This is a genomic window from Pseudomonas sp. UBA3149, assembly GCF_002364655.1.
Lineage (GTDB): Bacteria > Pseudomonadota > Gammaproteobacteria > Pseudomonadales > Pseudomonadaceae > Chryseomonas > Chryseomonas luteola.
In genome coordinates this window covers 57,017-112,545 of sequence record NZ_DEYV01000032.1, presented here as the reverse complement: position 1 = coordinate 112,545, position 55,529 = coordinate 57,017, and the positions used below count along the sequence as shown (strand labels likewise).

Annotated in this window: 59 protein-coding genes, 1 tRNA gene, 1 pseudogene and 1 riboswitch (1 of these 62 cut by a window edge); of the genes and pseudogenes, 32 read left to right on the top strand and 29 right to left on the bottom strand. The window is 55.7% G+C overall.

Going from position 1 to position 55,529, the window contains the following annotated elements; translation table 11 throughout:
• Window positions 1-339, bottom strand: partial view of a hypothetical protein gene (locus B3729_RS20170; protein ID WP_286788812.1) — the 5' portion only. The gene continues 168 nt to the left of window position 1, outside the view; only the first 339 of its 507 coding nucleotides appear in the window; the start codon lies at window positions 337-339; its stop codon lies off the left edge, out of view.
• 314 nt (window positions 340-653) lie between these two features.
• On the opposite strand from B3729_RS20170, the gene B3729_RS20165 reads away from it, so the two are divergent.
• From B3729_RS20165 to B3729_RS20155, 3 genes are read left to right on the top strand one after another with little or no spacing between them, the layout of a single operon-like run.
• Entirely contained in the window at window positions 654-1,856 is a 1,203-nt protein-coding gene (locus tag B3729_RS20165) for a c-type cytochrome (RefSeq protein WP_286788811.1), read from the top strand.
• Window positions 1,853-2,335: a (2Fe-2S)-binding protein gene (locus B3729_RS20160; RefSeq protein WP_286788810.1), complete on the top strand. Its 483-nt coding sequence runs from the start codon at window positions 1,853-1,855 to the stop codon at window positions 2,333-2,335. Before B3729_RS20165 ends, B3729_RS20160 begins: the two co-directional genes overlap by 4 nt.
• The gene (locus tag B3729_RS20155; RefSeq protein WP_286788809.1) at window positions 2,332-4,575 is read left to right on the top strand and encodes a xanthine dehydrogenase family protein molybdopterin-binding subunit; all 2,244 of its coding nucleotides are present in this window, start codon (window positions 2,332-2,334) and stop codon (window positions 4,573-4,575) included. Before B3729_RS20160 ends, B3729_RS20155 begins: the two co-directional genes overlap by 4 nt.
• A gap of 6 nt (window positions 4,576-4,581) precedes the next feature.
• Here B3729_RS20155 and B3729_RS20150 read toward each other — a convergent pair whose 3' ends face one another.
• The gene (locus B3729_RS20150; protein ID WP_010794741.1) at window positions 4,582-5,448 is read right to left on the bottom strand and encodes a metallophosphoesterase family protein; all 867 of its coding nucleotides are present in this window, start codon (window positions 5,446-5,448) and stop codon (window positions 4,582-4,584) included.
• Between the two features lie 459 nt (window positions 5,449-5,907).
• Here B3729_RS20150 and B3729_RS20145 point away from each other — a divergent pair, with 459 nt between their 5' ends.
• On the top strand, window positions 5,908-6,879 hold the full coding sequence (locus B3729_RS20145; protein ID WP_286788808.1) for a restriction endonuclease: 972 nt from the start codon (window positions 5,908-5,910) through the stop codon (window positions 6,877-6,879).
• 55 nt (window positions 6,880-6,934) lie between these two features.
• Here B3729_RS20145 and B3729_RS20140 read toward each other — a convergent pair whose 3' ends face one another.
• On the bottom strand, window positions 6,935-7,300 hold the full coding sequence (locus B3729_RS20140) for a YggL family protein (RefSeq protein ID WP_010794739.1): 366 nt from the start codon (window positions 7,298-7,300) through the stop codon (window positions 6,935-6,937).
• A gap of 215 nt (window positions 7,301-7,515) precedes the next feature.
• A riboswitch (cobalamin riboswitch) is annotated at window positions 7,516-7,712 on the top strand.
• 117 nt (window positions 7,713-7,829) lie between these two features.
• Here B3729_RS20140 and cobO point away from each other — a divergent pair.
• From cobO to B3729_RS20090, 10 genes are read left to right on the top strand one after another with little or no spacing between them, the layout of a single operon-like run.
• Window positions 7,830-8,471, top strand: coding sequence for a cob(I)yrinic acid a,c-diamide adenosyltransferase (gene cobO, locus B3729_RS20135; protein ID WP_010794738.1), 642 nt, complete (start codon window positions 7,830-7,832; stop codon window positions 8,469-8,471).
• Window positions 8,468-9,769, top strand: coding sequence for a cobyrinate a,c-diamide synthase (locus B3729_RS20130; RefSeq protein WP_286788807.1), 1,302 nt, complete (start codon window positions 8,468-8,470; stop codon window positions 9,767-9,769). Before cobO ends, B3729_RS20130 begins: the two co-directional genes overlap by 4 nt.
• A complete protein-coding gene (gene bluB, locus B3729_RS20125; protein ID WP_286788806.1) occupies window positions 9,766-10,431 on the top strand; it encodes a 5,6-dimethylbenzimidazole synthase in 666 nt (221 codons plus the stop codon). The genes B3729_RS20130 and bluB overlap by 4 nt, the downstream gene beginning before the upstream one ends.
• Complete coding sequence (gene cbiB / locus B3729_RS20120) at window positions 10,428-11,336, top strand: adenosylcobinamide-phosphate synthase CbiB (protein WP_286788805.1); 909 nt, start codon at window positions 10,428-10,430, stop codon at window positions 11,334-11,336. Before bluB ends, cbiB begins: the two co-directional genes overlap by 4 nt.
• Window positions 11,329-12,318, top strand: coding sequence for a threonine-phosphate decarboxylase CobD (gene cobD, locus B3729_RS20115; protein WP_286788804.1), 990 nt, complete (start codon window positions 11,329-11,331; stop codon window positions 12,316-12,318). Before cbiB ends, cobD begins: the two co-directional genes overlap by 8 nt.
• Window positions 12,315-13,772 carry a cobyric acid synthase gene (locus B3729_RS20110; RefSeq protein WP_286788803.1) on the top strand — a complete coding sequence of 486 codons (1,458 nt, stop codon included), beginning with the start codon at window positions 12,315-12,317 and terminating at the stop codon, window positions 13,770-13,772. The genes cobD and B3729_RS20110 overlap by 4 nt, the downstream gene beginning before the upstream one ends.
• Entirely contained in the window at window positions 13,769-14,290 is a 522-nt protein-coding gene (cobU, locus tag B3729_RS20105) for a bifunctional adenosylcobinamide kinase/adenosylcobinamide-phosphate guanylyltransferase (RefSeq protein ID WP_286788802.1), read from the top strand. Before B3729_RS20110 ends, cobU begins: the two co-directional genes overlap by 4 nt.
• Complete coding sequence (gene cobT / locus B3729_RS20100) at window positions 14,287-15,342, top strand: nicotinate-nucleotide--dimethylbenzimidazole phosphoribosyltransferase (RefSeq protein WP_286788801.1); 1,056 nt, start codon at window positions 14,287-14,289, stop codon at window positions 15,340-15,342. Before cobU ends, cobT begins: the two co-directional genes overlap by 4 nt.
• Complete coding sequence (gene cobC / locus B3729_RS20095; protein ID WP_286788800.1) at window positions 15,339-15,917, top strand: alpha-ribazole phosphatase family protein; 579 nt, start codon at window positions 15,339-15,341, stop codon at window positions 15,915-15,917. The genes cobT and cobC overlap by 4 nt, the downstream gene beginning before the upstream one ends.
• Window positions 15,902-16,636 carry an adenosylcobinamide-GDP ribazoletransferase gene (locus B3729_RS20090; protein ID WP_286788799.1) on the top strand — a complete coding sequence of 245 codons (735 nt, stop codon included), beginning with the start codon at window positions 15,902-15,904 and terminating at the stop codon, window positions 16,634-16,636. Before cobC ends, B3729_RS20090 begins: the two co-directional genes overlap by 16 nt.
• Window positions 16,637-16,680: 44 nt before the next feature.
• On the opposite strand, the gene B3729_RS20085 is transcribed toward B3729_RS20090, so the two are convergent.
• Both B3729_RS20085 and B3729_RS20080 read right to left on the bottom strand, forming a co-directional pair.
• A complete protein-coding gene (locus tag B3729_RS20085; RefSeq protein WP_286788798.1) occupies window positions 16,681-17,976 on the bottom strand; it encodes an outer membrane protein transport protein in 1,296 nt (431 codons plus the stop codon).
• A gap of 141 nt (window positions 17,977-18,117) precedes the next feature.
• Window positions 18,118-18,597 carry a hypothetical protein gene (locus tag B3729_RS20080; RefSeq protein WP_010794727.1) on the bottom strand — a complete coding sequence of 160 codons (480 nt, stop codon included), beginning with the start codon at window positions 18,595-18,597 and terminating at the stop codon, window positions 18,118-18,120.
• A 409-nt stretch (window positions 18,598-19,006) separates the two neighbouring features.
• On the opposite strand from B3729_RS20080, the gene rnd reads away from it, so the two are divergent.
• The 3 genes from rnd to B3729_RS20065 are packed head-to-tail and all read left to right on the top strand — an operon-like array spanning window position 19,007 to window position 21,420.
• Window positions 19,007-20,134: a ribonuclease D gene (rnd, locus tag B3729_RS20075; protein WP_150347154.1), complete on the top strand. Its 1,128-nt coding sequence runs from the start codon at window positions 19,007-19,009 to the stop codon at window positions 20,132-20,134.
• A gap of 17 nt (window positions 20,135-20,151) precedes the next feature.
• Window positions 20,152-20,445, top strand: coding sequence for a YcgL domain-containing protein (locus B3729_RS20070; protein ID WP_019366981.1), 294 nt, complete (start codon window positions 20,152-20,154; stop codon window positions 20,443-20,445).
• Between the two features lie 42 nt (window positions 20,446-20,487).
• Window positions 20,488-21,420, top strand: a complete 933-nt coding sequence (locus tag B3729_RS20065; protein WP_125889634.1) for a D-2-hydroxyacid dehydrogenase — start codon at window positions 20,488-20,490, stop codon at window positions 21,418-21,420.
• 45 nt (window positions 21,421-21,465) lie between these two features.
• Here B3729_RS20065 and B3729_RS20060 read toward each other — a convergent pair whose 3' ends face one another.
• A complete protein-coding gene (locus B3729_RS20060) occupies window positions 21,466-22,062 on the bottom strand; it encodes a nitroreductase family protein (protein ID WP_286788797.1) in 597 nt (198 codons plus the stop codon).
• 294 nt (window positions 22,063-22,356) lie between these two features.
• Here B3729_RS20060 and B3729_RS20055 point away from each other — a divergent pair, with 294 nt between their 5' ends.
• A complete protein-coding gene (locus tag B3729_RS20055; protein ID WP_010794722.1) occupies window positions 22,357-22,806 on the top strand; it encodes a YcgN family cysteine cluster protein in 450 nt (149 codons plus the stop codon).
• 1 nt (window position 22,807) lies between these two features.
• On the opposite strand, the gene B3729_RS20050 is transcribed toward B3729_RS20055, so the two are convergent.
• On the bottom strand, window positions 22,808-23,566 hold the full coding sequence (locus tag B3729_RS20050; RefSeq protein WP_286788796.1) for an SRPBCC family protein: 759 nt from the start codon (window positions 23,564-23,566) through the stop codon (window positions 22,808-22,810).
• A gap of 135 nt (window positions 23,567-23,701) precedes the next feature.
• Complete coding sequence (locus B3729_RS20045; RefSeq protein ID WP_286788795.1) at window positions 23,702-25,723, bottom strand: S9 family peptidase; 2,022 nt, start codon at window positions 25,721-25,723, stop codon at window positions 23,702-23,704.
• 130 nt (window positions 25,724-25,853) lie between these two features.
• Between B3729_RS20045 and B3729_RS20040 the strand changes: the two genes are divergently transcribed.
• The 6 genes from B3729_RS20040 to B3729_RS20015 all read left to right on the top strand — a co-directional run bounded on the left by B3729_RS20040 (window position 25,854) and on the right by B3729_RS20015 (window position 29,689).
• Window positions 25,854-26,321, top strand: coding sequence for an MFS transporter (locus tag B3729_RS20040; protein WP_244322562.1), 468 nt, complete (start codon window positions 25,854-25,856; stop codon window positions 26,319-26,321).
• Window positions 26,322-26,567: 246 nt separating this feature from the next.
• On the top strand, window positions 26,568-27,341 hold the full coding sequence (locus tag B3729_RS20035; RefSeq protein ID WP_286788794.1) for a class II glutamine amidotransferase: 774 nt from the start codon (window positions 26,568-26,570) through the stop codon (window positions 27,339-27,341).
• A gap of 43 nt (window positions 27,342-27,384) precedes the next feature.
• Window positions 27,385-27,900 (top strand): DUF2937 family protein, encoded by a 516-nt coding sequence (locus B3729_RS20030; protein ID WP_019366989.1) that lies wholly within the window; start codon window positions 27,385-27,387, stop codon window positions 27,898-27,900.
• Window positions 27,901-28,493: 593 nt separating this feature from the next.
• Window positions 28,494-28,570, top strand: a tRNA-Val gene (locus tag B3729_RS20025).
• A gap of 164 nt (window positions 28,571-28,734) precedes the next feature.
• Window positions 28,735-29,082, top strand: coding sequence for a hypothetical protein (locus B3729_RS20020; RefSeq protein WP_286788793.1), 348 nt, complete (start codon window positions 28,735-28,737; stop codon window positions 29,080-29,082).
• A 385-nt stretch (window positions 29,083-29,467) separates the two neighbouring features.
• Complete coding sequence (locus B3729_RS20015; RefSeq protein WP_073450168.1) at window positions 29,468-29,689, top strand: hypothetical protein; 222 nt, start codon at window positions 29,468-29,470, stop codon at window positions 29,687-29,689.
• Window positions 29,690-29,754: 65 nt separating this feature from the next.
• On the opposite strand, the gene B3729_RS20010 is transcribed toward B3729_RS20015, so the two are convergent.
• The 4 genes from B3729_RS20010 to B3729_RS19995 all read right to left on the bottom strand — a co-directional run bounded on the left by B3729_RS20010 (window position 29,755) and on the right by B3729_RS19995 (window position 31,947).
• Complete coding sequence (locus B3729_RS20010; RefSeq protein ID WP_286788792.1) at window positions 29,755-30,447, bottom strand: endonuclease I family protein; 693 nt, start codon at window positions 30,445-30,447, stop codon at window positions 29,755-29,757.
• A gap of 165 nt (window positions 30,448-30,612) precedes the next feature.
• The gene (locus B3729_RS20005; RefSeq protein WP_010794713.1) at window positions 30,613-30,927 is read right to left on the bottom strand and encodes a hypothetical protein; all 315 of its coding nucleotides are present in this window, start codon (window positions 30,925-30,927) and stop codon (window positions 30,613-30,615) included.
• 133 nt (window positions 30,928-31,060) lie between these two features.
• Window positions 31,061-31,294, bottom strand: a complete 234-nt coding sequence (locus B3729_RS20000) for a hypothetical protein (protein ID WP_010794712.1) — start codon at window positions 31,292-31,294, stop codon at window positions 31,061-31,063.
• Between the two features lie 416 nt (window positions 31,295-31,710).
• Window positions 31,711-31,947, bottom strand: a complete 237-nt coding sequence (locus B3729_RS19995; RefSeq protein WP_286788791.1) for a hypothetical protein — start codon at window positions 31,945-31,947, stop codon at window positions 31,711-31,713.
• Window positions 31,948-32,476: 529 nt separating this feature from the next.
• On the opposite strand from B3729_RS19995, the gene B3729_RS19990 reads away from it, so the two are divergent.
• Together B3729_RS19990 and B3729_RS19985 are read left to right on the top strand one after the other, a co-directional pair.
• Window positions 32,477-32,818: an I78 family peptidase inhibitor gene (locus B3729_RS19990; protein ID WP_286788790.1), complete on the top strand. Its 342-nt coding sequence runs from the start codon at window positions 32,477-32,479 to the stop codon at window positions 32,816-32,818.
• Window positions 32,819-32,967: 149 nt separating this feature from the next.
• On the top strand, window positions 32,968-33,198 hold the full coding sequence (locus tag B3729_RS19985; RefSeq protein ID WP_010794707.1) for a hypothetical protein: 231 nt from the start codon (window positions 32,968-32,970) through the stop codon (window positions 33,196-33,198).
• A gap of 68 nt (window positions 33,199-33,266) precedes the next feature.
• On the opposite strand, the gene B3729_RS19980 is transcribed toward B3729_RS19985, so the two are convergent.
• Entirely contained in the window at window positions 33,267-33,479 is a 213-nt protein-coding gene (locus B3729_RS19980; RefSeq protein ID WP_010794706.1) for a cold-shock protein, read from the bottom strand.
• 444 nt (window positions 33,480-33,923) lie between these two features.
• Entirely contained in the window at window positions 33,924-36,359 is a 2,436-nt protein-coding gene (locus B3729_RS19975; RefSeq protein WP_286788789.1) for a membrane-bound PQQ-dependent dehydrogenase, glucose/quinate/shikimate family, read from the bottom strand.
• A gap of 412 nt (window positions 36,360-36,771) precedes the next feature.
• Here B3729_RS19975 and B3729_RS19970 point away from each other — a divergent pair, with 412 nt between their 5' ends.
• A complete protein-coding gene (locus B3729_RS19970) occupies window positions 36,772-37,668 on the top strand; it encodes a bestrophin family protein (RefSeq protein ID WP_010794704.1) in 897 nt (298 codons plus the stop codon).
• Here the strand turns inward: B3729_RS19970 and B3729_RS19965 are convergent.
• Window positions 37,628-38,152 carry a hypothetical protein gene (locus B3729_RS19965; RefSeq protein WP_010794703.1) on the bottom strand — a complete coding sequence of 175 codons (525 nt, stop codon included), beginning with the start codon at window positions 38,150-38,152 and terminating at the stop codon, window positions 37,628-37,630. The two genes, B3729_RS19970 and B3729_RS19965, sit on opposite strands and share 41 nt — an antisense overlap.
• A gap of 225 nt (window positions 38,153-38,377) precedes the next feature.
• On the opposite strand from B3729_RS19965, the gene B3729_RS19960 reads away from it, so the two are divergent.
• Window positions 38,378-38,632: a DUF2789 domain-containing protein gene (locus B3729_RS19960; protein WP_286788788.1), complete on the top strand. Its 255-nt coding sequence runs from the start codon at window positions 38,378-38,380 to the stop codon at window positions 38,630-38,632.
• Between the two features lie 66 nt (window positions 38,633-38,698).
• Here the strand turns inward: B3729_RS19960 and B3729_RS19955 are convergent, their stop codons facing one another.
• Window positions 38,699-38,935 carry a DUF2171 domain-containing protein gene (locus tag B3729_RS19955; protein WP_074824233.1) on the bottom strand — a complete coding sequence of 79 codons (237 nt, stop codon included), beginning with the start codon at window positions 38,933-38,935 and terminating at the stop codon, window positions 38,699-38,701.
• A gap of 216 nt (window positions 38,936-39,151) precedes the next feature.
• On the opposite strand from B3729_RS19955, the gene B3729_RS19950 reads away from it, so the two are divergent.
• Entirely contained in the window at window positions 39,152-39,865 is a 714-nt protein-coding gene (locus B3729_RS19950) for a glutathione S-transferase N-terminal domain-containing protein (protein ID WP_286788787.1), read from the top strand.
• A gap of 26 nt (window positions 39,866-39,891) precedes the next feature.
• Here B3729_RS19950 and B3729_RS19945 read toward each other — a convergent pair whose 3' ends face one another.
• The 9 genes and pseudogenes from B3729_RS19945 to B3729_RS19905 form a co-directional block, all read right to left on the bottom strand.
• A complete protein-coding gene (locus tag B3729_RS19945) occupies window positions 39,892-40,683 on the bottom strand; it encodes an SIR2 family protein (RefSeq protein WP_122042331.1) in 792 nt (263 codons plus the stop codon).
• A 2-nt stretch (window positions 40,684-40,685) separates the two neighbouring features.
• A pseudogene (locus B3729_RS19940) lies at window positions 40,686-41,235 on the bottom strand (non-canonical purine NTP pyrophosphatase).
• A 114-nt stretch (window positions 41,236-41,349) separates the two neighbouring features.
• A complete protein-coding gene (locus B3729_RS19935; RefSeq protein WP_409438627.1) occupies window positions 41,350-42,087 on the bottom strand; it encodes a DUF72 domain-containing protein in 738 nt (245 codons plus the stop codon).
• Between the two features lie 90 nt (window positions 42,088-42,177).
• Entirely contained in the window at window positions 42,178-42,609 is a 432-nt protein-coding gene (locus B3729_RS19930; RefSeq protein WP_286788785.1) for a nuclear transport factor 2 family protein, read from the bottom strand.
• A 227-nt stretch (window positions 42,610-42,836) separates the two neighbouring features.
• Entirely contained in the window at window positions 42,837-43,451 is a 615-nt protein-coding gene (locus B3729_RS19925) for a hypothetical protein (protein ID WP_074824253.1), read from the bottom strand.
• 196 nt (window positions 43,452-43,647) lie between these two features.
• Complete coding sequence (locus tag B3729_RS19920) at window positions 43,648-44,067, bottom strand: GNAT family N-acetyltransferase (RefSeq protein WP_286788784.1); 420 nt, start codon at window positions 44,065-44,067, stop codon at window positions 43,648-43,650.
• A 23-nt stretch (window positions 44,068-44,090) separates the two neighbouring features.
• Window positions 44,091-44,291, bottom strand: a complete 201-nt coding sequence (locus B3729_RS19915) for a hypothetical protein (RefSeq protein ID WP_286788783.1) — start codon at window positions 44,289-44,291, stop codon at window positions 44,091-44,093.
• Between the two features lie 98 nt (window positions 44,292-44,389).
• Window positions 44,390-45,985, bottom strand: a complete 1,596-nt coding sequence (locus B3729_RS19910) for an ABC transporter substrate-binding protein (RefSeq protein ID WP_010794692.1) — start codon at window positions 45,983-45,985, stop codon at window positions 44,390-44,392.
• Between the two features lie 102 nt (window positions 45,986-46,087).
• Window positions 46,088-46,594 carry a GNAT family N-acetyltransferase gene (locus B3729_RS19905; RefSeq protein WP_122042335.1) on the bottom strand — a complete coding sequence of 169 codons (507 nt, stop codon included), beginning with the start codon at window positions 46,592-46,594 and terminating at the stop codon, window positions 46,088-46,090.
• 266 nt (window positions 46,595-46,860) lie between these two features.
• Between B3729_RS19905 and dcp the strand changes: the two genes are divergently transcribed.
• The 3 genes from dcp (at window position 46,861) to B3729_RS19890 (ending at window position 50,467) form a co-directional block, all read left to right on the top strand.
• Window positions 46,861-49,050: a peptidyl-dipeptidase Dcp gene (dcp, locus tag B3729_RS19900; protein ID WP_286788782.1), complete on the top strand. Its 2,190-nt coding sequence runs from the start codon at window positions 46,861-46,863 to the stop codon at window positions 49,048-49,050.
• 172 nt (window positions 49,051-49,222) lie between these two features.
• Entirely contained in the window at window positions 49,223-50,059 is an 837-nt protein-coding gene (locus B3729_RS19895; RefSeq protein WP_286788781.1) for an inositol monophosphatase family protein, read from the top strand.
• A gap of 141 nt (window positions 50,060-50,200) precedes the next feature.
• A complete protein-coding gene (locus B3729_RS19890; protein WP_122044769.1) occupies window positions 50,201-50,467 on the top strand; it encodes a hypothetical protein in 267 nt (88 codons plus the stop codon).
• A 54-nt stretch (window positions 50,468-50,521) separates the two neighbouring features.
• Here B3729_RS19890 and B3729_RS19885 read toward each other — a convergent pair whose 3' ends face one another.
• From B3729_RS19885 to B3729_RS19870, 4 genes are all read right to left on the bottom strand, one after another.
• Window positions 50,522-51,226 carry a YebC/PmpR family DNA-binding transcriptional regulator gene (locus tag B3729_RS19885; RefSeq protein WP_074824271.1) on the bottom strand — a complete coding sequence of 235 codons (705 nt, stop codon included), beginning with the start codon at window positions 51,224-51,226 and terminating at the stop codon, window positions 50,522-50,524.
• A gap of 92 nt (window positions 51,227-51,318) precedes the next feature.
• Window positions 51,319-52,701: an efflux transporter outer membrane subunit gene (locus tag B3729_RS19880; protein WP_286788780.1), complete on the bottom strand. Its 1,383-nt coding sequence runs from the start codon at window positions 52,699-52,701 to the stop codon at window positions 51,319-51,321.
• Window positions 52,698-53,915 carry an HlyD family secretion protein gene (locus tag B3729_RS19875; protein WP_286788779.1) on the bottom strand — a complete coding sequence of 406 codons (1,218 nt, stop codon included), beginning with the start codon at window positions 53,913-53,915 and terminating at the stop codon, window positions 52,698-52,700. Before B3729_RS19875 ends, B3729_RS19880 begins: the two co-directional genes overlap by 4 nt.
• Before the next feature lie 6 nt (window positions 53,916-53,921).
• Entirely contained in the window at window positions 53,922-55,529 is a 1,608-nt protein-coding gene (locus tag B3729_RS19870; RefSeq protein ID WP_074824281.1) for an MFS transporter, read from the bottom strand.

The window sequence follows — 55,529 nt, the reverse complement described above, 5'->3', positions numbered from 1 at the left end:
CTGGCCGCGAGCCGGGTAGGCGATGACGTCATAACTTTGTGTACTGACTGTTGTAGGAACAGGTGGTGTTACAACAATATAGCGCTGTTGATCGGCACTCCATGCATAGTAAGTACCTGCAGCCAAAAAGTAGAGTGCACTGCCTATCCAGACCTCTCGCGCAAAGTCTGGTAGCCCGTGCCCATGTCGGGGGCCTGGGTTGAAGGCCGGACCGGCATTGTGTGGAGCACGCCAGTCTGATCCGGGACCAGGCCCGTGAAGCGGCTCTGCTGTAGCAAGATTGGCTATGCTTATAGCTGCGAGGCCAACAACTGTTTTGCTGAGAGAAAAAAGATGCATATGTGCTCCCATGTTGTATGCGCAATCATGGAAAGGCACCCTACCCAGTTGAACTGCAAGAAGTGTTTGGCTTGTGTAAGCAGTACGTAAATTTTGGGCAGGTGAGAAGTCTGAGGTTTTGATAATGACCGCCAGGCTTGCTGAATCCGTTTTGGTCCATTTGGCTTGCACACACCGCTTGTGGCCTTTATCTTGGCGAGTCGAATCGCAGCTGTCGTCCCATTGCATCGGGACAGGTGAAAAATAGAAGAATAGGACGATAGCCGATGGGGTTAGGCCCACCTTTAGGGCGGGCTTTGTGTAAAGCCCTGCCTTTGTTGTTGCTCGCCACGCTCAATGGCCCTGTCTGGGCGGGAGAGGGCGCAAGCATTGATGCGAAACGGGGCGAATACCTGACGCAGTTGGGAAACTGTCAGAGCTGCCATACCCGTAAGGACGGCTTGCCCTTCGCCGGTGGCGTAGCCTTTATCACGCCCTTCGGTACGCTTTACTCTACTAACATCACGCCTGAAAACACGACTGGTATCGGTGCCTGGAGCGACGACCAGTTTCTCAATGCCATGCATAAAGGCATACGGCCTGATGGCGCACATCTGTACCCGGCGTTTCCCTATACGGCTTACACCCAATTATCCCGTAACGACGTTCTGTCCATCCTTGCGTACCTAAGATCCCGGCCAAGCGTTGTCTATACGCCGCCTGCCAATGAGCTGCGTTTTCCTTTCGATCAGCGTTGGATCATCAAGGGCTGGAAGCTACTCAATTTCCGTGAAGGCCGTTTCAACGAGGTTTCTTCGAACGAACAGATCAACCGTGGCGCTTATCTGAGTGAGGCGCTAGGGCATTGTGGGGAGTGCCATACGCCCCGTACCTGGAGTCAGGGGTTGGATCGCTCTCTACACTATGCCGGTGCGCGCCAGCAGGGATGGACGGCCTGGAATATCACGTCTGACCCTCGTGGTATCGGTGACTGGAGTGACGAAAAGCTGATGAATTACTTGCGAAATGGTCATCAGCGTGGGGAGGCGGTAGCGGGCGGGCCCATGGCACAGGTTGTCAGCGGTAGCCTGCGGTTTTTGACGGACGAAGACCTGCGGGCCATGGTGGCGTATTTGCGTAGCGTGCCTGCAAAGCCGGGCACCGTACCGACGCATGCCGAAATAAGCGTGAAGCCGGAAGCGCAGGGCAATACAGACGCCGAAGCGTTATTCGTGTCGCTATGCGAGAGCTGTCATCATCCCGATGGACAAGGGCTGGGAGGGCCTTATCCGCGCTCTTTTCCAAACTACTCGGCTGTGCGCGACCCGGATGGAACAAACCTCATTCGTGTCATGCTTGAAGGGATTGAGCGAAAGGGGATGCAGGATGAGGCTTTTATGCCCGGCTATCGCGCATTCTTGAATGATGATCAGATTGCGAGTCTGGCCACTTATATCGGCCACCGGTTCGGTGGCCATACCCATGTGTTTTCGGCTCAGGATGTAGCCCGTCAACGAGAAGCAGGAGCCGGGCAATGACAATCCATCAATTGAATGTCAACGGCGCGGCTTACGAGGTCGATGTCGATCCGCAGGTGCCATTGTTGTATGTGCTGCGCAACGAGCTGGGCATCATGAGCCCTAAATTCGGATGCGGTCTTAGTGAGTGCGGGGCTTGCACGGTTCTGGCAGACGGTCGCCCTGTACGCTCCTGCTGCGTGCCGGTCGGCTCACTGGCAAGCCAGGCTATTGTGACCGTTGAAGGCCTGGGTACGCCAGACCGACCACACCCTCTGCAGCAGGCGTTCATCGATGAGCAGGCCGCGCAATGTGGGTATTGCATTCCAGGCATGTTGATGAGTGCACAGGCATTGCTCTCTCAAAACACCTCGCCAACCGACGAGCAGGTCAAACGGGCGCTTGCCGGTAATCTGTGTGGATGTGGAACACATACGCGCATCGTCAAAGCAATCCAGCGTGCCGCAGGCCTCATGCGCCAGGGCGAGGAGCGCTTATGACTTTTCTAGTGTCGCGCCGTTGTTTTCTCCAAGGGCTATCCGCTCTGGTGGTAGGGTTCAGCTTTGACGGTGTTCGGGCTGCCGAGCTATTGACGCCTGACCTTTCGGCCGAGCAGGTGAAGAAAACCCTGGACGCCAGACAGCTCGACGCCTGGTTGGCTATTCGCCAGGATGGCCGCGTCATTATCTATAGCGGCAAGGTGGAGCTGGGAACCGGGGTTGAGACCGCATTGCGCCAGATCGTGGCAGATGAATTGTGCGTCTCGTTCGAATCTACTCGTTTGATTCAGGGTGATACACAGTTGACGCCCAACCAGGGCATCACAGCAGGGAGCAAGACGATTCAGGTGGGTGGTGCCCAATTGCGTCAGGCTGCCGCTTCAGCCCGGCATTATCTTTTTAATGAGGGTGCACGTCGCCTGGGGCTCGATACGTCGGTGCTCGATACGGTGGATGGGTGTGTGGTCTACCGAGGCGATCCAACAGGTCGTTATGTTCGTTATTCCGACCTGCTGACGCAGGGTGCCTTTGAACGTTCTGTAGATAAGACTGCTAGTGTTCGAGCGGTCGAAAGCTATCGAGTCGTCGGTCAGTCCATACCGCGAGTGGATATTCCTGCCAAGGTTTTCGGCCAGTTTCGTTACATTCATGACCTAACTGTCCCTGGTATGGTGCATGGGCGGGTAATTCGTCCTCCGATAACGGGCGCCAGCCGTCTGGATGGATTAAAAATCGAGCACCTCGATGCCAGTGAACTACCGGCAGGCGCGCAACTGGTCTATGAAGGCAACTTCGTGGGTGTGGTTGCAGAGCAGGAATGGGTGGCTATGCAGGCTGCCCGTGCGCTCAAAGTGACGTGGAGCTATACCTCTACGTTGCCGAACCCTGGCGATTTGTACGGCCATTTGCGCCATGTGGCCGGCGAGCCTGAGGTACTGGTCGAGCAGGGCGATGTCATCGAGCATATGGGACAAGCCGCCCAGGTTATCTCGGCTGAGTACCGCTGGCCTTTTCAAAATCACGACTCGATTGGTCCTTCGTGCGCTATTGCCGATGTACGAGCTGACGCGGCAACCATTTGGTCGGGTACTCAAGGCATTTATCCGTTACGGTCGGCTTTGGCCAATCTGCTAGGCATGGACGAACACGCCGTGCATGTCATTTATAGCCAAGCTTCAGGATGCTATGGACATAATGGGGCAGACGATGTCGCGGGTGATGCTGCGCTGCTGTCCAGGCACTGTGGTCGTCCGGTACGTGTGCAGTGGTCCAGGGCTGACGAGCATGGTTGGAACCCCAAGGGTCCGGCTATGCTGATGCAGCTGCAAGGAGGGATGAACGAATCCGGTGACCTTGTGGCGTGGCACTTCCAGAACTGGACGCCTACTCATGTCACCCGGCCCAGCGCCAAGGCGGGAGCTGCTTCCCTGTTGGCTGGGCAACTCTCTCGGGGACTGGCCATCCAGGGGCCCAACGCGGGGGGAGACCGTAACGCCCCCACCAATTACACCCTGGTGAACTGTCGGGTTGAAACGCACTGGATCGACCCCTTGAGTTCGCCGCTACGGCCCTCTGCACTGCGTGGTTTGGGAGCGGTAGCAAACACCTTTGCCAATGAATCCTTCATGGATGAGCTGGCTTGGGCCGTGTCGGTTGATCCCTTGGCGTTTCGACTGCGTTATCTGCAGGATCCTCGCGGCCGTGCCGTGCTTGAAGCGGCCACCCGGCAGGCTCGCTGGACGCCTCGACAGCAGGGTCCTGATCGATGGAAAGGCCAATCCGTCCAGGGCCGCGGGATCAGTTACGTTCAATACGAGAATGAAAATGCCTATGTGGCCGTAGTCGCCGATGTGGATGTCAGCTCAGCCGGAGTAAGGGTCAGACGCGTGACGGTTGCCCATGATTGCGGGCTCATCATCAACCCGGACGGTGTTAGGAATCAGATTGAGGGGAATGTGATTCAGGCGATCGCCCGTACACTCAAGCAGGAAGTGACGTTCAACCCTACCGGTGTGACCAGTCTTGAGTGGGGAGCCTACCCCGTGCTGGCCTTTCATGAAGTACCAGAGATTGACATCGTCTTGCTCGATCAGCCGGACCAGCCTTCTGTTGGGGCAGGTGAAGCAACGTCTGCTGCAGTGCCTGCCGCTATTGCTAATGCGGTATTCGATGCGACAGGGTTACGGCTGCGGCAGGTACCTCTGACAAGAGCGCGCCTGACCAATGCCATGCACGCATAAGCCTTCTTATTGCTGACCGCCGGGCACCAGGACCTCATGGCGATCCGTCTCCAGTGCCTGCTCTTCTGCCTTCCAGGTCAGGTTGAAGCGCTCGGCAACTGTAAAGCGCTTGTCGATGAAGTCCCAGCGCTCTACCTCGACGCATTTGGTTTCACCGTTGCCTACGATCAGTCGATTGAAGGAGTTGGGTGCACTGCCACGTACGCGAGAGGAGAGCGTCGTGCCTGCCTGCACAATCCATATCTCTCGGGAAAGCTCAGGGTACTGGCCGCTTAGGGGAAGAACATAAGGGAGGTGGATATGGCCACCCATTACCAAGTCTAGGCCGGCGTCAGCCCAGGCGGTAAGCGCATCTCCTGCGCCGCCCTGCAGATTGCTCAAGTCACTCAGAACCATGGCGCCAAAGGGTTGATGTGCTACAACGATGCGCAGCTTTTCCTTTGAGGTCTTGTTCAAGCGGTCGACGACGCGTTGAATCTGCTCGGATGTAACCGCTCCGTCCTTGCGCCGCTTGGGGTGCGTAGTGTTCAACCCAATGACCAGAAGATGTTCATCTTCATAGGTAGGCTCAAGGTCGCTTCCAAAATGACGCTGGTAGTTGGCATAGGGCGTCATGAAGCGGGCAAAGAGGTTATAAAGCGGAATGTCGTGGTTGCCTGGTATTACCAGGGTAGCTGGAATGCCATATTTCTCAAGACGCTGCACGTAAGCCAGCCCGGCTTCGAACTGCTTGTCACGGGCTCGCTGTGTGATATCTCCTGAAAGAATCAGCAAGTCGGCGCCATGTTCACGTACGTGATCTTCCAGCGCATCAAGTACGGGTTGTTGTTCGGTACCGAAGTGAGTATCGGAGATTTGCAGAATCGTTGTCATGGGAAATGCATGCTGTCAGTGTGAAGTTACGACGCTAATGGGCGGCGAGAATTCGATTGTCTGGCCTGATTTAACGGTTAAGAGGCTGTAAGTGGTTAGGCGATTCCACTTGCATGGGCGTCTTGAGTTAGCCGTTATTCGTTCAAACGTTCAAACGGCATTATCGATGAAAAACGACACCGATGTCCCTTCGCATAGGTTAAGGAAAATATGTGATGTTTTTATCCAAAAACTTGCAGACAGTTTCTCATCATTGAGCAGTAATCTGCTGCCGCTGCTTGTCGCTATCAACGATTAGCAGTACTTCATGGCTCACGATTTGTAACATATCACGGGCGTTTTAGACGTCATCGCTTCCCGGATTTTGGTCTGGTTACAAACCTGATTACTGATTTCTCACCAGAATGTGCGGGTACCTTCAAACAGGAGGTATCTGCAGGTTAATGGAAGCGCATCGCTATGAATCAAGCGTGGAAGATTGAGGTAGAAGGGCGCGCGCTTAACGAGGCGTTGCGCCGTGGGATAATTGCGCTGGGTTGGCCCAAGCTGGGCGATCTGCGGGCTTATCCTGATGAAAAGGCAATCAAGATCAAGCTTTCCGAGTATACGACCCAGCATAGTGAGTCAATGTTGGATACGTGGGCGTCAGCGCTCAAGACGCTAACCCACGACATCAGGGTAGGCGATGCCGTAGTCGTGTATGACCACAGGACGCGTCAGTACTGGCTGGGACATGTTACAGGTGGGTACAGCTATGATCCGCGTGAATGCGAGGAGTGGCCCAACCTGAGACAAGTCAGGTGGTATGCACAGATTCCCCGTGCGCAGCTCAGCGTCAAGGCGCGCAATGCATTAAGTGCGGTGCAGGGCTGTCAGTTGCGCCAGGAAATCTGGCAGCAGCTCGACTCACTCAGCCGTGGTGATTTTCAGCCGGGCGAGCAGGAGGCCGACACTATCCTCAGTGCTCGACAGGATATGGAAGCACAGGCTCGCGAACTGATTGCTGATCGGCTCGATCGTCTTTCCGAGGCGCAGATCATCCAACTGGTGTCCGGTCTGGTACGCGCCATGGGATTTATCACCAAACAGCCTCCTGCGTCCAGCGGCAGCCTGGCTATTGAGGCCTCCCTGGATGGCTTGGGTCTGCATCCCCCTCATGTAAAGGTCCAGGTTCAGCATCGTCAAGGTATCGTAGGCGGTGAGACTTTGCGAGAGCTTCTGAACTGTCTGAAGGCTGACGACAAGGGTATTTTTGTCAGTACATGCGGCTTCAGCCAGGAGGCCATCTATGAGGCCGAGCGCGCCGGTCAATTGGTGGCTCTGATGGACATGGATCAGTTAGTCGACATGCTTCTGATGCATTACGAGTCTCTGGATCTGGAGCTGAAATCTCTGATTCCCTTGACGCGGATCTACTGGCCAGCCTCCTGAACGCAGCAGAAATAAAAAAGCCCCGGCACTGGCCGGGGCTTTTCACGATGACCTGTTACTCTTCAAAGTGCCAGGCATCGTAGAGTTCGCTGGCAGAAGCGCTTGCCACTTCCTTGCGTGCCTTGAGCCAATCGGTCAGGGCCTGACGGTCTTCCTCGGTGGGCGAGCCGTAGCGCTTGTTTGCCATGATAGTGCCTTCGATCCAGGTTTCGCCGAAGCCACCCATGTAGTCCAGGTTACGGGACTCGACGAAATCGACGAAATCGCTTAGCAGCGCTTCTAGCGCTTCGTCTTCAAGCGATTCCTTGAAATCAGCCTTGAGCTCGAATGCCAGTTCCTGGAACTCGCCCAGATAGAGCTTCTTGCGGATACGGCGCTTCATGCGGCTAAGACGGGGATCGTTGGCAGTAGATTCGGACATAGGGAGACCTGTAGCTCGATAACTTCATGGCCAGCCAAAGGGTTTGACTGGATGGAAAGCGGCGCATTATCACCAGCTTCAGCCAGCATGGCTATCAAATATGATAGCGCGGTGACGATAAAGCGAAATGAATCTGTCGCGCCGGTGGATTTTCTGCGCAAAGATTTATCCCCATTTGCCATGACTTTCGTTGACGCTCCCAGGGCTTGCCCGTAACCTGCGCGTCTGCTTGAGGTGCCTCGTGACATGGGTCGACGAGGTGAAACAGGGAAGCCGGTAGCAAGCCGGCGCTGCCCCCGCAACGGTAGGTGAGTTGAACGTCGCACAGGCCACTGGACAGCTGTCTGGGAAGGCGCGGCGGAGGAGTTTTCCGCTCACGAGCCCGGAGACCGGCCTCAGGCGTTACACGGCAATGCGGAGGGCATTGATCGTCGCACAGGGCTAATGGCGTTGTGCGTCGTTGCCTCGTCTGTATCCTTGCGGAGCAGATCTTTCCGTTCGCCTCAGCCCTTGCCTGAAGGAGAGCGTCATGAGCGATACCCCGGAAACCCCCACCTCGTTACCCGTCGATGATGCGCGAAATGAGCGCCACCGTGAGCGAATGGTCCGTAAGAAAGCTGTCATGGACGAGCGGATCGCCAATGCACAGAATGAGCGAGGCTTGCTGCTGGTACACACCGGTATCGGCAAGGGCAAGAGCAGCTCTGCCTTTGGCATGGTGGCCCGAGCCTTGGGGCATGGACTGAAAGTGGGCGTCGTACAGTTCATCAAGGGACGCGTCAGTACCGGTGAGCAGATGTTCTTCCAGCGGTTCCCCGAGGAGGTCCGTTACCATGTGATGGGCCAGGGATTCACGTGGGAGACCCAGGATCGTCAACGGGACATCGAAAACGCTGCCAGTGCCTGGGCTGTGGCCAAAGCATTATTGAGTGATCCTGAAATAGCACTCGTAGTGCTTGATGAACTGAATATCGCATTCAAGCATGGCTACCTGAAAGTTGAAGACGTGCTGGCGGATATCGAGGCGCGTCCGGTCTCCCAACACGTTGTCGTAACGGGGCGCGGTGCACCGCAGGCGCTGATCGACGCGGCTGATACCGTCAGTGAAATGGGCTTGGTCAAGCATGCCTTCCAGAGCGGCATTCGCGCCCAGAAAGGAATCGAATTTTGAACCTGCATGATCATCGTCGGTGTCCGGCGCTCCTGGTTGCTGCGCCGGCCTCCGGCCAGGGCAAGACCAGTGTAACGGCAGCCCTGGCACGTCTGCATACAAGACAGGGCCGCAAGGTCCGTGTATTCAAGTGCGGCCCGGACTTTCTCGATCCCATGATCCTGGCCCGTGCGAGCGGTGCGCCGGTGTACCAGCTTGACTTGTGGATGGTAGGGGAAGAAGAAAGTCGCCGGCTGCTATGGGAAGCGGCAGGCGAAGCTGATCTGATCCTTATCGAAGGCGTCATGGGGCTGTTTGACGGCACGCCGTCTAGTGCGGACCTGGCACGTCGCTTCAATGTGCCGGTACTGGGTATTATTGAGGCGACCGGCATGGCGCAGACCTTTGGGGCATTAGCCTACGGTCTTGCACATTATCAGGCGGATCTGCCCTTTGCTGGCGTACTGGCCAATCGTGGCTCCAGCGCCCGGCAGACCGAGCTGCTCAAGGCCAGTTTGCCAAGCGGTATGCGCTGGTTTGGTGCCTTGCCGCGCAACTCGGGTATCGAGTTGCCGAGCCGGCATCTTGGGCTGATCCAGGCTGACGAGTTGTCGGATCTGGATACACGTCTGGACGCTGCGGCCGATGCCATTGCTGCCAGTGCCGATACCTCACTACCGGAGCCTGTGCTGTTTCAGGCCCCTATGAAGAAGAGCGTCGAACCGCTGCTGGCTGATGTGCGCATCGGGGTGGCACGCGACGCGGCACTGTCGTTTCTATATCAGGCGAACCTTGATCTTCTACGCGCCATGGGCGCTGAGATTCGGCATTTTTCAGTGTTGCAGGACCAGCAGTTACCGGAAGTAGACAGTCTCTACTTGCCGGGCGGTTATCCTGAATTACATATTCAACAGCTGTCTGGAAATACCGCCATGCAGTATGCTATTCGGGCGCATCATGCCGCAGGCAAGCCCATTCTGGCCGAATGCGGGGGGATGCTCTATCTGCTGGAGCGCCTGGCTGACAAGACAGGCGAGCAGGGCGAGATGGTTGGACTTCTCGAAGGGGAAGCTACCTTGCAGCCACGTCTTACTGCACTGGCGCTGCAAAGCGTTGCCTTCGATAGCGGCACCTTGCGTGGCCATACGTATCATCACTCATCCTTGGAATCGCCACTGGCTCCAACGTTGCGTGGTATCTGCCCCAATGGCAAGGCCACGGCGGAGTCGGTGTTCCAACAGGGCCGCCTGACTGCCAGCTACATTCACTTCTACATGCCATCCGCCCCCGAAACGGCGGCTGCCCTGCTAGCACCATGAATCCTCACGCCTTTTCTTCCGCCGAGCAGGCCGGCGTCTATCGTGCTATCGCCGAACGACGTGACATGCGTCATTTCAGTGGCGGCCATGTACCGGAGGATCAGCTGCGGCGGCTGTTGAGCGCTGCTCATCAAGCGCCAAGCGTAGGCCTCATGCAGCCATGGCGCTTCATGCGCATTACTGATCAGGAGCTGCGTGCCGAGCTTTACCGGCTGGTCGAGTCCGAGCGTGTCTGCACGGCAGAGGCGCTGGGTGAGCGTAGCGATGAGTTCATGCGGCTCAAGGTGGAAGGCATAAAAGAGTGTGCCGAGCTGCTGGTGGCTGCCCTCATGGAGGGGCGAGAAGCCCATATCTTCGGACGCCGTACGCTGCCTGAAATGGACGTGGCATCGCTGTCTTGTGCGATCCAGAATCTATGGTTGTCCGCCCGGGCGGAGGGGCTCGGGATGGGATGGGTTTCGCTGTTCGACCCGGCTGCGGTGGCTGAACTGCTGGGGATGCCTGAAGGCAGCAAGCCGCTGGCCATCCTGTGTCTTGGGCCTGTCGAGGCCTTCTACAATCAGCCCATGCTGGTCGAGGAGGGTTGGCGAACGGCTCGCCCGTTGGATGAGCTCGTGTTTGAAAACCGCTGGGGTTCTGTCAAGGAGACTGAAAAGACATGATTCTGGCCCTGACCACCTTTTTAGGTGTGCTGCTGGATACGATACTGGGCGAGCCTCGACGTTGGCATCCTCTGGTGGGATTTGGTCGGTGGGCAAACGCGCTGGAGCGCCGTTTCAATCCAGGCGGTGGCGGCTGGCGCAGTCACGGGCTGACGGCCTGGTGCATGGCTGTACTACCGTGGGTCGTCTTGGTAGCGCTACTCGATCAGATTCCCTACGTAGGCTGGCTGGTTGAGGCGCTGGCGCTGTACTTCGCGCTTGGCCTTAAAAGCTTGGGCGAGCATGCCAAGCCCATCGCGCTGGCGCTACGGCGTAATAACCTGGAGGAGGCGCGGCGGCGTGTTGGCTATGTGGTCAGCCGGGAAACCCGTGAGCTGGATGAAGAGGCTGTCGCGCGGGCAGGTACAGAATCCGTACTGGAAAACGGAAGCGACGCTGTTTTTGCGGCTCTCTTCTGGTTTGTCCTGTTAGGCGCCCCGGGTGTTGTTCTATACCGCTTGGCCAATACGCTGGATGCCATGTGGGGCTATCGCAATAACCGCTTCGAACGCTTTGGCTGGGCGGCTGCACGCATAGATGATGGGCTCAACTACGTGCCGGCGCGTCTGGTGGCATTGACGTATGCACTGTTGGGTAACTTTGGCTCCGCTCTGCATTGCTGGCGAACACAGGCGCCTCGTTGGGACAGTCCCAATGCCGGTCCAGTCATGGCGGCGGGCGCCGGTGCGCTGGGCGTGACACTGGGTGGTCCAGCGCGCTATCACGGCGAGCTACATGATCGGCCTGTTCTAGGATTGGGGCCTGCACCCACAGCGCACAGTATCGATATGGCACTGCTGCTCGTCCGTCGGGGCGTCATGCTCTGGGTGGCCGTTATCGTGCTGGGAGGCGTGATCAGTGCTTGAGCATGGCGGACGTCTGCGCAAGGCTGCGCAGCGCTATGGTATCGCGTTGGAGAATTGGCTGGACCTGTCGACCGGGCTTGCGCCTATGCCCTGGCCAATACCCCACATACCGTTATCAGCCTGGGCGCGTCTGCCCGAGACAAACGACGGCCTGGAGCAGGCTGCTGCTTGTTACTACAGTGCTCCACGGGTGCTGCCTGCTGCCGGCTCGCAGGCGGCCATCCAGGCTCTCCCCACACTTCGTCCTGAAGGGCGAATAGGCGTATTGGCACCCTGCTACGCTGAACACGAGCAGGCCTGGGAGCGAGCAGGGCATTGTGTTGTACCCCTGTCATTGGGCGATGTAGACGCAACGCTGAGCACGCTTGACGTCTTGGTACTGGTCAATCCGAACAATCCTACCGGACAGCTTATCGAGCCTGAGCGGCTGCTCCGCTGGCATGCCAATCTGATTCACTGGGGTGGTTGGCTAGTCGTGGATGAGGCGTTCATGGATCTCTCTCCCGCTTACAGTCTGGCTTCATGGACGGATCGGCCAGGATTGATCGTACTGCGGTCTTTCGGGAAATTCTTCGGTCTTGCAGGCGTCCGGCTGGGCTTTGTGCTGGCTGAAGCGAACTTGCTGGAACGACTGGACGATGTTTTGGGCCCTTGGACAGTCAGTGGTCCAGCTCGGGCCGTGGCACGTGAAATTCTGCTCGATGAGGATGGTCATGACCGGCAGCGCAAGAGGCTTGCGACGGCAGGGCAGCGCCTGGCTGATGTATTGACCGCTCACGAGCTGGTCCCTGATGGAGGGTGCGGTCTGTTTCAATGGTTGGCTCGACCCGATGCTGAGGCGCTTCATGAATTCCTGGCCAGACGAGCCATTCTCACGCGTTTTTTCCCTTCAATAGCGGGCATCCGCTTTGGTCTTCCCGGTGATGAAGCCGGTTGGACGCGACTCACCCTGGCTTTGCAGGCATACAAGGATTCCTTATGACAACCGTGATGGTGCAGGGCACCACCTCCGATGCCGGCAAGAGCACCTTGGTCGCCGGTTTATGCCGCTGGCTCAAACGCCAGGGAGTGGCTGTCGTACCGTTCAAACCACAAAACATGGCTCTCAACAGTGCCGTCACGGCAGACCATGGTGAGATAGGGCGCGCCCAGGCTGTACAGGCCCAAGCCTGTGGAATCGCGCCGCATACAGATATGAATCCCGTGTTGCTCAAACCCAATACGGACATCGGCGCACAGGTCATTATTCATGGTCGTGCAGTGGCTACGATGGATGCCAAGACCTATCACGGCTACAAGCGTATCGCTCGCGAGGCGGTGCTGGAATCCCATGCGCGTCTGGCCGGCCGATACGAGGTGATCATGGTGGAAGGAGCAGGCTCGCCCGCAGAAATCAACCTGCGTGAAGGCGATATTGCCAACATGGGGTTTGCCGAGCGCGTGGACTGCCCGGTTATCCTGATCGCCGATATCGACCGGGGCGGTGTCTTCGCCCATCTCGTGGGCACGCTAGAGCTTCTTAGCGAGTCGGAGCAGCAGCGTGTAGCCGGTTTCGTCATCAACCGTTTCCGCGGCGATATTGCATTGCTCAAGCCGGGCCTGGACTGGCTGGAAGCGCGGACGGGCAAGCCGGTGCTGGGTGTTCTGCCTTACTTGCACGACCTGCATCTCGAAGCCGAAGATGCGGTCGATACGCGACAGATTGCCAAGCGGGACGAGGTTATCCGAGTGGTGGTGCCGGTGTTTCCACGCATCAGCAACCACACTGACTTCGATCCGTTAAGGCTGCATCCCCAAGTCGAAATCAGTTTTATAAGACAAGGTCAGGCGCTACCGCCTTGCGACCTGATCATTCTTCCTGGGTCAAAAAGCGTGCGAGGCGATTTGGCCTTCATGCGCAAACAGGGGTGGGATACTGATATCCAACGGCATCTCCGTTATGGAGGACGCGTGCTGGGTATTTGTGGCGGCTATCAGATGCTGGGCCGTACCGTAAGTGACCCGCTCGGGCTGGAAAGTGATCCAGGTGACAGCGCAGGTTTGGGCGTGCTCGACATGAACACCGAGCTGGCCGCTGAAAAACAACTCCGTAATGTCGCGGGGTGCCTGGCGGCTACCCGGTCTGCCGTAACAGGGTACGAGATTCATGCGGGAGTCACCGAAGGGGCCGCCTTGGAGCGACCTGCCATTATCCTGGATGATGGTCGCTGCGATGGCGCACTGAGCGAAGACGGGCTGATCATGGGAACCTACCTGCATGGGTTGTTCGAGTCGCCTGATGCGTGCACCGCCTTGTTGCGCTGGGCGGGGCTGACTACTCCTGAACGTGTCGACTACCATGCCTTGCGCGAGCGCGATCTCGAACGGCTGGCGGACTTGGTCGACCAGCATCTGGACACCGCGAAATTGCGTGCTTTATGTGGAATAAACCAATGAAGGAATTGATTCTGGGGGGCGCGCGTTCGGGCAAGAGTCGCCTTGCAGAAAAATTGGCCACTGACTCAGGTCTGGATGTCATCTACATTGCGACGGCCCAGGCCTGGGACGGCGAAATGCGTACCCGAATTGTCCAGCATGCCGACCGCCGCCCCGTTGAGTGGAGACTGGTGGAAGAGCCTCTTTATCTAGCTGCGGTGCTGCGAGCTCATGCTTCGGCTGGGCGCTGTCTTCTGGTGGATTGCCTGACCCTCTGGCTGACCAATCTTCTAATGGCAGAGGATGCCACTATGCTTGCCCGGGAGCGAGCGGCCTTGCTGGAAGCCCTATCCGAACTACCAGGCCATATCATTCTGGTCAGCAACGAGACTGGCATGGGAGTAGTGCCGCTGGGTGAGCTAACCCGGCGCTATGTTGATGAGGCGGGCTGGCTGCACCAGGCGCTGGCCGAGCAGTGTGATCGTGTTGTGTTGACCGTGGCAGGTTTGCCAATGACGCTCAAAGGAGCTTCTTTATGACGCAGTACTGGTGGCAGGCACCCTGTCAGCCATTGGATGAGCGGGCCCGCCAGTTGGCGACGGCCCGCCAGGCGCAGCTTACCAAGCCGCGTGGCGCTCTCGGGCTGCTGGAGCAGGTTGCGATTGATCTGGCGGCGATGCAGGGACGTGAGCGGCCTGTTATCGAGCATGTGGCAATCAGTGTCTTCGCGGGGGATCACGGTGTCGTGGAGGAAGGTGTGTCTGCCTATCCTCAGGCGGTGACAGGCGAAATGCTGCGTAATTTCGTCGGCGGTGGCGCTGCTATTAGTGTCCTGGCGCGTTCGCTCAAGGCTCCGCTGGAGGTCATTAATCTAGGAACTGCCGAGCCCATGGAGGCGTTGCCAGGCGTTATTGATCATCCTCTTGGTCCAGGTACGGCCAACTTTACTCGCGAGCCGGCCATGACTGTTGCTCAATGCGAGGCAGCTCTGCAGGCAGGACGAGACAGCGTCCAGAAAGCCAAGGCAAGCGGCGCTCAGCTGTTTGTCGGTGGTGAGATGGGGATTGGCAACACCACGGCGGCCAGCGCTATGGCTTGCGCGCTATTGGAGGCCTCACCTATTGCCATGACGGGGCCGGGAACCGGACTCGATGCAGATGGCATCGCTTTGAAGGTCGCGGTTATCCAGCGTGGTCTGCTACGCCATGCGGAGTCATTGAGTAACCCACTAAAGGTGTTACGCCGTCTGGGTGGCTTCGAGATTGCCGCGTTGACCGGTGCTTACCTTGCCTGCATGCAGGAGGGAGTTCCGGCGTTGGTCGATGGGTTCATCAGCTCTGTTGCCGCCTTGTGCGCCGTACGAATGAGCCCCACCGGGCGTGAGTGGCTGCTGTTTGCTCACAGCGGAGCCGAGCCGGGCCATGCACTTGTGCTTGAAGCACTCAACGCTCAGCCGCTGATTGAGCTGGGGCTGCGTCTGGGGGAGGGAAGCGGTGCAGCATTGGCGGTGCCCTTGCTTCAGTTGGCGTGTCGCCTGCATGGCGAAATGGCGACTTTTGCCGAGGCCAGCGTATCGGATCGCCCGGCATGAGCCTGTTTCTGTTGAGACATGGGGAAACACAAGGGCCGGGTGGTTTTCGGGGGCGTCTGGATCATCCACTGTCGGAGCAGGGGTGGTCCAGTATGCGGGCCGCGGCCTTAGCATTACCGCCATGGGAGTTGATTATCAGCTCGCCCCTTGAGCGTTGCCGAGCCTTTGCCGAGTGGCTGGCGGGTATGCAGACAGTGGAGTGCAAACTTGAGCCTGACCTGCGCGAGTTGGACTTTGGCGATTGGGAGGGGCGTACCGCTGCCGAACTGATGGAGGGTCAGGCTGATGCCCTAGGCCAGTTCTGGGCTGATCCCTACAGTTTTACGCCGCCCAATGGAGAGCCGGTGGCCACGTTCGAACAGCGTGTCCTAGGCGCCATGGAGCGTATAGTCAGGCGTACAGCGGATACGCGCGCACTAGTGGTAACCCATGGCGGCGTTATCCGGTTGTTGCTGGCACGGCAGCAGGGGCTACCTCGCAAGGATCTGCTTCAAGTAGAAGTTCCTTATGCCAGTCTTCATGCTTTTGAGGCGTCTGCCTTGAGCGACACGTACCCACCATGCTGCCCTTCCTGATTGCCCTGCAGTTCTTGACTCGTCTGCCGGTACGCCTGCCCGGCATGCCTCCACCCGAGAAAACCGGTGAGTCTTTATTGTGGTATCCCATGGTAGGCGTGCTGGTGGGTACCATTTTATGGCTGCTTGGCAACCTGCTCGGGCAAGCGGCTCCGGTATTGCAGGCCGCTATTGTTCTGGCTGTATGGGTCGCGCTGACCGGTGCGCTGCATCTGGATGGCCTGGCGGACACGGCAGATGCCTGGGTCGGTGGCTTTGGTGACCGTGAACGCACCCTGACAATCATGAAGGACCCTCGCTCCGGCCCGATTGCAGTCGTTGCAGTAATCATTGTGCTCTTGCTCAAGTTCGCGGCGCTTTACGTACTGCTTGAGCACAACCAGTTGGATGCCGTCCTGCTAGTTCCCTGGCTTGCGCGAGTTGCTCTGCCTGGGCTGCTACTCGTGACTCCTTACGCAAGGCCGGGAGGCTTGGGTCAGGTGCTGGTCGATCACATGCCGAAGCGGTTGCTGCGCCTTGTACTGGCCGCCCATGTCATCGTCATGTTGCTCGTGATACGCGAAAGCCTGATCGCTTTGCTGATGGCAGTGCTGCTCTTTCTGTGGCTTCGTCGAGCATTCATGACACGCCTGGGCGGGACTACTGGCGATACGGCGGGTGCGCTGGTCGAGTTGCTTGAGTGCGGTGTTCTGGTTGCGCTAGCCCTGACGAGTACCTGAATAAAAACGCCGCCTCAAGGGCGGCGTTTTTTCATACATGTCTATCAGAAGCGATAGCTGACCTGAGCGGCCAAGCCATGGGCGCTGTTTTCAACCTTGGCACTGTAGGCCGGTTGCAAAGCAGTCGCTTCACGATTAATCGAGGCCTTGTCTTCCCACAGGTAGGCATAGGCAACATCAACGGTCAGATCAGGCGAAGGAGACCAGCCTGCACCAATCGATACGGTCTTGCGATTACCCACCGGAATACGCACGTTGCGGTATTCGTTGTCGGTCGGCGACGGATCGATTGCGAAACCAGTGCGCAGTACCCATTGGGGGTTCAGCTGATAGGAAGCGCCGATGGCATAGGACCAAGTGTCGTGCCATTTGAGTTCTTCATCCACTGTGCCAAGGACATTGCCCAGAGTAGGTACTGTAGGCGTTCCACTGTTTTGTACTTCCAGCTTGTCCAGACGGCTCCAGCGGGTCCAGGTTGCGCCACCGTATAGTGTCCAGCGATCGTCAAGCTTGTAAGTAAAGGATGTATCCAGCGATTCAGGGGTAGTGATATCCAGCTCGGCATCGTACTTGCCATTCAGCGGGCTGATCAGGCGATTGACAACGGGAGACAGACTGGACACGCCACTGGCCTTGGTATGGCCCTCCAACTTGTATTTCACTTTGGAGTGGTAGGTGACCCCGACCGCTAACTGATCCGTTACATCGGCCAGCACGCCAATGTTGTAGCCCAGCGCAACATCATCGCCCTTGATTTTGACTTCCGCATCACCGCCACCCAAGGGCGCAAGGGACAAGTTGCTTTCCAGCTTGCCAGCGATTCGGTTGATCGTAGGACCAAAGCCAACGGATACGCGCTCATTGATCTTGTAGCTCAGCGTTGGTTGGACTGTAATGACCTCAACCTTGCTGTACGATCCGTGATAACGACCCTGGAAACTATTTTCATAGTCACTGATCAACGCGTAGGGTACATAGATACCCAGACCAAAGTGCCAATCATCATTAAGTGGTGTTACAACGTAGCCGAACGGAACGGCGGATGTCGGCACCATATCCCCTTCGTTGGTGCCACGCGCATTCGAACGCACATTACTAAAATCGCTACTGGCATCAATTACGGCCGCTCCGCCGCTGATTTCAGTACGCTTGAGCTTGGACATGCCAGCCGGGTTACCAAAAACGGTCGAAGCATCCAATGCAGAGGACGAACGACCGGCAAAGGAAGTCCCCATGCCACTGGCGCTTTGCTCATTGATGGCAATGCCGTTGGCAAGGCTAAGGCTAGAAAAACTGGCGACAGCCAGCGCAATTGCTGTTTTCAACCCTGTTGTTTTCATTGTTAGCGCAACTCCAGAAGATGACGCGGGCGGAAACTATCAGAACGGTGACCTTTTACCAACAGCCACGACGAGCGTATCGCTCAAAAAAGGTTTTAACAGTCTATTGGCCGTTATTCAAAAAAGACTACCGGGTCACACTCAGGCTACCTGGTTCCACGTCTCGCTGCAGCGCTGCCAGGCCATGTGAAAGTCGTGAAGACGGCCTCTAGGATTGAAAACCTTACGCCATAACCGGGCCTGCCCCTGATGGTCGTCAGGCTCCGGTAAGGGCAGGCGTGATTCTTCGATCATGAGCCAGGCGATTGCTGTGGCATAACGAAGGTTGACGGTCAGCTCCAGATGAGGCGCCCCGAAAAAGGCATGTTGACTGGCGAGGCCTCGGACAAGGCTGGCTAGCTCAGGGTCGCGGGCCAGATAGTAATCCCAGAGGGCGGCATGCCGTTCGGCGGAAATTCGGTAAATACCGTGGTATTGCTGTGTTTCAAGCGTGGCGCCTAGCGCAGACTGCGTGGCGGCGGTGGCCAGCAGCATGGCCTCTGCTGCCAGGGAATAGCGGTCTAGATAGACCAGGGTGGGACGAATAACATACTGACTCAATTCGCATGCAGCGATTCCCATGGCTACCTCATCACTAAGACAATGACCCGCTCGAGTCGAATGCCTGGTCGGTTGATGTTGTTTTCGTGTAGCCCCGACTTCTCTTGACGTTAGGCCTTGAACTTCAAGTTTAGCTTTAAGTTTCGCACGTAAACCTAAGCCCTTAGACGATTTTGAAGTTTTCATCCCTGCCCATATTCCGCTTGGTCACGTTAGACTCATGCCGCCAGGTTCGAATGGCGGTCGCCTCGGCAGGCTGGTACCTGTCTGGTCATGCCGTGCAGCCTGCCCTATGTTCTAAGACAACGAAGCGCCTCAAATGTGGCAAATCGGGACGCTTGATAAGCATTGAGCGGCTTAATCTGGGCCTTTGATCTGCCTGAACGCTTCAAGATGGATATACTTCCGGTAACAGTACTGGAGGATTTACGTGGCTCTTGCTATCCAATGGCTCAAAGACGATGCCAGCCTTGCTCGACAATGCGCGTTCTGGCGCACCTTGCCCTTCATCGTGCTCGACACCGAGTTCATGCGGGTCGATACCTTCTATCCCATTGCGGGCCTCCTTCAGGTCGGCGACGGGCAGGGCGCTTTTCTGATCGACCCATTGACGATCAGTGACTGGGCGCCGTTGTCTGGGCTGTTGGAAGACAAGCAGGTCGTAAAAGTCCTTCATGCCTGCAGTGAGGACCTTGAGGTTCTGCTCAAGCTGACCGGAAGCCTCCCCGAGCCGCTATTCGATACGCAGCTGGCGGCTGCCTATCTGGGGCTGGGCCATTCGATGGGATATTCGCGTCTGGTACATGAACTGCTGGGTATCGCCCTGCCCAAGGATGAGACACGCTCGGACTGGCTTCAGCGACCACTGACGGAGCTACAGGAGCGCTATGCCGCGGCTGACGTGGAGCATCTGGCGGAATTGTATCTGGCGTTGTCTGAGCGCCTGGATCAGACGAAGCGGGGATGGCTCCTAGAAGATGGGCGTGAGCTGGTAGCCAACCTCAAGCAGGAGTCGGACCCCTATCAGGCGTATAAAGATGTCAAGTTGGGCTGGCGTCTGTCACGTCAGCAGCTGGCTGTGCTAAGGGCCATCTGTGCGTGGCGCGAGCAGGAGGCAAGGTTATGTAACCAGCCTCGCAATCGTATTGTGCGCGAGCGCTCCCTGTGGCCTCTGGCGCGACTTCAGCCCAAGGACAAGGTCGCGCTGGCCCGTATCGATGACATGCATCCTCGTACTGTACGTCAATACGGCGATCACCTGATCGAGCTGATCAGTGAGGCCGCCAAGACGCCTCCGGATCAATGGCCTGAGCCGTTATCCGAGCCGCTGCCTCCGGAAATCTCGCCGATTCTGAAGGACCTTCGTCTCATTGGCCAGAGTGAAGCTGAGCGCCTGACCATGGCGCCTGAACTCATGCTGCGAAAGAAAGTACTGGAAGCCTTGATCAAGAGTGGCTGGCCGGATGGTCAATATGTTTTACCCGACACGCTGCGCGGATGGCGCCGCGAGTTGATGGGGCAGGCCTTGCTGGATCGCCTGGCTGCCTTGCGAACCTGATGTTATCCGGAGTACTCATGAAACGAATCTGTTCCATTTACAAAAGCCCGCGCAAAAGCGAAATGTACCTCTACGTCGACAAGCGTGACGGGCTTGCCCGCGTACCAGAAGGGTTGATTGCAGCCTTTGGTACCCCTCAGCTTACGTTTGAATTCGTTCTTACGCCGGAACGACAGCTGGAGCGCGAAGACACTGCAAAGGTTTTGGAAAATTTGGAGAAGCAGGGTTATCACCTGCAGATGCCACCACCTCAGGAGGAGTACATTGAGCATCTGCCTGAGCATTTGCTGCGTATGAACGACCCCGTGTAACGCGACAGTCATTACCACTGCTTGTCAAGGAAAGACCAGATCATGCGTTTCTTGTTGTTGGAAGACAGTTATCAGGACTATTTCACCGCGTTGCATGGGTTGGACGCCTCTCTGGAAATAGTCGGAGGTAATGATCCGGAAAAGGTGGCAGGCGTAGCTGCCGAATGCCAGATCTGGCTAGGGCAGCCAGATCTCGTCGCAAAGCTTCTGGATCAGGGGCTCAAGCCCTCATGGGTTCAGTCCACCTGGGCGGGCATCCGGCCGCTACTGGCCTCCGGGTTAACGCAGGACTATGTGCTCACGCGCGCAGTGGGCGTGTTCGGGCAGCTGATGAGCGAGTATGTGCTCGGCTATCTGCTTGCCCATGAGCGATGTCTCTTGGAGCGCGCTCGAAAACAGGCGGATCGACTCTGGGAAGCCTGTACTCCCGGCTCGCTGGCAGGGCGACGTGTTCTTATTGTCGGGGCCGGTGACATTGGCCAGGATGTAGCACGCTTTCTAGCGCCTTTTGGAGTTGAGCTCTACGGTATTGCCAGAAGCCCGCGCGCACTGCCCGGCTTTCTTGACGTGCATGGTCTTGAGGACTTGAGTCGTGAGGCCTCGAAAGCTGACTACCTCATCAACCTTTTACCTGACACTTCGCATACGCGTGATCTCTATACGCTTGACCTGTTCAAACAACTGAAGCCTTCGGCACTGTTCGTAAATGCAGGACGTGGCACTGCCGTTGTGGATGCCGATCTGGTAACAGCATTGGAGCAGAAATACCTGGCCGGCGCCGTGCTCGATGTTTTTCGAGAGGAGCCGCTGCCTAAGACTCATGCGTTCTGGTCGGCGCCTGGACTGATCATTACCAGCCATACCGCGGCAGTGTCTTCGCCCCCTTATATTGCCCGACTCTTTCTTGAAAATCTGAGCCGCTACCGCAACGGAGAGGCATTGAAAGGGCAGGTGGATTTCAAGCAAGGGTATTGATTGCGTGCAGAGCCGGCCTATTCGTAAGCCGGCTCTGTGGCGGCATTAGCCGAGAGTGTAAGGGCCTTCGGCAGCCAACTCTTCGACTGGCCGACGTGGGCTGGGCAGCTCACGGGCCTGTAATTTCTCAGACAAAGACGACTTGTCGCCCAGCTTGCCGATGGCAACTGCCATTTCGATCTTGAAATCGGTGGGTACTTTCAGCTCCTGACGAATCAGGTCGTACTCGATACCTGCCATCCCGTGGGTATGAAAGCCCAGCTTGCCAGCCTGTAGCGACATAAAGCCCCAGGCTGCGCCGGTATCAAAACTATGGCTACCTAGCGGAACCTCATCGCTACCGCCGGGCGGTACGAAGGTAGTCTTGGACAAGACGATGACCAACGCCGCAGCATGTTGTGCCCAGCTACGATTGTATTCACTGATCAGCTTGAGAAAGGTATCCCAGTGCGCAGAGCCACGGCGAGCATAGAGGAAGCGCCAGGGCTGAGCATTGTAGGCCGAGGGCGCCCAGCGAGCGGCCTCGAAGATGCTCATCAACTGGTTTTCTTCTATAGCGGCATCACTGAAGGCGCGGGGAGACCACCGTTGGACAAATTGCGGGTCGACTTCATACTGCGGAACACGAGTGCTAGCGGTCATGTGACGTCCTATGCAGGTAAAGTGTTACGCGTCGCCCTGGTTCGGCCTGAAGGAAATGATATGAAGCACGCCATGCAGGAGCCATCCTGACTTCAGCCATTCTGGCCGCGGATGCTGTTTCGCCTGCGCATGGGTTCGTCACATTTTACGCTCAGGCAGGCCCATGAGCTGCGCATCTGGAGAAGCCCTGTAACGTTAACCTCCAGAAGGCTGCGGCGACAAGCTGCACGAGCGGTGCTTGGCCGATTCGTGCATGAGGACTAGACTGCGCGCTTTTCGCAACCGACTACGTTCATGGCTGATATCACTCGACCTTTCTGGAAACGCAAGACCCTAGACCAGCTCGACCAGGGGGAGTGGGAGTCCTTATGCGACGGCTGTGGCTTGTGCTGTCTGCAAAAGCTGGAGGATGAGGACGATGGCAGCGTGTATTACACGCGTATCGCCTGCAAATTACTGGACCTGAAAACCTGCAAGTGCACCCGCTACGCTGAACGGAAGCAGTTTGTGGCTGATTGTATTCAGCTCACCCCAGGACAGGCTGATGAATTCAAGTGGCTGCCGCCCACCTGTGGCTATCGCCTGGTGTCAGAAGGCAAGGACCTGCCGCTCTGGCATCCCTTGGTCTCGGGAGACGAAAGCGCCGTACATGATGCCGGAATCTCCCAGTCGGGCCGCATGCTGAGTGAAACCCAGGTAGCGGAAGAGGACTGGGAAGACTATATGATCTTTCGGGCGGGCTGAGTCAGCCCACCGGGGACGGATCGGTCAGCGATGCGTTTCCGGTAATGGTTACCGTCTGCGTGGCGCTGGCCGCACTTTCCATCAAGCGTTTCAAATGAGTCAGGTCTCGGGAAGCCTGTGACGCCGGATCGCGTTTCATGATCTTGGCGAGGCTGTGCCCCAGTACGCCGCCTGGCGGATCATAGGCAATCAGGGTTTCGACTTCGGTACTGCCATCAGGACGCTCATTGAAGGCTACCCAGCCCATCGTATTGAGATCGCCGCCGGCGATGGAGCGCCATCCAATCAAGTTGCCAGGCTCGTCCTCCGTGATGACTGAATCCCACTCCAGCGGGCCGGTTGGGCCTTGAATCACCCAGTGAGAACGTTTGTCGTCCAGGATGTCGATGCGCTGGATCAGCTCCATGAATGCAGGCAGGTTCTTGAAGTCGCGCCAAAACCGATAGAGCTCGTCCTTGGGTCGATTGATAACCACGCAGCAAGACTCGGTCTTGGCATTTTTCCAGTGATAGTCGCGCATCAGCTGGCGTTCAAACTCACTATGGCTCAACGCTTGTTTGGCAGCACAATGCCCTGAATAACCTCGGTAAAGTGCCAACGCCCCGACCGCCATCCTGGCAACCCCGAGCAGGCCGCCCTGTCGTAGTCCCTTGATCAATAGCAGGCCACCCCCTGTCAGGGAGGCAACACGCTCAAGTCCCCCCACATTTTGCACGCGGTCTGAAAGATGGCTGTTCCGGGTAGCACGGCGGCCCAACATGGCAAGCTCCTTGATGACAGGCAATTACAAAAAGACCGCGCCAAGGCAAAGCTGTTCCGGTGGGATCGATAGCTGGTTAACAGATCGGAGCGTTTCCAGCAGGCAGGGTCTGATGCTCTGCCTGCTGGAAGCGTATCAGTGACTTAGTCCAAGAACCTTGAGCAGGAAAGCGTACTCAAGTGCTACGTCACGTAGCGCCTGATAACGGCCGCTCATGCCGCCGTGACCTGCGCCAAACTCGGTCTTGAGTAGCAGCAAGGCATCATTCGTGCGTGTAGCTCTGAGCTTGGCTACCCATTTGGCCGCTTCCCAGTACTGCACGCGAGTGTCGTGATAGCCTGCTACGGCCAGCAAGGCTGGATAAGCCTGGGCCTTTACATTTTCGTAAGGCGCATACGCAGCGATGCGGGCGTATACATCGGCCTCACCTGGATTGCCCCATTCATCGTACTCGGTGACGGTCAGGGGAAGGTCCGGCTTGAGCATCGTATTGAGCACATCCACGAACGGGACTTCTGCAATGGCTGCTGCAAACAGATCAGGCCGCTGATTGAGCACGGCGCCAATTAACAGGCCGCCAGCACTACCGCCGCTGATGCATAACTGCGAGGCGGTGGTATGCCCCAGATCGATCAGGTGTTCGGCGCAGGCAATAAAGTCATCGAACGTGTTCTGCTTGTTTTCCAGCTTGCCCGCCTGATACCAGGCTTCACCCAATTCGCCACCGCCTCGCACATGCGCGATGGCAAAGGTGAAACCACGATCCAGCAGGCTCAAGCGTGCATGGGAGAACCAGGGGTCTAGGCTGTGACCATAAGCGCCATAACCGTATAGGTACAGCGGGGTAGGCTGGCCCACCCGATCCTTGCGCATGACCAGGCTGACCGGGATCTGCGTGCCATCTGGCGCCGTAGCCCACAAACGTCGACTGACATAGTCGTCGGCATTGAACGGCCCCTCTACCGGGACTTCCTTCAAGACCTGTTGTTCGCCGGTGGCAAGGTCTAGTTGGCGTACCTGTGCAGGGCGATTGAGTGACTCATAACGCAAACGCATGACCGGGCTGTCAAACTCCAGCACGTCGATCATCCCAAGGTTGTAAATCTCGTCAGGTAACTGTACCCGATAGGCAGGTGCGTTTTTGGGGCGTACCTCGAGCACCGGCAGGCCTGACTCGCGCAGATTCAGGATATAGCCATTGGCATTGAGGTTTACCTCTTCAAGCATGCGCTCGGGATCATGTGGAACCAGCAGCTCCCAGTGCTCACGGCTGGGCATGTCATCTGGCGCTTGATACAGGGCATAGTTGATACCTGCCTGATTGCTTCGAATCATCCAGCCATCAGCTCCATGATCAGGGAAGTACTCATGACCTTCCTGACGAGGGGCTACACAGACGAAAGCCTCGCTTGGCCGGTCCGCGTCCATGACCCAGGCTTCACTGGTGGTCTTGCTGTGGGACAGGAGAATCAGCTTGCGCTCGGAGCTTGAGCGGTAGCATCCGATAAAGAAGCGGCCATCTGTCTCGTGGAAGACCATTTGCGCCTCTTGATCACCCAGGCGATAGCGATAGAGCTTGTGAGGACGATGAGCCTCGTCACGCTCTCCGAAAAACAGGGTTTGGCTATCGCCAGCCCAGGTCATGCTGCCATCGCAGTCATTGAAAGAAAGTTCGGTCAAGTCGCCTGATGCCAGGTCTTTTATAAATAGACGATAGGTTTCGTCACCAGTCTGGTCCAGGCTGTAACCCAGCTTGGTCTGATCAGGGCTGAGCGTGAAACGGCCAATTGACAGAAATCCGCCACCGGCCAGTTCATTGGCGTCGAGTAGCAATTCCTCCTGGGACTCATCGATGGTCAGCGAGCCGTCCCGGGGGCGAGGGCAGCGGTAATGGCGCGCATATTCATCACCGGCGCGGGTTCGGTGGTAGTAGAGATAATCTTTGTACGGTACCGGCAGTGACAGGTCCGTCTCCCGGATGCGTCCCTTGATCTCCTGGAAAAGTGTCTCACGCAGCGCGGCTTCCGGCTGCAATACCTCGTCCAGATAAGCATTTTCAGCTTTCAGATAGGCCAGCACTTCAGGATCATCGCGTTTCTCCAGCCAAACGTAGGGATCTGCGCCGTGCGTACGTTGAGCGAGAGGAGGTTGTGTCATGGGTGACTCCTTAGGTGTCGGTGGACCGGTTTTGAGGTGCCTGTGCATGGGCAGGGCGCGAGTAGGGGCGCCCAACCGTGCAAAAGTCGCTATCATAGGCATCCTTTTTATAGACCCGCCATGTATCGAAATGACTGAGCACGATTACCTGATTGCCTGGGCTGTCTATGGTGTTGCCGCACTAGGCTGTCTATGGGTGTGTTTCAAAGCGACCGGCTGGATGTGGCGTTGGCTGCGAGAACCCATCCGTTTGATTGTTGCCCTGATACTGTTCTCTCCGACGATAGCAGACCCTGAGCACAGCTTTTACGCACCCTCCAGCGCCATTGTCGTCATGGATCTCGGCTTCCATGTAGGAAACAGCGCCTGGCGGGCTGTGGCGGAAATGGCGTTGTATGGGTGTATCGCATTCGCGGCATATCTCATCTTCGCGCTGATCCGCTGGCTGTTTCAACGCTCCCGGCGCAATGATGAGGCTGCCAACCAGGCACCACCTCCTGCTGACCAGCCTGCTCCCACAACAGTGAACAACCCCTCGCCATCATCCCCGCCACCGCGGGTTCCAGAGCGTCGTACACGCATCGAGCCGCGCCTGTAGCTATCACGCCGCCCTTGTCTGTTTGCAGGCTGGGGCGAATGTTCTCCGTCTGGCTGGGTCCATCTCTATGTATGTTCATAAGACAAGTGAATGATAGGAAGCCGCCGGGAGTACCGTCAGGTAGCCGTTTTATTGCCGTATCGTCGTCAAACAGCTGATTCGAAACTGTTTCTTGGACATACTCATTGTCTGGCAGAGGGCCTGCTATTAGAGCATCTCTCGTGCCGTATCGAATGAGGTCTGGATATGTGTGAATTGTTGGGCATGAGTGCCAATGTTCCTACCGATATCACCTTCAGCCTGACGGGGCTGATGCAGCGAGGAGGACGTACCGGTCCCCACCGGGACGGTTGGGGCGTGGCGCTGTACGAAGGACGCGGACTGCACATGTTCAAGGATTCCATGCCGGGAGCGGATTCTGAAGTGGCTCGCATGATCCAGGGCTATCCGCTCAAGAGTCGCACGGTTATCGCGCATATTCGCCACGCTAATGTCGGCTCGGTAAACCTTGCCAATACACACCCTTTCGTTCGGGAGCTGGGAGGGCGCTACTGGTGTTTTGCCCATAATGGCCAACTCAACGAGTTCGCACCAGATCCCGGTCTGTTCCAGCCAGTAGGGGACACGGACAGTGAGGCGGCATTCTGTTATCTGCTCAATGAGGTCAGGCGGCGTTTTCCCGATCCGGTGCCTGTCGAAATGCTCCTGCCTGTTCTGGTCGGAACTTGCGATCACTTTCGCCGCTTTGGTGTGTTCAACTGTCTGCTGAGTGATGGTGACTGGCTGTTCACGTTTTGCTCGACCAAGCTGGCCCACATTACGCGACGGGCCCCGTTTGGTCCGGCGCACTTGAAGGACGCCGACCTGACGGTAGATTTCAAGGCTGAAACAACGCCTGATGATGTGGTTACAGTGATTGCGACAGAGCCTTTGACGGCCAACGAAACCTGGGCGCTTCATCAGCCTGGTGAGTGGAAATTATGGTGGGATGGCGAAGTCGTCACCCAGGGGCGGGTCTAAACGGTTGTAGCGAAGCCTGCTATTCAATACGCAAGGAGTTATGATGCTGCGTAGTTACATCCGGCTAATCCTGTTTGCGCTAGGCCTTCTGGTTGGTGTGCAGATACCAGGGTTTATCACTGATTACAGCCAGCGTATCGAGGCCCATCGCCTTGAAGCCCATCAGGCGTTGGAAGGGTATCGCAAAACGGCAGGCGAGTTTTTTGGCGGTGATATGGATCGTCTGGTAGCCCATTATCGTGCCAGTGATGATCCGGTCTTCCAGAGCGATGCCGATAGCCTTGGCATGCTGATGCGCCGTGAGCAAATGCTCGATTCGCAATGGCAGGCATTGCAGGGCCGCTGGTATGAGCGCGCTTGGCATGTCTTTACCAAGGCTAACCCAGCAATACTTGAAGAGACGTGGCAAGGCTACCGTTATCAGGTTGTCCTGACGCCTGAATGTATCGGTTGGGGGCTGGCCTGTGCCTTTTTACTGTCCTGGATCATCGAGGCCATCGCCTTGGCATTGGCTGTACTTATCATGCCGCGGCGTAGGCCAGCGCGACGTCTCGTCTAAATTGAAAGGCCGGAAAATTCCGGCCTTTTTTGTGTCGCTCAGCCTGCAATGTGGGCAACTGCCTCTATCGACCGGCAGTCGCCTGCTTTAGTGGGCCTGATTTCAGCACGCTTCGTGATAACCATGACGCTGATCCATATCCGTATCACTGCCGAGCATCTTCTTGACCGATACGGCATAGGTACTTTGTATGCGCTGGTCAGGTGTATAGATGAGTCGGTAGTGGCTTTGAAAGATACAAGTCCGTGGTCGACTGAGCGAGTCGCTGAAGAAGGGCGCGAGGTGATAGGCCATCGTCCCAGGGGTATGGTGGAATGGCAGACTTGCGCGGCCTCTGGCCGAGGCAACAGGTTTCTCCGTAGGCGAAAGTTACTGTAGTCATCAAGTTGGCTGAGGGGCTGTTTAAGCGGAGGTTGTCGGTATGCAAGGCAGAAGATCTAGCCTATCCGGTTGCCAAGCCATTTAAGGTTCAGTTCTCTCACTAGGGAATTACCGGATTTCAGGCTATGCCAATAAATTTTCGTCTTTTCAGTGATTTAGAAGAAAAAAGGCTTGACGACCCAGTCTGATTCCGTAAAATGCGCACCCACAGCAGGCACGTAGCTCAGCTGGTTAGAGCACCACCTTGACATGGTGGGGGTCGTTGGTTCGAGTCCAATCGTGCCTACCAAATATTCCCGCACTGCTGGCGGGGCAAGAAGCCGATCCGAAAGGATCGGCTTTTTTGTTTGGGTCGTTAAAACATTTCGTCTCAAACACAGTTCAATAATGTTCTCAAATTGACGTATAACGTCAGGTCTTCTGACTGACGAGTCACGGTGCCAGGAGTGGGTAATGAAATGGTTTTGTGTAGGAGCCGTGCTTCTACTCGCCGGGTGTGCAAGCGTAAAAGATCTGGAGCAAAGTCCGCCTTCAATGGATGTCAGATCAGGTAAGGACGTTCAGGCCTATACCCAATGCCTGGTTGTTCGACTGGCTAAAAGTCGGGCGCCTGCAACGCTGGCAGGAACAGCTAGCGAGCAAAGGATTATTGTGCCATCCAAGGTTTCTTCTATTCCTGCTGCGGTTATCCATGTAGACGACAGCTCTCGTGGCAGTCACATCACACTGCACGAACGCATGGCTAACAATCCTCTTCGGCCCAGCGATGTTCGCGAGGCGGTTAAGTATTGCATTGACTAACGGGTCAAGCAGCGTGCCCTTTAGGTTGTTTCGAGAGCACGCTCTCAGTCATCTAGAGGTATGAGAAAAGTGCGCCGAATAAAATGACCCAAACGACCGGGACGGAAACGTAGAGAAATTTTTCGGTGGGCGTGAAGGGCTTTTTACTGATCATCGCGAGTGACTGCCTGTATGAATTCGCTATGTGATGAGTGGGACATTAAGGCCGGAAATATGCCTGAGCTACATGACATATCGGCGTAACAGGCGAAACTTGAAGTGGGCAGGTAAGGGCGGCTGCAATGGCAGATGAATGGTCGCGGCATCGGTAGGCGTTCAGGCTGGGTGCATGAGTGTCCGGTCTGTAAAATGAAAGCCTGATAATAATTCTTCGCGGGAAGTAGAAATGCAGGACGTGTTGATCCACGTATGGGAAAGGATTTTCTGGGTAATGCTTTGGGCGGTTCGTTACCTGCCGGCTACGCTGGCTATTCTGGGAATAGCGCTGATCGTGGGTGTCAAGAATAACCATACATGGTGGGGGCGCGTCGTACTGCTTCTGTTTGGTCTCGTAACACTTCTGGTAGCAATGACCATCCAGATTCTTTCCTCTTCCCCTCCTGCCTGAACTCTTTCAATTCGCCTGTCCTGTAGCGTTGGTTAGCAGTCAGCGCTACAGGATGATCAGTGATCTTAGGTACGACAGGCCTTGAGATCGACGTTTCCAACGTATTTATTGCCGTGACCCATAATGCACGCCAAGCGCTGGTTTCGTTGGCGCTCCCACCGCTCGGCCGGGTATTGCTTGTTCCAGGCTGAATACAACTGTTGGTCCTGCTTGGATAAGCGCAAGTCATACCGTTCGCTCATGTACAGGTAGGTGCGCGCAATCATGCCGCGGATTTCTGGGCGGGGCATGGCTTTTTTGGCCTTGAAGTCGACCACCATCTGGCAGGCTCCATACTGGGTCGATTTCTGTGGCAGCCAGCCGAACGCAAAATTGCTGCGGTCGCCATTCACTTCACCGATGACCGGTACCAGGTTGAACAAATCAGCTTCGGCTTTCTGGTAAACCGGATCGCTTGAAGTACAGTTTTTTCTTCCTCCTTTTTGCCAGCACTGGCGCTGATGGCCGATAACCCAGGCAGGCACGATGTGCTCCCATTCGATGCGAGAGGCTCTGGTCGCATTTTTGCGGGGCACATAGCCACAACTTTTCAGGTCCACCGTCTTGCCGGAGTAGTGGCAGCCGCAATAAAAATCTACAGGTTGCTGCTTGTAGACTTTGGCGCCTATCACTTTGGCTTCGCGAAACGTGCGAGGCGCTTCTGCATGAGCCGGAATGATAAAAAAGAAGAAGGAAATCAGAGAAAAAATACGAAACATGGCCGTGCTCGATAAGTAAATCGGCGCGGATGGTAACGGGCAGCGTTGGGTTTGAGGAAGGCAGTAGGACTAAAATGAGAAATGGCTCACTGTATGGATAGACAGTTATTTGGCGAGAGGGTAATTGCTAGCGACTTACTGTCATGTAACCCGCTAGCGACAGGATTAGCGACGTGTACGCTTGGCTGCCTTTTCCCACTGCCCAATCATCTCAAGAGTAAGGCGCTCGTCCCAGGACTCCAGCTCAATGTTTTGAGCCAGCAGTTTTTTACGGGCGGCGACCAGAAGGTGGTGTAGGGAAGTAGGATTGCAGTAGATCGCGGTACGGATACGCCCGGATTCAAAGTGGATAACTCCCTGAGGATCTATCGCTTTAAAGGCAAAGGTACCGCGAGAATCACGGTTGGTGAAATGGCATTCCAAGGGTGCCAGGGCAGCTTGTATTCTGGAGCGGGCGGCATCGTAGCGAGAGGGTTGCATGTCAGTATGCTTAGAACGACTATTTAGGATGGCACACTGACATTAAGTTTATACAGTAGTTCGATAGGAAGCGCTGTTTGAGCCTTTAATTGTTAAAGATATCTATTTTGCAGGTTAAAGCCGTTAAGAATCTCTATTTTCGGGTGTCTCTAACGATGCAGACAATCATGGCGATAGTGGCCACAATCATCGTTGCAATACCGAAGCCCAACTGAATTCTGGCTTTGGTTTGATCACATATTTCAGCAACACCGCCATGCGAAGGACAGCCGCCTGTTGTAAACCAGTAGGCATTACCCAGAAGTAACATCCCAAAGGCGCAGGCGATGAATGCAGTCAACGCCAAAAACAATACTGTGCGTAACATATGGACTCTCTAGGTAAAGCGAATGAATGCTGATCGGCAGTAGGCGATACGAAAGACATGACTCGATGCGTATTGGCTTGCCTCTATTCTCATTATAACGTGCTTAAGGGCAGAGAAAGGTAAGAACCAATACCCGGTATGAATGCCCAAAATATTGCTGCTTACTTCTTGGAGATGCCAACATGCCTGAAACTGATCATATAAATCCTGACCAGATCGACGTCGACCCTGAGATTCAGCCTAACCCTAAAGAGGCTCCTGTTCCTCTGGAGTCTGATGAGGACGCAGAGAACAAATAACCAGACGTTGCCGACTCATTTATAACGAACTGATTTATAAATGAGTCGTGCATGATTCGAAAAAGCAGGACAGGCTGTCAAGCGTAGCAAGGCCCATCTAGCAGGGCAGGCGGATGCCTAGCGATAAGCCCAGTCGATGTTAAGCAGGTTGAGCTTTTGTGCACGCAGACGACGCTTGTTGAGTTCGTCACTATAGGGGGGGAAATCCAGTTCCAGGCTCTCGCCTCCATGCTGTTTCAGTACGTACAAAAGGACAGTGCCTTCATCGACATCAGTCGGCGCATCGGCTATTGCCAGTTCTCTTGGTTCTCCTGCCTCTTCATAGGTAATAACCAGGTTGCCTGCATTGCTCATGATCGTACTCCCTTAGTGGTGTAATTCGATGAAGCCGTCTCTTTTGACGGGCTAATAATGAATTCATTCCTTACAAAGGCAGCCTGAATGGCTTCCAGGCGTAAACGCATGGGTTTTGCATTCTGCTAAGGTAAGTACGTCACACTTTCGACTGATGTGAATTGTGAGCATTGATAGGCGCACTGAAAATCTCGCCCTAATTTAGGAGAGGGTTTAATGCTGCATGTATACATGCCGATGGGTAGTTCAAGGGATTCTCTTTGTCTGTCTTCTGATGGCCATGTTTGGCCCTCAAATGACATGGCGCTATTTCATAGCTCGCCGCATTGCCTCCCGTCTAGGTATACAAAGTCTTTTCGAGCTTAATACGTTGGTTGTTGGCTTCTTGCTACTGGTCGGTTTCTTTCTGGTACGGTGGAGCACGCACGCTCCCTCTTGAAGACGGTAAGCCATATTTACAAAGTAGCCCTTGTTGGCGGGTGCTTCGAGTCCGTATGGTAGAGCTTTATGTAAACGATAAGGCAGTGTAATGACTTGGAAGTTGAGTTCCCTGGCAGCGTTAATTTCTTCCTTGGTTCTTGTAAGTGCCTGTAGCAGCTCTCCAGAGTCTGGCAGTAACGAACGTACCCGAAGCAGTGATGCAGCTACATCCGCATCCTCACTTGGAAGTGGTTGTAATTCCGATGCTGCACAATATGCGGTAGGTAAGACGGCTACTCCTGAACTCTTCAAGCAGCTTCAAGAGCGCTCTGGTGCAAGGATTACGCGTCTTGTGCGTCCAGATGATGCCATGACGATGGATTTCAACTCTGAGCGCCTGACGATTACCACTGATGAGGCGCTTGTGATCAAGACGGCTCGTTGTGGCTGATACGTCCGAGGGCGGGCCAACACTGATGCCTCTGATCAAGTTGGTCTGCCTGAGTCTACTCTGAATCGATCAATCTACTCTCGTTGTGGATAGGATGGCTTTGGCCTGTGTCTATCTTATGAACACGGATTAGACGAGAGGAGAGATTAATGGGATTGCGAATCTTTGGCGATCACCGCGCCTGGGCAAGTGCGGTAGAAAGCGAAACAGGCATCGAAGCCTTTATTGCCATACAAGGGCATGGAAAGGAAGAGGAAGCGCTGCACCGAGTAGCGACAGACCGTACCTTTACGGACCTTATGGAGGCCGAGCGTGCGGCGGATGAGATTCTGCAGAAAATGACAGGTATTAGCGCAGATAGCCAACCCCTGTTTGACTAAGCCTTTGCATTTGATTCAGGCATAAAAAAAAGCCCCGTCATGGACGGGGCTTTTTCAAGGGAAGTGGATTAAACCACTTCAACCTCTTGTGCTTCCATGCCTTTCTGGCCTTTGGCAGCCACGAAAGATACAGCCTGACCTTCTTTCAGGCTCTTGAAGCCGGCAGCCTTGATCTGGCGGAAGTGAACGAACAGATCAGCACCGCCGGAGGACGGGGTGATGAAGCCAAAACCTTTCTCATCGTTGAACCACTTAACAGTACCGGTTTCGCGATTAGCCATGGTGTTTTTTACCTTTTCAAAAATTAAGTTTCGGTAAAGGGAAGTCTTGACCGAGACTGAGCACTGAGTGTAACGGAGTCGTAACGATGTTGGATCTGTATCTAAACACCATGTTGCGATTCACAGTAATGCACGGGCACAGCAGGATCATATTACGATCATATATGAGCATTTGAAAAGACCAAAAGTTCATCTAATGATCAAACCCATGATTGCAGGCTGTCCGGTCAGCGATATAGACCACTAAAAAACGTATTTATTTCCTTGAACTGGCTAAAAATTCAAAGAAAAGTACAGTGATCTATTTTTTTGAAAATGTGACGTCTGGTACAGCGAAACGACAGTTGGAAGAGAAGGGCGTAAGGCGGGGCAGTTTGAAGAGATGTCAGCTTGAAGGGTGAAGGCAGGCGGGGCTACAGATAAGCCCCGCCTGCTATCAGGCTTTTACTTCTGAGGCAGTGCAAAGGCGATTACATAGTCGCCCTGACGAGTGCCTAGAGAGCCATGCCCACCCGCATAAACCAGGATGTACTGACGTCCATCCTTGCCGGTGTAGGTCATGGGGGTTGTCTGGCCACCTGCAGGCAGGCGACCTTCCCACAGCTGCTTACCGTTACGAACATCGTAGGCACGCAGGTACTGGTCTAGCGTACCGCTCAGGAAGGCCAGGCCGCTGGATGTCATGAAAGCCCCACCCAATGCTGGAACACCCATGGGGAGCGGCATTGGAACAGGCGCACTGTCACGAACAGTGCCGTTCTTGTGCTTCCAGATGACCTGATTGGTCGTCATGTCGACAGCAGCCACATAACCCCATGGTGGTGACTGGCAAGGCAGGCCCATCGGGGACAGCAGTGCACCCATGATCACACCGTACGGTGCGCCTTTGTTTGGCTGAACGCCCTCTGTCTCACTCTTGCGAGCCGGACCGCCCTCGACGTCCTCGCGTGCGACGAGCTTGGATGTAAAGGCCATGTAGCTAGGCGAGAGGAACATCACCTGACGGATAGGATCCACGGCGACGCCACCCCAGTCGAATACACCGAAGTTGCCCGGATAAACGATCGAACCCTGCAGGGAAGGCGGCGTGTAGATGCCTTCATAGCGATGCGATTTGAACGTGATACGGCACAGCATCTGATCCAGAGGTGTCACGCCCCACATGTCCGCTTCCTTGAGTGTCTGCGGCATCATGTTGAGTTCGGACATTGGCTGCGTGGGGGAAGTATGATCGCCTTCCACTGCGCCCTGCGGAACGGGTGTTTCGTGTATGGGAACGATGGGCTGACCATTGGTGCGATCCAGCACATAGAGGCTGCCTTGCTTGGTGGATGCAATCAGGCCCGGCTTGATGCCGTCAGCCGTCTTGATATCCATCAGCGTGGGCTGCCCACCTACGTCCATGTCCCACAGGTCGTGGTGAGTGAATTGGTAATTCCAGCGTACCTTACCCGTATTGACATCCAGAGCGACAACGCCGGCGCTGTATTTCTCGGCTTCTGGCGTACGCATGCCACCGTACTGATCCGGCGTTTGGTTACCCATTGGCAGGTAGATCAGGCCCAGCTTTTCGTCCACTGACATGACGGACCATACGTTCGCAGAGTTGCGGGTGTAGGTCTGGCCTGGCTGAATCGGCTCGGTAGCTTCAGGGTTGCCACTGTCCCAATTCCAGACGAGGTGGCCGTCGTGCACGTCATAGGCACGAATAACGCCGGAAGGCTCGTCAGTAGAGGCGTTATCCGTTACATGGCCACCAATGATGACCAGGTCACGGGTAACTGACGGCGGCGAGGTGGAGTAGTAGCCACCAGCAGTGAAGCCGCCGATGTTGGCGCCCAGGTTGATGGAGCCTTTGTCGCCAAAGTCTTCGCACATTTTGCCAGTGTCGGCATTTATGGCGATCAGGCGAGTATCGGCGGTGGGCAGGAACAGACGGCGAGGGCAGGAGTTGCTGACCGGTGTAGCCTCTGCTGGGGCAGACGCTGCCTGCGCATTGTCCTGAGCATCCGCCTGTGCATAGGCGGCATCATCATGGTAGGCCACGCCACGGCAGGTCATGTGTGCCCAGCCCTTGAAGCTGTCGGCACTCTGAGTGCTCAGCTTGGGATCAAAGCGCCATAGCTCCTTGCCGGAGTCGGGGTCCAGGGCAATGACCTGGCTGTGCGGCGTACAGACGTACAGCTTTCCATTGACCTTGAGGGGCGTATTTTCAGCCGTGGTTTCCTGCGGATCGTTCGGCCCGGGAATGTCGCCGGTACGATAGGTCCAGGCGACTTCCAGCTGATTCACGTTTTCCGGGGTGATCTGATTCAGCGGGGAATATTTGTCGCCAAATGACGTACGCCCATACGACTGCCAATCGCCATCGGGCATGGTGGGGGCAGCGTTCACTGTACCTGCACTGGCACGATCCAGACTGCCCTCAATGTTATGTGGATTGGTGAATTGACTGGCGACTGCAGCAGCACCGGCCAGAACGACCGCGCCGGTCAGTGGCATGGCGCCTACTGAGCTGACACCCGACTTACGTGCCATGGGGCGACGTATCCATGGCAAAAGCAGAACGATGCCTACTACAAACCACAGTGCCAGACGTGGAACCAGTTGCCACCAGTCCAGACCGACTTCGTACAGCGCCCACAGCGTTGAGGCAAACAGAACGAGCGCAAACAATGGGAGTGCTGCACGATGGGCAAGCACGAGAAGGATACCAGTGATGAAAATACCGGCACCCGCGAGGGCGTAATAGAAGGATCCTCCTACAGTGATCAGTTTGACGCCACCTACAAGCATGGCGAGACCAATCAACACAAGGACGATGCCGACTAACGTAGAAAAAAGACGCGTTTTTGCAAACGGTCCAGTCGTTTCGTTCATGAAGGCAATACCAAATTCTTAAAATAGGATTCACCGGACTGGACCACAAGGGCCATCCGGGAGTTGCACGGTGAAGGATGTTGGAATTCTTATAACAGCAATCTTATACCGTCTGTCACCCTCTGCGCATATTCAAGTTAGGCAAAGGTGTTTTGTGGATTTGTGCAAAGGCGAAAGTGAGAGATGGTTTGAATTATTACGTATATTTGGAATTCGGCCGTGAATCGTCAAAAAACCGATCGCAATAAGTCATGTTGATCTGTCTCCATTGCCGCTGCGATCAGGAGACATGTCTCGGCTTAGGCTGACCCGGAAGAATCTTGAATCAACTTCCTAAGATGGTTTCCGTGAGCCAGGTTTCAAACACAGTGGTCATAGCGCTAGTAAGTTTTTATTTTGGAGTAGCGCTGCATTGCCAACCCTTATTCGCCGTAAGTACCGATTCCTGCATAAAACCCTTTCCTATACAGGTTGGTCGCTGTTTTGGCTGCTTATCTGGGACATTGTTGTCACCGTTGACTTCATGCTGTTCGTCGATGATCGAATGAGCCTTCCTTCGATGCCATTGACGCTGCTGGGCTCCGCCCTGGCCATGCTGGTGAGTATTCGGAACACCAGCGCTTACAACCGCTGGTGGGAAGCTCGTACATTATGGGGAGGGATGGTTAACAGCTCGCGCAACTTTGCCCGTCAGGTTCTGATTCTGGTTGATGATCCGGGCGATGCTTTAAACCCTATCAAGGAGGTGCTGTTTCGCCGCCATGTGGCCTATGTCAATGCTTTAGCCGCGCATCTCAAGAAGGCGCCGATTCCAGAGCGACTTGCAGAGTTATTGCCTGCTGAGGAAGTGGCTCGAAGCGGTGATACCAATAATTTTCCCAACGACATCCTAAGCGGCTCGGCAGCTTTGATTGCCCAGGAGTACAAGGCAGGGCGTCTGGACAGCATACGCTTGGCACGTCTTGAATCGACGATGGTGGATATTTCTAACTGGCAGGGAGGTATGGAGCGCATCGCTAATACTCCGTTGCCGTATCCTTATGTGTACTTTCCACGCCTGTTCATCTCGCTGTTCTGTTTGATCGTCCCGGTAGGGTTGGTAGAGTCGTTAGGCTGGTTTACACCTCTGGCCTCTACGGTAGTGGGCTTTATGTTGCTCGCACTCGAAAAAATCGGAACTGATTTACAAAGCCCGTTTTCCGAAAGCCAGCACCAGATACAGATGACCGATCTCTGCGCGAACATCGAGAAGAATCTTTCGTCCATGTTCAGGGAGTCGGAGAACGCTTCTGTTCGCTCCACTGAGTAGCATTGGAAGCCGGCGTTACGCCTACGGTGCGCATAACAGGCTGGCCAACGCCAGTCTGGAGCTGGCCGTGGACACCTTCATCAGCCCCTTTTTTGCTGTCTACCAATTCGGCAGGTGGGGTGTAATGAATACAGCCATACCAGATGACGATTGGAAAAAGCGCATGCAGTACAAGACGTACTGCCAGGACCCACTCAGGAAGCGCTGGAAACAGGCCCGCATGTTGCCAGGTGTAGAAGTGTACAGGCAGCATAAGGAGCGTACAGACAAAGAGAACGCTGCCCGCGTAACGACGAAGCTCTTTGAAGAGCACCGCAACCGCTACCACCATTTCCAGAATGCCGCCAAAGCAAACGATGGCAAACCGGTAGGGTACGTCGATGGGGACAAGTTTGACGAAAAAGCCGGCCATGAACAGGTGGGCGAAACCACCTACCATGAACCAAGCCACTACGAGCGCAACCGCTTGTTTTTGATAGCGCATATGCAGGCCGCCTTTTTAAGCTCTTATGACGGTATGACTACGTTTTTGTGATCTTTCTCACTCGCTCGGCTGCTTCCAGATCAAATGCATCTGCTGATGGCTTGTGATTGAACCGATGCGCTCAGCTGCCTCTCTATTGGTAAATGCTTCGTAAGCGATTAAGTGACGACACTGCATTACGTCCCAGTTTGCTACGAACTGATTTGAAAGCCTGGAGAGATGACTATGGAACTTCCTGTAAAAGATCTCACGATCTTATTCGATCAATTGGGTCTGGACTCAGATAAGGCCAGTATTGACGCGTTTGTCGCCAAGCACTATCCGCTTCCCGATGACGTCAAGATTTCCGAAGCACCTTTTTGGACGCCCAGCCAGGCGGCGTTTTTGAAAGAAGAAATCATGAACGATGCCGAGTGGGAGCCGATCGTTGATGAACTCAACGTATTGCTGCACGAGAATAAGCCGTTTCAAGCGACCTGAATGGTAGGCCTGGAAGGTAATAAAACGGTGGGTTTCGGCCCACCGTTTTGCTTTTCAGATTCCTGCTTATCCCGTCTGCCAATCCCGCTGTGCCTCTTCGCATGTTCGTGCCAAGTGGACGGTAGCGCCGTCTACGCGGGCCACCCATTCCAGAGGAATCAGGTGATATTGCCCCTGAGCATCTGGATCACTTCGCTCAAGCTTGAGTTTATTGCGATCCACAATGTCATACACCTTGCCGACGTGTTGACCATCGGAGCCTAGTACGTCCGCTTGAACAGGGATTTTATCGACATCAACCATGCAGGTTTCTCCGGCAAATAGGACAACGGGTTCTGTAGGTAATCATCCGCTATCTATTCAGAGGTTTGCCGAATGGCTAACGTTCTGAGTGAGCGACAGGAGGCATTTTTCAACTCTCCTGATGAGCGAGCAGAACTGTCCGATACCCCTTTTTTCTGACTGATGTACAGCATTGTCCAAGGCTGTGGCGAACGGACCTGATAAGGAGCAAACGTAATGATTGAACTCTATGGCATGGGTAGTCCCAATGTCCTGAAAGTGGTGCTGATGCTGGAGGAGCTGCAACTGGCTTACCGGTTCAAGCATGTACATGTCTGGAAGGGGGAACAGTTCACCGATACCTTCAAGGCACTCAATCCGAACAGCAAGGTTCCTGTGTTGATCGATCCTGACGGACCGAGCGGGGAGCCATATCGTGTGTTCGAGTCGGGTGCAATCCTGCAGTACCTTGCTGAGAAGACGGGGAAGTTTCTGCCTGCAAACGGTACGGCACGTTATGACGTCATGCAGTGGTTGATGATCCAGTTGACTGGAGTCGGCCCCATGTTCGGCCAGTATGTTCACTTTACGCGCTTCGAGCCTGAAGTCTCCCAGTACGCGCGCTCGCGCTATACCACTGAGGCGCTGCGCCTGGTTGAGCTTATCGACCAGCGTCTGGCTACTCATTCTTATCTGGGCGGCGATACCTATTCGATTGCCGATATCGCGACGTATCCCTGGATGGCCATTCTCGAGTTCCTTGGCTTACCCCATGAGCGTTATACCCATCTGACACGCTGGTTGGGCGAGATTTCAAAGCGACCTGCTGCCATTCGACTGGTCGAGATGACCAAGGAGATTCAGGCGGAAGGCGTGGCCTCGCGTTCAGAAGCCACACCGGATGACTATGACCGCATGTTCGGCCGCGGTCAGTACGCTCGCTCGTTGTAAGGGCAGGGGCATGGATGCCTGCTTCATCAGGAATCGACCAGCTCCTTGAGAAAGCACGTCAGGGCATGGCCGGGATCGTCATGGTCTGACGAAATCATGCGGATGCCCCACTGGCTCAGGATCTCTTCCTGTACCGGATTGGGCATATGGGAAAAGACATAGGAGATGGGCCTGACGCCGGAGGGCTCATACTTGCTCCACATCTTTGAAAGCTTATGGAAGAGCAGCCGGATATTGGTATCCGAAAGGCTGTAACCAATGAACAGAACGGCTTTGCTCAGTGTGTCGGCTCTCAGCTTGATATCGAGCGGCGTCTCGAATTGAAGCCGTTCGTAATAGCTTGTTTCGGCCAGCACAATCGACGAGTCATCGTCGAAATCCCCATGAAATTTGATGATCTGCCTAATGTTGTCCTGCGCCTTGGCCAGATCGCTGGCATTGGCGATCTTGATGTACTCTCGCTGATAGGCATCGTGGGCATATTCCAGCCAGCGGTCGTAATTGGTGGTGTAGATCGCTGAGAACCGGCCTTGTACGATCAGCCGATGTATTTCTGATGCCATGATATCGATATCTTTATGCCACTCCCGGTCCATCCAGCTTCTGAGCGCACCGATGTTGCCTTTCTTGATACGGTAATACTCGGCTAGTGCAAGAAAATTACCGTAGGTGTTGAAGACGTCTGGGTCATAATCCAGCTGGACGGCAACTTCTTCGATCAGTTGTTTCCAAGGCGGCAAGCCAAGGTTGGCTGACACCCCAGCCCCTACGAACAGGATCAGCCGATTGCTACGGTAAGCGTCCTTGAGGCTTTCCATTTTCAGGACTCCTCGATAAAGCTGACAAATTTTTCCAGCGCCTGCCGTCGCATGGAATACTCATGCTTGCGTGGTCCCAGCTGGGCGAAGGTTTGATCAAGGCCATCAGGCATGAACACACAGTCCCATTCAAAGCTGCTATCACCGGCCGGCTGCTCTGTGATTCGTCCAGGAACGGCGCCCTCAAAGAAGTATTTCTTGCGACCGTCACAGTAGCCGATCAGCGTCTTGGCCACGGCTGAAGGATCTTCAAGGCCGCCTATGACGGAAGAGAAGCGTTCTGCCAGTAGCTTGTCCCAGAAGAGCTGTGTAAGGCCAGCAGGGAAATCATTCAGGCTCTTGATGTAAAGCCCGGTGTGTTCAACGAATACAGGCTTCCCAACGAGGCGGAAGGCTTTGAGCAGCTTGTCGCTGATCAATTGGCACACATCCTCGGTTTGCAGTTCATCGATTTTGATCTGGTAGGGGGACAATCTCGATTCGCGTTTTGGCGAGCAGGTGAGAGACTTCTTCAATCTTTCGCGTGTTGCTGGAAATAAATCGAATTTTCATGGCTGGCCTGCAAAGGCATTACGATTCTCAGGGCGGCTCGCTACCTCTCTGATTTAGAGGGAAGTGGATAACCAAGGGTTCGCCTTCAAAAGGTCCGGCGGTCGGCATACGCCATCAGCCTGCAAGCAGACGTTGCATGTCCAGTGCGTTGGGTACGGCTGCGCCGCTGGCGGTGTTATCAAAAATGCACCATGTGGGAACGCTCCGTCCATGATGATGTGCCAAGGTCTGGGCCAGAGACGCAAGGGCATCATGGGTATAGGAGGAGTGATAGATCTGGGGCGAGCCGTGAAGGCGGTAGTAGACCACCTCCGGCGATGCACCGGGCATGTTGCCGTTCGCCAATGGAGAGGGATCGGCAGCTACTTGGCCGATTCGATAAGCCATCAGCATGGACTGGGCATCATCACGTTGCCAGCTGGCATGGCGGGGTTCAAGAACGGCGTGTCCGTTGTAGCGAGCCCTAAGATCCCCCAGAAAGTCACGGGTAAGTTCTGCCTTGAATGCCAGTGAAGGAGGAAGCTGGATCAGCAGGCAGCCCAGTTTCTCTCCCAAGTGATTGCACTCCGACAGAAAGCCGTTCAACAGTGCTCCGCTGTGAGCGAGGCGCTGAATGTGAGTGATCTGCTTGGGGACCTTTACTGCGAAGCGAAAACCCTCTGGCGTCGAGTCAGCCCATTTGGCGTAGGTCGCCGGTTGGTGAGGGCGATAGAACGATGAGTTGATTTCAACGGTATTGAAGCGGGCAGCGTAGCGCTGCAAGTGGGTGCCCTCTGCCGGAAAGTCGGGCCACTGTGAACGCGGCAGGCTCCAGCCAGCACATCCAATGTAGGGAAGTGTATTCAAGATCAGTTTTAAGCCAGTCGTGTCTGATCTGTGTTTGACTAACGGATCAGGTGATTGATTCTGCCGCTTCGTAGCGGGGAAGCGGCAGGTGCTTGGTTAGAAGCGGAAAGCCTGACGGCCGATCAACAGCCATTCTCCGTTCTGTTTTTGCCAGATCTGAAAGTTTTCAATTTCAGTAGGCGTCAACTTGCCGCTATTGATGGCTTGTGCAGAGAAATGATTGCGAACCAGGGCCACATCACCCGACATTGTGATTTTCTGGTTGAGCATTTTCAGCTCTTTGAATGCGCTTTTGCCTGTTTCGATATCCGCAATGAATGCTTTCTTATCTTGGATATTGCCGCTGGAATGGCCATAGGTAAGATTTTCGGCCGTCAGGGCATTCAGACTGGCAATATCCTTGTGCCACATGGCCTGGGTAAGCTTGTCCACGGCCTCAGCTACCGCCGTTTCATCCGAAGACGTGGCGGCCATGGCATAGCTACTGAAAAGATATAAAAAGCCAACAATCAGCTTGATGTTTCGCATGAGCATTTCCTTGTTGTTGTAAGCGATGCGGAATGAGCTGTCGCACGCGATGACTATGGATCTCGTTCAAATATGAAGGAAACACGGTAGTCATATGTCGTCGTACAACATGATGTGTTGTAGACGTTTCACGAGAGGGCGTCAATTGGCGTGTTGTTTTTGCCAACAGAGCAAGCGCTGCTTGAGCGAAAAGGTTCTCGTCAAGCAGCAAGGCAGGGTAGGGTGGCTTAGGCGTGTAGCGAAAGGAAATCTTTCCAGACAGCGGGCACGTTGTTGAGTTGCAGGTACTGAAGACGCTCGTTTTCATCCAGGCGGCTCCAGTAAGGCGTCCAGTGCTGGCTCCACCAGAACGCCAGCTCGCCTTGTAGCGTATCCATGCAACCCACATCGACCGTAGGAAATGCCTGCCAGGGAGCTGGCGGTGCAATTTTTTGTGCATGAATGGAGGCCAGTAGGGCGGGTGAGTCCGTGACCAGATTGAGCAGCACACCGCCAAATTCGGACTGCATGCGCAGCATCAGTTTTTCACCCGCCTCGTTGCGATACAGCGTCTGTTCAGGAGTGCTCGAAACGGGAGTAAAGCCCAGCTTCATCAAGGCGGCACCCAAACCCATTTTACCTTGGTGACAACTCATGACCTGGAACTGATACGCCCGGATACCAAGCCCTTCAAGGCTTTCTGCGCCTTCCTGGTCGATGTTCAGTGGCGGGTGGTCGAACAGGGGGAATTCGGTACCTAGTTGCTCAAGCTGGCGATCAATATCCTCGAAGGTGCGCTTGGAGACCAGACGCTTTAGCAAAAGGAGAAAACCGGTACCGTGGAGCTGGGGGTGCGAAGTCATGGGGCCTCCTGGCGCGCGTCTGGACTATATGGTCTTAAGACCCGAAGCCAACCGTTTTGCTTCAAGGCTGGCAAAGAAATTTCCATCTGCGCGAAACGGATAGCAGGGCGACTGTGCGGGCAAGAGGCTGCCGCAGCCGTAATATACTTCTTCAACATAGCTTTATCATGTGACCGAAACATGAATCAGAAGGCAATCACGACGGGCTGTATTCCAAGGCTATCAAGGGTTTGCTTTGCTGATAGCGCCGGAGTTTATCGCTAAGCGACTCAGGCAAGGATGCTAGTGTCTGAAATCCACTGGATTGGTAAAAAGGGACGAGTTCGGGGTGGCAGAAAAGCCAGACAGGCGATGCCGCATGGTTTACGGCATGCTCCAGCAATCTGCCACCAATACCCTGACCGCGCTCCTCGTGTGAAACGAAGAGGCCCGTCAGCCAAAAGCCCTGTTCGATGGGACTAAGGTTCAGGACACCGAGAATGCCTTGTCGCCGGGCTACCCAATAGCGCACGTCATCGCCTCTGGCGGTTCGCATGGTGCTGCCATGGACGCGATAAAACTTGTCGATAAGCGGGCGGAGTTCAGGTGAGAGGAGGCCGTACTGCAGTTCGCTCATAGCTCTTTGAGGACAAATAGCATTCAGGTATTGGGCGTATTACCGGCCAGCTGCTCCAAGGCACGCCTCACCATCGAGGCGTACTCAGTGGGGCTGAGGCCATAGAGCTCAGTAGCGACCCAGGGTAGCCAGCGTGCGCCCATTTCGTCTCGTCTGGAGAGCAGGCGCTGTGCCTCGGCAACGGCTTGTGTGGCATGTGCTTGATGAAAATCGGCTCGGCTCATGATGATCTCTTGCAGCAACCCGTCATGATAAAACCGAACCGACGTATTTACCTACCGCGAGCGACACGGCGAGCGATTAACGGCTCGCCGTATCGACATCAGTCAACGCTGACCCCAACGAAAGCGTTATGGCCCAGCGGGCTCATTACATAGCCTTGCACATTCTTGCGCATGGGCATGAACGCCGTGGAGTGGGCGATAGGGGTATTGGGGATCTGTTCCTTCATGCGCACCTGAGCCTGACGGTAAAACTCGGTCCGCTCGGCCTGATCGGAGACACGCTTGCCGTTCTTCACGAGGTCATCGTAGGTTTTGTCGCACCACATGGAGTAGTTGTTGCTGCCAATCGCATCGCAGCCATACAGCGTACCCAGCCAGTTGTCTGGATCACCATTGTCGCCTGTCCAGCCCACCAGGATGGTGTCCTGCTGGCCGCTCTTGGCGCGCTTGAGGTATTCGCCCCATTCGTACGTCACAATCTCGGCGTTAATGCCAATTTTGGCCCAGTCGTTCTGGATCATCTGGGCCATCAGGCGCGCGTTCGGGTTATACGGCCGCTGGACCGGCATAGCCCATAAGGTGATCTTTGTGCCTTCTTTGACGCCAGCTTGCTTGAGAAGCTCCTTGGCCTTGACCGGGTCGCGCGGCAGATCCTTTATCGTTTCGTTGTAGGACCACTGGCTGGGCGGCATCCCGTTAACGGCAAGCTGCCCTGCGCCCTGGAAAACGGCTTCAATGATGTTCTGCTTGTTGATCGCCATGTCGAGCGCCTGGCGGACTTCCAGCTTGTCCAGTGGCGGATGCTGAACGTTATAGCCTAGGTAGCCAATGTTATAGCCAGGGCTACTCATGACCTTCAGGTTGGGGTCTTTCTCCAGCGAGGCAATATCCGCCGGATTAGGGTAAACGCTGACGTGGCATTCGCCTGTGCGCAGCTTTTGAGCCCGCACGGCAGAATCGGTATTAATCGAGAAGATAAGGTTGTCGAGCTTGACCTGTCCCGGTTGCCAGTAATCCTTGTTGCCCTTGAAACGGATCATGGCATCTTTCTGGTAGCGACTGAAGACGAAGGGGCCGGTACCGATAGGCTTCTGGTTGATCTGTTCAGCCTTGCCCTGTTTGAGCAGCTGGTCGGCATATTCGGCTGAATGGATACCGGCAAACCGCATCGCCAAATTCTGCACAAAAGCAGCGTCGCGCTCATTTAGCATGAAGCGAACTGTATGCTCGTCCACCTTTTCAACCCGGGCGATATTCTTGTCCAGACTCATGCCAGTAAAGTAGGGGAACTCGCTGGGATAGGCCTTGCGGAACGGATGCTCTTTATCCAGCATGCGCTGAAAGGTGAACAGGACGTCATCGGCATTGAAGGGGCGGGTCGGTTTGAAATAGTCCGTCGTATGGAAGTTCACGCCCTGCCGTAGAAAGAAGGTATAGGTCTTGCCGTCTTCACTGATGTCCCAACGCTCTGCAAGGGAAGGAATGGCCTTGGTGCCGCCTCGCTCGAAATCGGCCAGTCGGTTGAACAACGTACTGGCCGCAGCATCATGATCGGTTCCCGCTGTGTACAGGCCGGGGTCAAATCCTGCTGGACTGCCTTCCGAACAGTAGACCAGGTTGCTTGCAGCCTGGGCAGATAAAACGTTGAACACGCAGCCAGCCGTGACCAACGCCGTAAAAAGCGTCTTGAACATGAGCCGTTTCCTTAAAGCGTGAGGTTCAGCGAAACGCGTACGCTACCGCGGCTCCGGAATACCGGCAGGATTTAAATGAAAGCAGATATTTCAAGGGTCACGTCAGATAAGCCGCTTGGTCAGTTTCACTTCGGTCAGGTCGACCCCACCTCTTGATAGGGTTTTATGGGCTTCTGTATGGTCGAAGCCGTGCTGTCGATAAAAAGCCATTGCTGCAAGGTTGTCCTGTAATACCCAGAGGGATACACAGCTAACAGCGGGCAACTCCAGCGAAGAGAAATAATGCCGTAACAGCGCCGTTCCGAGGCCGGTACGGTAGTGTCGTGGGGCTATGTAGATCGCATGAATTTCTCGCCTGGAGGCCTCTTCCGGCCAATCACGGTCAGGGCCGCACGCCATCCAGCCGGCTACTGACCCGCTGCGCTCAGCAACCCATATCGGAGCATTTTCCGCTTCCAGTCTTGCTTTCCAATGGGCATATCTGGACTCGTATTGGAGGTTATCCAGCACTACCTGAGGCATGATGCCTTGATAGGCGGCGCGCCAAGATTCGATATGGATCATGGCGATTGCAGAGGCATCCTCAGACGTAGCTGCTCGTACAGGCATGGCGGCTTTCCATTAGGCTGAAACGATAGGGGCAGTTCTTAAGACTAGTGCATCCCTTGGGCAGGCGATACTATCCCAAGGCCCGGCCCAGACGGGTTTCTTTGCTTATAACAAATTGCGGTCTGCGGTTTACACCGTTTTGTTCGAGTTCAATCGCCAAGACTCGCCTGCCAATTTGAAACTACGCTGTGCCCAATGTGACGCGCTATTTTGTATGACCGCGTCGTGGCTGCATGGAATAAGAAAAATAGGGAGAGTAAGCATTAATGCGTCTATCTTTGCTGTTTCTGGCTATCAGTACGTCCCTTGGCAGCTATGCCTTTGCTAACGAAACCCAGTCTGTTACTGAAGCCGGAACGACGGTACAGGAGGTCAACATGGCAGATAAGAACGGCTCGGCCCTTCAGGCGAATCCCTTTTTTCAGGTGAGTGCATTGCCCTTTCAGGCACCTCGGTTCGACCTGATCAAGGAGTCGGACTTCGAGCCCGCCATTACAGAAGGCATCCGGCAAAAGTTGGCTGAAATCGAGCAAATTGCCAACAACCCCGAGCCGCCTACTTTCGAGAATACCTACGTTGCGCTGGAAAAAGCCGGAGCCCTGCTGGACAGGGTCATGACAGTTTTTAGCGCGCTCACTGGTGCCAATACGTCCGACACGCTTCAGCGGATCAATGAAGAGCAGTCGCCCAAGCTGGCTGCACTGGGTGATGCGATCACGCTCAACAGCACATTGTTCGACCGTCTACAGACCGTTTACGACCAGCGCGAAACGCTTGATCTGACATCCGAGGACAAGCGGCTTATCGAGATTACCCATCAGCATTTCGTATTGGCAGGTGCCCGGCTGTCTGAGACTGATAAGGCCCAGCTCAAATCGCTCAACCAGGAGGCGGCAACGCTCACTACCCAGTTTGTGAATCGGCTGCTGGCTGCAGCCAAGAACGGGGCCCTGGCTGTCAGCAACAAGGATCAGCTTGAGGGACTTTCTGAGCCTGAGCTAAAGGCAGCCGAACAGGCAGCCCAGGACCGTCATCTGGACCAGCAATGGCTGCTCACTCTTCAGAACACCACGCAACAGCCTTGGCTAGCGTCTCTTGCCAACCGCGATACGCGTAAGGCCTTGCTCGATGCCTCGTGGAATCGGGCCGAGAGGGGCGATGCCAACGATACCCGCTCGCTTATCGCGCGTCTGGCCAAGGTGAGAGCCGAGCAGGCCAAGCTGCTGGGGTTCCCGGATTATGCGACCTGGAAGCTACAGGATCAGATGGCCAAGAAGCCAGAGGCTGCGCTAGGTTTCATGCGGGACATCGCGCCGGCGGCCACAGCCCGAGCCAAGCGCGAGGCGGCGGATATTCAGGCCGTTATCGACAAGCAAGGGGGCGGCTTCAAGTTGCAGGCCTGGGATTGGCCTTATTATGCGGAGCAGGTTCGCAAGGCCCGTTACGATCTGGACGAGTCACAGATTCGCCCGTATTTCGAGCTTAATAATGTGCTCCAGAATGGGGTGTTTTACGCAGCGCAGGCGCTCTACGGCATTACGTTCAAGGAGCGGACGGACATTCCGGTGTATCAGTCGGATGTGAAGGTTTATGAGGTGTTCGACAAGGATGGCTCTTCAATGGCCTTGTTCTACACCGATTTCTTCGCTCGGGATAACAAGAGTGGCGGTGCCTGGATGGGTAACTTCGTCGATCAGTCCCGGCTGCTGGGCACCAAGCCGGTTGTTTATAACGTCTGCAATTTCACCAAGCCTGCTCCAGGCCAGCCGGCGCTGCTTTCATGGGACGATGTCATAACCTTGTTTCATGAGTTCGGTCATGCCCTGCACGGCATGTTCGCCGACCAGATGTACGGCAGTATTTCGGGCGCCAATACGCCGAGCGATTTCGTCGAATTTCCTTCGCAAATCAACGAGCACTGGGCGGAAGACCCCAAGGTGTTCGCCAACTATGCCAAGCACTACGCAACCGGCAAGCCCATGCCTGCCGAGTTGGTCGAGAAGATCAAGAACGCGTCTCGCTTCAACAAGGGCTATGACATGACCGAGCTCCTGGCCGCTGCGCTACTCGACATGCACTGGCACATGATCGCAGCTGAAGCGCCTCAGCAAGACGTTGACGCATTTGAAAAGGCTGCGCTGGAGAAGGACCGCATAAACCTCAGTTATGTGCCGCCTCGCTACCGATCCAGCTATTTCATGCATATCTGGGGCAATGGCTATGCGGCAGGATATTACGCTTATCTGTGGACACAGATGCTGGCCGATGATGGCTTCGAGTGGTTCAGAGAACACGGCGGCCTTACTCCTGAAAACGGCCAACGCTTCCGCGACATGGTTCTTTCCCGTGGCAACAGCACCGATCTAGAGCAGGTCTACCGGGACTGGCGGGGCCATGAACCGGATATCGAGCCCATGCTGATCAACCGCGGCCTGAAAGGTGATAGCCAGGGTTGAGCTTGCCTTATACGTAGATGGGCCTGGAAGGTCCGTCTTGCTGCCAGCATTCATGGCCTAGGCTTAAAGTGCATCTTTTTATCCTATGCCGAGCCGCGCAGTATTTGTCACAGTGGAGCGCTTAGATTAGGCACTCCCAATTATTGCACCATGTTTTTGAAAAGGACCCGTCATGACCACGACTGTTACCGGCGCCAGCGCACCGGATAGCCTCGATATCGATTCACGCTATGAGGCCGCCAAGGCTATCGCACAGGAAGCGGCACGCCTGGGCATGGACTTCTATGCGCGCCGTTCGAGCCTGACGGTAATGCACAAAGGCGGTAACCTGCAGGATGTCGTCAGTGTTGCCGACAAGACACTGGAGGACTTCATCCGGGCGCAGCTTTCGGAGCGTTTTCCGGAGGATGGCTTTATCGGCGAGGAAAACGGTACTGCAGCATTGGATGCGCGCTGCATCTGGGTCATCGACCCCATCGACGGAACCAGCTGTTTCGTAAACGGCTTGCACAGCTGGTGTGTATCCATCGGGCTCATGATTGACGGTGAGCCCTATCTAGGCGCTATCGTCGATCCGAACCATCAGGAACTCTTTCATGCCTGCCTGGGCCAGGGCGCGTTCGTCAATGATATCCCGCTCAAGGCCCATGCTGCCCAACACGTTCGTGAAGGAGTCGTAGGGGTAGGTACAACGCACCGCCGTGGCAAGGAAAACTTCATTCCTTTCCTGACCGGTCTGTTGGACGAGGGTGGGATGTTTATCCGCAACGGCTCCGGGGCGTTGATGACGGCTTATGTGGCCGCGGGTCGGTTGATTGGCTATTACGAGACGCTTATCAACAGCTGGGATTGCCTGGCAGGCCTTGTCATGGTCAAGGAAGCCGGTGGTCGGTCGAGTGACTTCTTCCGTGGCGAAGGGCTGCTGGAAGGGAATCCGCTTCTGGTCGCTGCGCCCGGAGTATATGAGCAGCTAGCAGGCTTGATAGGGCCCTCGTTGGACAGTAACTAAGCCTTTTGTGCTTTTCTGCGCTTGGCGGTCATGGCGGTACAGGGTTGTGTCGCCGTTCATCTATCCTTTGAGACAAGACTTGTACGAAGCGGGCATACCTGTGCGAACCTGACGATGCCATTCGAAAGCGAGGATCAGACCATGAGTACCATGCAATGTACCTACCGCGATCATGTCATTACGGCTGAAATCATGGAGCATCCAGGCAGTCCTTTACCCTGGGCAGGCGGTTGCCGGATAAGCGACCTGCACGGGCATGTAACCCGGCGCATGCCGCTTCCGGTCAGTCATGCCTTCCTGGCCGAACTGGATCAGGCCCAGAGAGCGTCCATTGCTCACGGCAAATGGCTAGTTGACCAATGCCTGGACCATGGGCGAATGCTGTTTGATCAGCCCAAGGCTGCCTGATACGTATCTCACAGGGCGAAGGGCAAGAATTGCTTTTCGCCCTGGTTGCATGGCTTAACCTGCCAGACCTACATAAACGTTCTGCACGTCATCGTGGGCATCCAGGGCTTCCAGAAAGGCTTCTACTTCTTCCATTTCAGCATCGCTCAAGCCGGTGACCGGGTTTTTTGGGCGATAACCTAGATTGGCTGACTGTACTGTAAAACCAAGGGTTGGCAGCGCCTTGCAGACAGCGTCCATATCGGTAGCGTCGCTTATAAAGAGGGTGGCGTCATCCTCACCCGCCTCGAAATCCTGAGCGCCTGCTTCGATCGCGGCCAGCTCCGGATCAGCTTCTGGCGTATCGGGCGTTGCCTCGATCATGCCTACATAATCGAAATCCCACGCTACCGAGCCGGACGCGCCAAGCTGGCCCTTGCGAAACAGTACGCGAATCTCGGCGACAGTACGGTTCACGTTATCGGTCAGGCATTCCACAATGACTGGCACACGATGGGGAGTAAAACCTTCATAGGTGGTGCGCTCATAGTTGACCGCTTCGCCCAAAAGACCTGCGCCTTTCTTGATGGCGCGCTCCAGTGTTTCGCGAGGCATGGAGGCCTTTTTGGCCTGCTCGACGACCAGACGCAGGCGAGGATTCATGTCTGGGTCCGGGCCGGAGCGCGCAGCGATCATGATCTCTTTCGACAGTTTGCCAAAGATCTTGCCCTTGGCATTGGCTGCGGCTTCTTTATGTTTGGCTTTCCACTGTGCGCCCATAGTTGTCTCTTCAAGAGGGAATAAAGGCGCAAATTCTAGTCCATACCGAGGGTTTGAGCGGAGCTAAATGATCAGCTGTGTGCCATGTACAGCTAATCCCGCGCAGGTGCCCAACCCCCTCCCAGCGCCTGGTAGAGCGAAATGACATTGTTCAGCTGGCTCTCGCGCACCTGTACAGCCGCCAGATCTAGATTGAAGAGGTTACGTTGGGCGTCGAGCTCATCAAGGTAGGAGGAGTAACCGCTGCGGTAACGATCCCGGGCGATTTCAAGCGAACGTGCCAGCGTGCGCCGGCGTGCCTGGATACGATCAATCTGTTCGGCATACAGCGTGACGCCTGACAAAGCATTTTCAACGTCGGCAAACGCATTCAACGCTGCGGCCCGATACGCATAAGCGGCCTGATTACGCTGAGCGGTAGCGATATTGACCTGGGCTTTCAGTCGACCCGCTGTGAAAATCGGAGCAAGGATGCTGGCGCCCAGGCTCCAGACCTTGACCGGATCGTAGTTCAGCGAATTGATGTAAAGCCGGCCGACGCTGCCGGACAGTTGTACCTGCGGAAGAAACTCATCACGTCGGGCCTCTAGGTTGAGGTCACTGGCAGCCAGCTGCTGTTCGGCACGTGCGACATCTGGCCGTCTGCGCAGCAACTCCGATGGCAATACACCGGGAACACGGGGCGGGTGTACGTCCTGAAAGTGCAGCCCACGGTCCACTGGGGCCGGCAGGGCGCCCGTCAGCATCTGAATGGCATTTTCCTGTCGGCGAATGGCCTGTTGAAGCTGCGGAATCATTTGCATGGCGGCCTCATATTCGGACTGGGCCTGCGTTAACTCCAGTTCTGACGTGTAACCCTCACCGGCGCGATCCTCTGCGACCTTGAGCGCTCCAAGGCGAGACTCGGCTGTCTCACGGGTAACCTGCAGCTGAGCATCCAGTGAGAGAAGGGTGATGTATGCCCGTGCGGTCGTGCTGGCTACGGTGAGAAGAACAGCATCCCGATCGGTCTGGCTGGCCTGATATTGGAGCCGTGCGGCCTGTTCGAGAGTACGCAGGCGCCCCCATACATCCAGCTCATACGCAATCTGTACCTGTGGCTGAGCCGAACGGGTATGGGTGATACCCAGCGTGCCGAGATTGCGGTTGGTTTGTGTGGCAACCGAGGCATTTACCGAAGGAAACAGGGCCGAGCGTGCCAGTGCAATCTGCTCGCGAGCCGCATCGACGCGGGAAATAGCGGCTAACACGTCAGTGTTGTGCTCAAGCGCGGTTTCTACCAGGCGAGTCAGCCGGGGATCGTTGAAGTTGTGCCACCAATCGCTTCGAACGGCACTTGCCGGCTCACTCGCTGCACGCCACTGCCTAGGAGGTTGTATGGCTGCTTCGGGCGGTAGCGGTTTCTTGGGTGGCACACAAGCGGCCAGGCTTACCGCCAGGGCCAACAGCAAAGGATGGAATCGAACGTCCCTCATGGTGTAGCGCTCCGTTGCGCTACAGGTCGTTCTGTCTGGCTGGTCGCTGGGGTCGCATCCGTATCAACATGGGTGACAACGGACATCCCTGGCCTTAGCCGCTGCGCCAAGGGCTGGTCAGGATCAATGGTGATCCGCACAGGGATGCGCTGTACCACCTTGGTGAAATTACCCGTGGCGTTGTCTGGGCGAAGAATGCTGAACTCCGAGCCGGTTGCAGGCGCCAGCCGTTCGACACGGCCGGTAAGCTCTGCGCCGTCCAAGGCATCAACGTTGAAGCGGACCGGCTGACCGATCGCCATGTTATGTGTCTGCGTTTCCTTATAGTTGGCTACCACCCAGACCAGATCCGGTACCAAGTAGAGGAGTTGCGAGCCTGCCGTCACGTACTGCCCGAGGCGTACGGATACCTCGCTGAGCTGTCCTTCCCGTGGCGCCTTGATCAAAGTGTTGTCGAGGTCGATCTGTGCCAGATGCAGCGCCGCTTCTGCCATCTTTACCTGAGCTTCCAGGCTTCCGCGTGACACGCGAGTCGCCTTTACGTTTTCCTCGGCAATATTGATGGCCGCTTGTGCCTGCTTGACCTGAGCGGCGGCGGCCCTGGCCGAGGCGCGTGTCTGATCACGCTCGCGCAGGGAAACCGAGCCTCGGGAGGCGAGTTCGTTGACACGACGCTCATCGGCTCGTGCGCGATCCAGTTCGGCCTGCGCCGACAGGAGTTCCGCCCGGCGCGACGCTAGCGTGGCCTGGTTGGAAGCCAAGGTTTGTATGGAGTTCGCAAGATCCGCCTGCCGAGCCGCCAGCTGTGCCTGGTTTTGCTCAACACGCTGGCGATAGATTCGGTCGTCGATCCGAACCAGCAGTTGCCCCTGCTTTACATGCTCGAAGTCCTGTACGAGTACCTCGGCGACATAACCATTCACCTGAGGGGCCATGACGGTAATCTGTCCCCGGACGTAGGCATTATTGGTTGTCACGATGCCACTGGTGAATGGCCACAGCTGCCACGCATAGAGGATCGTCAGGACGCCTGCCAGCGCTACCACCAGCATGATGATGACCGTCATCCGTGACGGCTTGATCACCTTGGGCGGCCCAGGGTTTGTCGCTCCGGCATCCGGTACGGAGGCTGCCTGTTCGGTTTGAGGCGGCGTTTTTTCAGCTTCGCTTGAGCCCTTGCGCTCGTCATCAGGTAATGGTTTTTCGTCGCTCATGTCGTCTCACGTAGCAGCGTTATTAGAGGAGTTGGCTTGTGCCCGTTCCGCCTTTCTTCGCCGATAGGACAGGCGCAGGGTATGGAACAGTGACCAGCTCAGAAAGGTGATCGATACGAAGCCGATCAGCCGAAATACATCGTTGAAGGCCAGCACATGTGCCTCTCGTGTGGCGGCCTGGCTGAGTTGGGAGGTGCCTAGCGCCTGTTGCAGGGTAGGGTCAGTCTGCACCGGGGCATAAACCTGACTTTGAAGCTGCAGGCGCTGCACCACCAGTGGGTCGGTACGGTTGACGTTCTCGATCAGGTGACTGGAATGGTATTTCTCTCGCACCGTCTCGAATGTTCCAAACAGAGCCGGGCCGGCCAATCCACCCAGGCTTTGCGTAAAGGAAAACAGCACGGTAAAGCTGACGATATAGGTCGGACCGTTCTGCAGGGCACGCAAAAAGCCGATCATCATCAGCGGACCCAGGAACATGCCGCTGGCAAAGGCCAGAATACCCTGGCTGACAAACAGGTCCTGCGGGCGTGTCTGGTTTGTCGAGTCGGTATCCATGAAGCTGGCTATACCGATCAATACAATCGAAACCAGAATCTGAGGGATCATCGTTTTCGGGCTGAACACCAGAGCACTGACGGCAATGCCCGCCACGATGCCAGCAAGAATCACTGCAAAAAGCGGCTGTAACTGATCGGCTGTAAGCCCCAGGGTTTGCAGCAGACCCACTGCTCCATAATTCTGTTCGGACAGGATAAAGCGCAGCATGATCGCCCCGAAGGCAAAGCGCAGCATCTCGGAGGTGCCAAGCCAGCGAGTCTGGAGCAGGGGATTGCGTCGATGGTGCTCAATGGCGACCGCAATGATGATCAATACCAGAGCGGCTGCCAATGAAAACCCCATCCAGGGCTGCGTCAGCCACCATTGAATGCGTCCCTGTGCCAGGACGGCGGCAATCATGGCAAGGGCAGGGCCGAGCAGGGCAAATGTCAGAAAGTCCAGTCGCTCGAACGCCTTGATGCGTATGCCTGGAGGTAGCTTGAGCAGGGTGATGGCGGCGAGTGAGCACAGCGCCATGCCGGCCTCGAAGATATACAGGCGATGCCACTCGCCCAGATCCCTGAGCGCGGGCGAGAGCAGCCAAGCCAGAGGCGTTGCCAGCTGGGAGATGCCAACGCCAATGACCAAACCTTTGCCTACCTGAGCCTTCCGAAACGCCTGGAGCATATACAGCGTACCCAGGGTTGTGATCGTCGCGCCAGCAAAGCCGCTGGCGGCTCGGACCAGCACCGCCATGGGAAAGTTGTTGGCAAACACATGGGCGATCGTGAATACGGCATACAGCGCCAGCCCGATCTCGGCAAAGCGGCGAAGCCCGTATTGCTGACGAAACTTCACGAGAATCAGGTTAGCTGACACGTTTACCATCAGAAAGGCTGCAGGCAGCCAGGCACCCTGGGTGGGCGTCAGACCCAGATCACCCTGGATATAAGGAAGGTTCACGCTGATCAGCGCATTACCGAGGCCGCCTGTCAGGCCCAGCAGCACGGACACCAGCGCGTAGGCAAGGCGTACCGGTGGGGCATGCAGTGGCGTAGCCGGAGAGCCCGGCAT

Coding starts and splice junctions, on each gene's coding strand:
- B3729_RS20020 (WP_286788793.1), top strand. CDS start 28,735: ATGAAATGGTTTTGTGTAGGAGCCGTGCTTCTACTCGCCGGGTGTGCA.
- B3729_RS20045 (WP_286788795.1), bottom strand. CDS start 25,723: ATGACACAACCTCCTCTCGCTCAACGTACGCACGGCGCAGATCCCTAC.
- B3729_RS19945 (WP_122042331.1), bottom strand. CDS start 40,683: ATGGAAAGCCTCAAGGACGCTTACCGTAGCAATCGGCTGATCCTGTTC.
- B3729_RS19870 (WP_074824281.1), bottom strand. CDS start 55,529: ATGCCGGGCTCTCCGGCTACGCCACTGCATGCCCCACCGGTACGCCTT.
- B3729_RS20070 (WP_019366981.1), top strand. CDS start 20,152: ATGAAACGAATCTGTTCCATTTACAAAAGCCCGCGCAAAAGCGAAATG.
- B3729_RS20110 (WP_286788803.1), top strand. CDS start 12,315: ATGACAACCGTGATGGTGCAGGGCACCACCTCCGATGCCGGCAAGAGC.
- B3729_RS20030 (WP_019366989.1), top strand. CDS start 27,385: ATGCTGCGTAGTTACATCCGGCTAATCCTGTTTGCGCTAGGCCTTCTG.
- cobO (WP_010794738.1), top strand. CDS start 7,830: ATGAGCGATACCCCGGAAACCCCCACCTCGTTACCCGTCGATGATGCG.
- B3729_RS19895 (WP_286788781.1), top strand. CDS start 49,223: ATGACCACGACTGTTACCGGCGCCAGCGCACCGGATAGCCTCGATATC.
- B3729_RS19965 (WP_010794703.1), bottom strand. CDS start 38,152: ATGCGCTATCAAAAACAAGCGGTTGCGCTCGTAGTGGCTTGGTTCATG.
- B3729_RS19950 (WP_286788787.1), top strand. CDS start 39,152: ATGATTGAACTCTATGGCATGGGTAGTCCCAATGTCCTGAAAGTGGTG.
- cbiB (WP_286788805.1), top strand. CDS start 10,428: ATGATTCTGGCCCTGACCACCTTTTTAGGTGTGCTGCTGGATACGATA.
- B3729_RS19930 (WP_286788785.1), bottom strand. CDS start 42,609: ATGCGAAACATCAAGCTGATTGTTGGCTTTTTATATCTTTTCAGTAGC.
- B3729_RS19885 (WP_074824271.1), bottom strand. CDS start 51,226: ATGGGCGCACAGTGGAAAGCCAAACATAAAGAAGCCGCAGCCAATGCC.
- B3729_RS20035 (WP_286788794.1), top strand. CDS start 26,568: ATGTGTGAATTGTTGGGCATGAGTGCCAATGTTCCTACCGATATCACC.
- B3729_RS19920 (WP_286788784.1), bottom strand. CDS start 44,067: ATGAGCGAACTGCAGTACGGCCTCCTCTCACCTGAACTCCGCCCGCTT.
- B3729_RS20040 (WP_244322562.1), top strand. CDS start 25,854: ATGACTGAGCACGATTACCTGATTGCCTGGGCTGTCTATGGTGTTGCC.
- B3729_RS20145 (WP_286788808.1), top strand. CDS start 5,908: ATGAATCAAGCGTGGAAGATTGAGGTAGAAGGGCGCGCGCTTAACGAG.
- B3729_RS19915 (WP_286788783.1), bottom strand. CDS start 44,291: ATGAGCCGAGCCGATTTTCATCAAGCACATGCCACACAAGCCGTTGCC.
- B3729_RS20080 (WP_010794727.1), bottom strand. CDS start 18,597: ATGGGAATCGCTGCATGCGAATTGAGTCAGTATGTTATTCGTCCCACC.
- B3729_RS20160 (WP_286788810.1), top strand. CDS start 1,853: ATGACAATCCATCAATTGAATGTCAACGGCGCGGCTTACGAGGTCGAT.
- B3729_RS19910 (WP_010794692.1), bottom strand. CDS start 45,985: ATGTTCAAGACGCTTTTTACGGCGTTGGTCACGGCTGGCTGCGTGTTC.
- B3729_RS20150 (WP_010794741.1), bottom strand. CDS start 5,448: ATGACAACGATTCTGCAAATCTCCGATACTCACTTCGGTACCGAACAA.
- B3729_RS19975 (WP_286788789.1), bottom strand. CDS start 36,359: ATGAACGAAACGACTGGACCGTTTGCAAAAACGCGTCTTTTTTCTACG.
- B3729_RS20085 (WP_286788798.1), bottom strand. CDS start 17,976: ATGAAAACAACAGGGTTGAAAACAGCAATTGCGCTGGCTGTCGCCAGT.
- B3729_RS19960 (WP_286788788.1), top strand. CDS start 38,378: ATGGAACTTCCTGTAAAAGATCTCACGATCTTATTCGATCAATTGGGT.
- B3729_RS20055 (WP_010794722.1), top strand. CDS start 22,357: ATGGCTGATATCACTCGACCTTTCTGGAAACGCAAGACCCTAGACCAG.
- B3729_RS19955 (WP_074824233.1), bottom strand. CDS start 38,935: ATGGTTGATGTCGATAAAATCCCTGTTCAAGCGGACGTACTAGGCTCC.
- B3729_RS20015 (WP_073450168.1), top strand. CDS start 29,468: ATGCAGGACGTGTTGATCCACGTATGGGAAAGGATTTTCTGGGTAATG.
- cobU (WP_286788802.1), top strand. CDS start 13,769: ATGAAGGAATTGATTCTGGGGGGCGCGCGTTCGGGCAAGAGTCGCCTT.
- B3729_RS19905 (WP_122042335.1), bottom strand. CDS start 46,594: ATGCCTGTACGAGCAGCTACGTCTGAGGATGCCTCTGCAATCGCCATG.
- dcp (WP_286788782.1), top strand. CDS start 46,861: ATGCGTCTATCTTTGCTGTTTCTGGCTATCAGTACGTCCCTTGGCAGC.
- B3729_RS19880 (WP_286788780.1), bottom strand. CDS start 52,701: ATGAGGGACGTTCGATTCCATCCTTTGCTGTTGGCCCTGGCGGTAAGC.
- B3729_RS20000 (WP_010794712.1), bottom strand. CDS start 31,294: ATGTTACGCACAGTATTGTTTTTGGCGTTGACTGCATTCATCGCCTGC.
- B3729_RS20005 (WP_010794713.1), bottom strand. CDS start 30,927: ATGCAACCCTCTCGCTACGATGCCGCCCGCTCCAGAATACAAGCTGCC.
- B3729_RS20065 (WP_125889634.1), top strand. CDS start 20,488: ATGCGTTTCTTGTTGTTGGAAGACAGTTATCAGGACTATTTCACCGCG.
- B3729_RS20060 (WP_286788797.1), bottom strand. CDS start 22,062: ATGACCGCTAGCACTCGTGTTCCGCAGTATGAAGTCGACCCGCAATTT.
- B3729_RS19990 (WP_286788790.1), top strand. CDS start 32,477: ATGACTTGGAAGTTGAGTTCCCTGGCAGCGTTAATTTCTTCCTTGGTT.
- B3729_RS20140 (WP_010794739.1), bottom strand. CDS start 7,300: ATGTCCGAATCTACTGCCAACGATCCCCGTCTTAGCCGCATGAAGCGC.
- B3729_RS19890 (WP_122044769.1), top strand. CDS start 50,201: ATGAGTACCATGCAATGTACCTACCGCGATCATGTCATTACGGCTGAA.
- cobC (WP_286788800.1), top strand. CDS start 15,339: ATGAGCCTGTTTCTGTTGAGACATGGGGAAACACAAGGGCCGGGTGGT.
- cobT (WP_286788801.1), top strand. CDS start 14,287: ATGACGCAGTACTGGTGGCAGGCACCCTGTCAGCCATTGGATGAGCGG.
- bluB (WP_286788806.1), top strand. CDS start 9,766: ATGAATCCTCACGCCTTTTCTTCCGCCGAGCAGGCCGGCGTCTATCGT.
- B3729_RS19980 (WP_010794706.1), bottom strand. CDS start 33,479: ATGGCTAATCGCGAAACCGGTACTGTTAAGTGGTTCAACGATGAGAAA.
- B3729_RS20050 (WP_286788796.1), bottom strand. CDS start 23,566: ATGTTGGGCCGCCGTGCTACCCGGAACAGCCATCTTTCAGACCGCGTG.
- B3729_RS20090 (WP_286788799.1), top strand. CDS start 15,902: ATGCTGCCCTTCCTGATTGCCCTGCAGTTCTTGACTCGTCTGCCGGTA.
- B3729_RS20155 (WP_286788809.1), top strand. CDS start 2,332: ATGACTTTTCTAGTGTCGCGCCGTTGTTTTCTCCAAGGGCTATCCGCT.
- B3729_RS20010 (WP_286788792.1), bottom strand. CDS start 30,447: ATGTTTCGTATTTTTTCTCTGATTTCCTTCTTCTTTTTTATCATTCCG.
- B3729_RS19925 (WP_074824253.1), bottom strand. CDS start 43,451: ATGACTTCGCACCCCCAGCTCCACGGTACCGGTTTTCTCCTTTTGCTA.
- B3729_RS19985 (WP_010794707.1), top strand. CDS start 32,968: ATGGGATTGCGAATCTTTGGCGATCACCGCGCCTGGGCAAGTGCGGTA.
- B3729_RS19995 (WP_286788791.1), bottom strand. CDS start 31,947: ATGAGCAATGCAGGCAACCTGGTTATTACCTATGAAGAGGCAGGAGAA.
- B3729_RS19875 (WP_286788779.1), bottom strand. CDS start 53,915: ATGAGCGACGAAAAACCATTACCTGATGACGAGCGCAAGGGCTCAAGC.